The sequence below is a fragment of the Vibrio sp. 1562 genome, from assembly GCF_033340155.1.
Lineage (GTDB): Bacteria > Pseudomonadota > Gammaproteobacteria > Enterobacterales > Vibrionaceae > Vibrio > Vibrio alginolyticus.
In genome coordinates, this window is sequence record NZ_JAWOVY010000010.1 from 118,074 (window position 1) to 175,744 (window position 57,671).

General features: G+C 45.1%; 42 protein-coding genes and 2 tRNA genes (2 of these 44 cut by a window edge). 26 read left to right on the forward strand and 18 right to left on the reverse strand.

Annotated elements, in window-relative coordinates; all coding sequences use genetic code 11:
- From R7Z49_RS12825 to R7Z49_RS12840, 4 genes are all read left to right on the forward strand, one after another.
- Positions 1–1,210, forward strand: the 3' portion of a protein-coding gene (locus R7Z49_RS12825; RefSeq protein ID WP_005386568.1) for an ammonium transporter. Its footprint begins 20 nt before the window's first position; the window shows 1,210 of its 1,230 coding nt (coding positions 21–1,230); its start codon lies beyond the left edge, outside the window; its stop codon occupies positions 1,208–1,210.
- 152 nt (positions 1,211–1,362) lie between these two features.
- On the forward strand, positions 1,363–2,376 hold the full coding sequence (locus R7Z49_RS12830; protein WP_005386566.1) for a Fe(3+) ABC transporter substrate-binding protein: 1,014 nt from the start codon (positions 1,363–1,365) through the stop codon (positions 2,374–2,376).
- Between the two features lie 99 nt (positions 2,377–2,475).
- Complete coding sequence (locus R7Z49_RS12835; protein WP_025768193.1) at positions 2,476–4,101, forward strand: ABC transporter permease; 1,626 nt, start codon at positions 2,476–2,478, stop codon at positions 4,099–4,101.
- Positions 4,101–5,132: an ABC transporter ATP-binding protein gene (locus R7Z49_RS12840; protein ID WP_005380055.1), complete on the forward strand. Its 1,032-nt coding sequence runs from the start codon at positions 4,101–4,103 to the stop codon at positions 5,130–5,132. Before R7Z49_RS12835 ends, R7Z49_RS12840 begins: the two co-directional genes overlap by 1 nt.
- A gap of 157 nt (positions 5,133–5,289) precedes the next feature.
- Here R7Z49_RS12840 and R7Z49_RS12845 read toward each other — a convergent pair whose 3' ends face one another.
- The 14 genes from R7Z49_RS12845 to hemL all read right to left on the reverse strand — a co-directional run bounded on the left by R7Z49_RS12845 (position 5,290) and on the right by hemL (position 28,064).
- Positions 5,290–6,702, reverse strand: coding sequence for a phosphoglucomutase/phosphomannomutase family protein (locus tag R7Z49_RS12845; RefSeq protein ID WP_318111709.1), 1,413 nt, complete (start codon positions 6,700–6,702; stop codon positions 5,290–5,292).
- A 125-nt stretch (positions 6,703–6,827) separates the two neighbouring features.
- Positions 6,828–9,236, reverse strand: coding sequence for a GH36-type glycosyl hydrolase domain-containing protein (locus tag R7Z49_RS12850; protein ID WP_039984526.1), 2,409 nt, complete (start codon positions 9,234–9,236; stop codon positions 6,828–6,830).
- An 84-nt stretch (positions 9,237–9,320) separates the two neighbouring features.
- Positions 9,321–11,240 (reverse strand): beta-N-acetylhexosaminidase, encoded by a 1,920-nt coding sequence (locus R7Z49_RS12855; protein ID WP_005380048.1) that lies wholly within the window; start codon positions 11,238–11,240, stop codon positions 9,321–9,323.
- 8 nt (positions 11,241–11,248) lie between these two features.
- Positions 11,249–12,139, reverse strand: coding sequence for an N-acetylglucosamine kinase (locus R7Z49_RS12860; RefSeq protein WP_318111710.1), 891 nt, complete (start codon positions 12,137–12,139; stop codon positions 11,249–11,251).
- A gap of 2 nt (positions 12,140–12,141) precedes the next feature.
- The gene (locus tag R7Z49_RS12865; RefSeq protein WP_017635902.1) at positions 12,142–13,881 is read right to left on the reverse strand and encodes a glycoside hydrolase family 9 protein; all 1,740 of its coding nucleotides are present in this window, start codon (positions 13,879–13,881) and stop codon (positions 12,142–12,144) included.
- A gap of 63 nt (positions 13,882–13,944) precedes the next feature.
- Positions 13,945–14,940 (reverse strand): ABC transporter ATP-binding protein, encoded by a 996-nt coding sequence (locus R7Z49_RS12870; protein WP_005380041.1) that lies wholly within the window; start codon positions 14,938–14,940, stop codon positions 13,945–13,947.
- Positions 14,941–14,987: 47 nt separating this feature from the next.
- Complete coding sequence (locus R7Z49_RS12875; protein ID WP_005380040.1) at positions 14,988–15,971, reverse strand: ABC transporter ATP-binding protein; 984 nt, start codon at positions 15,969–15,971, stop codon at positions 14,988–14,990.
- A 2-nt stretch (positions 15,972–15,973) separates the two neighbouring features.
- Positions 15,974–16,999, reverse strand: a complete 1,026-nt coding sequence (locus tag R7Z49_RS12880; RefSeq protein WP_047102642.1) for an ABC transporter permease — start codon at positions 16,997–16,999, stop codon at positions 15,974–15,976.
- A 2-nt stretch (positions 17,000–17,001) separates the two neighbouring features.
- Positions 17,002–17,988 carry an ABC transporter permease gene (locus tag R7Z49_RS12885; protein WP_005380038.1) on the reverse strand — a complete coding sequence of 329 codons (987 nt, stop codon included), beginning with the start codon at positions 17,986–17,988 and terminating at the stop codon, positions 17,002–17,004.
- 170 nt (positions 17,989–18,158) lie between these two features.
- Entirely contained in the window at positions 18,159–19,841 is a 1,683-nt protein-coding gene (locus tag R7Z49_RS12890) for an ABC transporter substrate-binding protein (RefSeq protein ID WP_005380037.1), read from the reverse strand.
- A gap of 781 nt (positions 19,842–20,622) precedes the next feature.
- Complete coding sequence (locus tag R7Z49_RS12895) at positions 20,623–24,009, reverse strand: response regulator (protein WP_005380036.1); 3,387 nt, start codon at positions 24,007–24,009, stop codon at positions 20,623–20,625.
- A 226-nt stretch (positions 24,010–24,235) separates the two neighbouring features.
- On the reverse strand, positions 24,236–25,261 hold the full coding sequence (rsmC, locus tag R7Z49_RS12900; RefSeq protein WP_033905578.1) for a 16S rRNA (guanine(1207)-N(2))-methyltransferase RsmC: 1,026 nt from the start codon (positions 25,259–25,261) through the stop codon (positions 24,236–24,238).
- A 76-nt stretch (positions 25,262–25,337) separates the two neighbouring features.
- A complete protein-coding gene (locus R7Z49_RS12905) occupies positions 25,338–26,423 on the reverse strand; it encodes an AI-2E family transporter (protein WP_318111711.1) in 1,086 nt (361 codons plus the stop codon).
- 345 nt (positions 26,424–26,768) lie between these two features.
- The gene (hemL, locus tag R7Z49_RS12910; RefSeq protein WP_054576317.1) at positions 26,769–28,064 is read right to left on the reverse strand and encodes a glutamate-1-semialdehyde 2,1-aminomutase; all 1,296 of its coding nucleotides are present in this window, start codon (positions 28,062–28,064) and stop codon (positions 26,769–26,771) included.
- A 246-nt stretch (positions 28,065–28,310) separates the two neighbouring features.
- Between hemL and erpA the strand changes: the two genes are divergently transcribed.
- The 3 genes from erpA to vmeK all read left to right on the forward strand — a co-directional run bounded on the left by erpA (position 28,311) and on the right by vmeK (position 32,987).
- The gene (gene erpA, locus R7Z49_RS12915) at positions 28,311–28,652 is read left to right on the forward strand and encodes an iron-sulfur cluster insertion protein ErpA (protein WP_005380031.1); all 342 of its coding nucleotides are present in this window, start codon (positions 28,311–28,313) and stop codon (positions 28,650–28,652) included.
- A gap of 105 nt (positions 28,653–28,757) precedes the next feature.
- A complete protein-coding gene (locus tag R7Z49_RS12920) occupies positions 28,758–29,873 on the forward strand; it encodes an efflux RND transporter periplasmic adaptor subunit (RefSeq protein WP_318111713.1) in 1,116 nt (371 codons plus the stop codon).
- Between the two features lie 9 nt (positions 29,874–29,882).
- Positions 29,883–32,987 (forward strand): multidrug efflux RND transporter permease subunit VmeK, encoded by a 3,105-nt coding sequence (vmeK, locus tag R7Z49_RS12925; RefSeq protein WP_054576316.1) that lies wholly within the window; start codon positions 29,883–29,885, stop codon positions 32,985–32,987.
- Positions 32,988–33,051: 64 nt separating this feature from the next.
- Here vmeK and R7Z49_RS12930 read toward each other — a convergent pair whose 3' ends face one another.
- Positions 33,052–34,344 (reverse strand): peptidoglycan DD-metalloendopeptidase family protein, encoded by a 1,293-nt coding sequence (locus R7Z49_RS12930; RefSeq protein WP_318111714.1) that lies wholly within the window; start codon positions 34,342–34,344, stop codon positions 33,052–33,054.
- A gap of 130 nt (positions 34,345–34,474) precedes the next feature.
- Here R7Z49_RS12930 and tyrS point away from each other — a divergent pair, with 130 nt between their 5' ends.
- On the forward strand, positions 34,475–35,662 hold the full coding sequence (gene tyrS / locus R7Z49_RS12935) for a tyrosine--tRNA ligase (RefSeq protein ID WP_318111715.1): 1,188 nt from the start codon (positions 34,475–34,477) through the stop codon (positions 35,660–35,662).
- A 418-nt stretch (positions 35,663–36,080) separates the two neighbouring features.
- Positions 36,081–36,926, forward strand: coding sequence for a magnesium transporter (locus R7Z49_RS12940; RefSeq protein WP_005380062.1), 846 nt, complete (start codon positions 36,081–36,083; stop codon positions 36,924–36,926).
- Here R7Z49_RS12940 and dacB read toward each other — a convergent pair.
- Positions 36,905–38,326: a serine-type D-Ala-D-Ala carboxypeptidase gene (gene dacB / locus R7Z49_RS12945; RefSeq protein WP_017820417.1), complete on the reverse strand. Its 1,422-nt coding sequence runs from the start codon at positions 38,324–38,326 to the stop codon at positions 36,905–36,907. The two genes, R7Z49_RS12940 and dacB, sit on opposite strands and share 22 nt — an antisense overlap.
- 186 nt (positions 38,327–38,512) lie before the next feature.
- Positions 38,513–39,535, reverse strand: a complete 1,023-nt coding sequence (locus tag R7Z49_RS12950) for a porin (RefSeq protein WP_005380064.1) — start codon at positions 39,533–39,535, stop codon at positions 38,513–38,515.
- A 546-nt stretch (positions 39,536–40,081) separates the two neighbouring features.
- On the opposite strand from R7Z49_RS12950, the gene greA reads away from it, so the two are divergent.
- Complete coding sequence (gene greA, locus R7Z49_RS12955) at positions 40,082–40,555, forward strand: transcription elongation factor GreA (RefSeq protein ID WP_005380065.1); 474 nt, start codon at positions 40,082–40,084, stop codon at positions 40,553–40,555.
- 84 nt (positions 40,556–40,639) lie between these two features.
- On the opposite strand, the gene yhbY is transcribed toward greA, so the two are convergent.
- Positions 40,640–40,936, reverse strand: coding sequence for a ribosome assembly RNA-binding protein YhbY (yhbY, locus tag R7Z49_RS12960; protein WP_005380066.1), 297 nt, complete (start codon positions 40,934–40,936; stop codon positions 40,640–40,642).
- A 138-nt stretch (positions 40,937–41,074) separates the two neighbouring features.
- Here yhbY and rlmE point away from each other — a divergent pair, with 138 nt between their 5' ends.
- The 16 genes from rlmE to R7Z49_RS13040 form a co-directional block, all read left to right on the forward strand.
- A complete protein-coding gene (gene rlmE / locus R7Z49_RS12965; protein ID WP_005388985.1) occupies positions 41,075–41,704 on the forward strand; it encodes a 23S rRNA (uridine(2552)-2'-O)-methyltransferase RlmE in 630 nt (209 codons plus the stop codon).
- 108 nt (positions 41,705–41,812) lie between these two features.
- Positions 41,813–43,786, forward strand: coding sequence for an ATP-dependent zinc metalloprotease FtsH (ftsH, locus tag R7Z49_RS12970; RefSeq protein WP_017635895.1), 1,974 nt, complete (start codon positions 41,813–41,815; stop codon positions 43,784–43,786).
- Between the two features lie 52 nt (positions 43,787–43,838).
- The gene (gene folP, locus R7Z49_RS12975; protein ID WP_258489283.1) at positions 43,839–44,669 is read left to right on the forward strand and encodes a dihydropteroate synthase; all 831 of its coding nucleotides are present in this window, start codon (positions 43,839–43,841) and stop codon (positions 44,667–44,669) included.
- Between the two features lie 19 nt (positions 44,670–44,688).
- A complete protein-coding gene (gene glmM / locus R7Z49_RS12980; RefSeq protein WP_318111717.1) occupies positions 44,689–46,029 on the forward strand; it encodes a phosphoglucosamine mutase in 1,341 nt (446 codons plus the stop codon).
- A gap of 220 nt (positions 46,030–46,249) precedes the next feature.
- Positions 46,250–46,588 (forward strand): preprotein translocase subunit SecG, encoded by a 339-nt coding sequence (gene secG / locus R7Z49_RS12985; RefSeq protein WP_005380080.1) that lies wholly within the window; start codon positions 46,250–46,252, stop codon positions 46,586–46,588.
- Between the two features lie 16 nt (positions 46,589–46,604).
- Positions 46,605–46,688, forward strand: a tRNA-Leu gene (locus R7Z49_RS12990).
- A 56-nt stretch (positions 46,689–46,744) separates the two neighbouring features.
- Positions 46,745–46,821 (forward strand) — tRNA-Met (locus tag R7Z49_RS12995).
- A gap of 225 nt (positions 46,822–47,046) precedes the next feature.
- Positions 47,047–47,502, forward strand: coding sequence for a ribosome maturation factor RimP (rimP, locus tag R7Z49_RS13000; RefSeq protein ID WP_005386424.1), 456 nt, complete (start codon positions 47,047–47,049; stop codon positions 47,500–47,502).
- Positions 47,503–47,538: 36 nt separating this feature from the next.
- The gene (nusA, locus tag R7Z49_RS13005; protein WP_005380084.1) at positions 47,539–49,026 is read left to right on the forward strand and encodes a transcription termination factor NusA; all 1,488 of its coding nucleotides are present in this window, start codon (positions 47,539–47,541) and stop codon (positions 49,024–49,026) included.
- A 22-nt stretch (positions 49,027–49,048) separates the two neighbouring features.
- A complete protein-coding gene (gene infB, locus R7Z49_RS13010; protein ID WP_005380086.1) occupies positions 49,049–51,760 on the forward strand; it encodes a translation initiation factor IF-2 in 2,712 nt (903 codons plus the stop codon).
- 114 nt (positions 51,761–51,874) lie between these two features.
- Positions 51,875–52,270 carry a 30S ribosome-binding factor RbfA gene (gene rbfA / locus R7Z49_RS13015; protein WP_005380087.1) on the forward strand — a complete coding sequence of 132 codons (396 nt, stop codon included), beginning with the start codon at positions 51,875–51,877 and terminating at the stop codon, positions 52,268–52,270.
- Positions 52,270–53,223 (forward strand): tRNA pseudouridine(55) synthase TruB, encoded by a 954-nt coding sequence (gene truB, locus R7Z49_RS13020; RefSeq protein WP_005380088.1) that lies wholly within the window; start codon positions 52,270–52,272, stop codon positions 53,221–53,223. Before rbfA ends, truB begins: the two co-directional genes overlap by 1 nt.
- 141 nt (positions 53,224–53,364) lie before the next feature.
- Positions 53,365–53,634, forward strand: coding sequence for a 30S ribosomal protein S15 (gene rpsO / locus R7Z49_RS13025; RefSeq protein WP_005380094.1), 270 nt, complete (start codon positions 53,365–53,367; stop codon positions 53,632–53,634).
- Positions 53,635–53,926: 292 nt separating this feature from the next.
- Positions 53,927–56,062, forward strand: coding sequence for a polyribonucleotide nucleotidyltransferase (gene pnp, locus R7Z49_RS13030; protein WP_318111718.1), 2,136 nt, complete (start codon positions 53,927–53,929; stop codon positions 56,060–56,062).
- A gap of 178 nt (positions 56,063–56,240) precedes the next feature.
- Positions 56,241–57,161 carry a lipoprotein NlpI gene (nlpI, locus tag R7Z49_RS13035; RefSeq protein ID WP_005380101.1) on the forward strand — a complete coding sequence of 307 codons (921 nt, stop codon included), beginning with the start codon at positions 56,241–56,243 and terminating at the stop codon, positions 57,159–57,161.
- Between the two features lie 99 nt (positions 57,162–57,260).
- Positions 57,261–57,671 carry the 5' portion of a MarR family winged helix-turn-helix transcriptional regulator gene (locus R7Z49_RS13040; RefSeq protein ID WP_005380103.1) on the forward strand. 12 nt of this gene lie beyond the right edge of the window, so only the first 411 of its 423 coding nucleotides appear in the window; it begins with the start codon at positions 57,261–57,263; its stop codon lies off the right edge, out of view.

Here is a 57,671-nt window from a genome sequence, read left to right on the forward strand (position 1 = left end):
AACCGAGTTACGTTACGCACTTGACACCTTTTTCTTCCTCATTTCCGGTGCGTTGGTAATGTGGATGGCAGCAGGCTTTGCGATGCTAGAGGCTGGCCTTGTGCGCTCTAAAAACACAACAGAAATTCTTACGAAGAACATCTGTTTGTACGCCATCGCATGCACGATGTTTCTGATTGTCGGTTATAACATCATGTATGTCGATAATGGAGAAGGAGGCTGGTTACCTTCATTTGGTACGCTAATTGGTACTCAAGGTGAAGGGGCCGACCACTCTTTAGAGTCTGACTTCTTCTTCCAAGTTGTCTTCGTTGCAACTGCTATGTCCGTCGTTTCTGGTGCGGTAGCTGAGCGCATGAAGCTTTGGTCTTTCTTGATTTTCTCTGCGATTTTAACTGCGTTTATCTATCCAATGGAAGGTTACTGGACATGGGGTGGAGGCTTCCTAGCAGAAGCTGGATTTAGTGACTTTGCGGGGTCTGGTATCGTACATATGGCAGGTGCTTCTGCTGCTCTTGCTGGTGTGTTACTGCTTGGCGCGCGTAAGGGTAAGTACGGTAAAAATGGTGAAATCTATCCGATTCCAGGTTCTAACATGCCTTTGGCAACGTTGGGTACTTTTATCCTTTGGTTTGGCTGGTTTGGATTTAACGGTGGTTCTCAGTTGATGGTTTCAGATTTTGAGAATGCTACAGCGGTAGGTCAGATCTTTCTAAACACTAACGCAGCAGCGGCTGCTGGTGCAATTGCGGCGCTATTCGTTTGTAAAACTACTTGGGGTAAAGCCGATTTAACGATGATCCTCAATGGCGCGCTAGCTGGCTTGGTTGCCATCACTGCAGACCCTCTATCGCCATCACCACTGTACGCGGTTGCGATTGGTGCGGTGTCGGGTGCACTAGTAGTATTCAGTATCATTGCTCTAGATAAACTTAAAATTGACGATCCAGTAGGTGCTATCTCAGTTCACGGTGTGTGTGGTTTCTTCGGCCTAATGGTAGTGCCACTGAGCAACGGTGATGCAACGTTTGGTGCACAGCTTTTAGGTGCCGTAGTTATCTTTGCTTGGGTATTTGGTGCTAGCCTAGTTGTGTGGGCAATCTTGAAAGCGACCGTTGGGATTCGCGTTACAGAAGATGAAGAAATGGAAGGTATGGACATGCATGATTGTGGTGTTGGTGCTTACCCAGAGTTTGTTACGGTGAAATAATCATTAGCTTGTAATAAATGGTTACACACTTAACACAATAAAACCTGCTCCGATGAGCAGGTTTTTTAATATTCGTCATTGTCTTCTTATTGAGCATACATATAATAACGCAACTGATAAACGTTATCATTAGCATGGTAAAGGATTAAACAATGAAAAAACTGCTAACTCTTTCAGCACTAACTTGCGCTACTCTAGCTCCAACAGCAATGGCTGCTGAAGAAGTGAACGTCTACTCTTACCGTCAACCTTTCCTAGTTGAACCTATGTTCAATGAGTTCACTAAAGAAACTGGTATCAAAGTAAACGTAAAATTTGCTAAAAAAGGCTTAGCAGAAAAGCTAGCTCAAGAAGGTGAGTACAGCCCTGCTGACGTTATTCTTACGACAGACATCAGCCGTCTAGCTGAACTGACAAACAAAGGTTTAGTTCAGAAAGTCGATAGCAAAATCATTGAAGAAAACGTACCTGCTCAATACCAAGATAAAGAGAATGAGTGGTTTGCTCTAACTCTACGTTCTCGTAGCGTTTATTCATCACGTGATCGCGTAGGTAAACTAGGCGCAGATTTCAACTACGCAGACTTAGCTAAGCCAGAGTTCAAAGGTAAAATTTGTACTCGTAGCGGTAAGCACCCGTACAACGTTTCTCTAGTTTCAGCAATGATTGCTCACAATGGCGAAGCAGAAACCAAAGAGTGGTTAGAAGGCGTGAAAGCAAACCTTGCTCGCAAACCACAAGGCAACGATCGTGCACAAGTTAAAGCGATCAAAGAAGGCCTATGTGATGTTTCTCTAGGTAACAGCTACTACCTAGGTAAAATGGTTAACGACAAAGAGCAAAAAGCTTGGGCTGATGCAGTTTACATCAACTTCCCTAACCAAGAGACTACAGGCACTCACGTGAATATCTCTGGTATGGCGATGGCTAAGTACTCTCCAAACAAAGACAATGCTGTGAAGCTAATGGAATTCCTAACGGGTGACAAAGCGCAGCAAATGTACGCAGAAGTTAACTACGAGTACCCAGTTAAAGAAGGCGTGAAGCGTTCTGAGCTTGTGGAATCTTGGGGTGACTTTAAAGCAGACAAGCTTTCTCTAGACGATATTGCAGCCAACCACGAAGCGGCAATTAAGCTATTAGATGAAGTGAAATTTGACCTTTAATTCCTTGTGGGGGTATAACAGTACCCCCATTTGATTAAAGGATATGAGATGTATTTGCAACAGCATTTGTATTTCATACAGCCTTGCAGTAATTAGGCGATGAAAGATAAACACTCTTTATGGAAAACCAGTAGTGGGGTAATAACTCTGCTACTGGTTTTGCCGATCTTAGCGATCTTCTACACCGCAATTGGTGAAACGGATGATTTGTTTGCTCATTTAATGGCAACGGTCATGCCGACTTATATTTTTAACACGGTTGCGCTAACTGTTGGCGTAATGGTGCTGTCCTTAATTCTTGGTATTCCAAGCGCTTGGATAATGGCCATGTGTAAACTGCCGACCGAAAAATGGTTGCAGTGGGCATTGGTGCTACCTCTTGCAATGCCAGGTTATATCATTGGTTATATTTTTACTGATTGGTTTGATTTTGCAGGCCCGATTCAGATCTTTTTGCGTGATGTAACCGGATGGGGACCTGGCGAGTATTGGTTCCCTGACATTCGTACGTTGCCTGGTGCGACCTTTGTGTTGGCTTTGGTGTTGTATCCTTACGTGTATTTATTGTGCCGGGCTGCGTTTATGGAGCAAAATGTATCTTTATTGCAAAGCGCGCGTTTGCTCAAGTGCTCTCCATGGGAAAGCTTTTGGCGCATCTCGATGCCGTTAGTAAGACCCTCTATCGCAGTAGGTTTATCATTGGTCGCAATGGAAACCATCGGTGACTTTGGTACGGTAAGTTACTTCGCGGTGAATACGTTAACCACAGCGGTCTACGATACTTGGTTGGGGTACTCTAATCTTAATGCGGCAGCCAAGATTTCTGCCATGATGCTCGTCATTGTAGTACTGCTTCTTAGTGCCGAACGATACAGCCGCCGTAAACAAAAGCTTTTTCAAAGCCAATTTAACAGTCACGAAGATTTTCGTTACGAGTTGACGGGCTGGAAAAAGTGGACCGCACTGGTTTGGTGTTGGGGCTTGGTTTCAGTCGCTTTTATTTTGCCGCTACTACAGCTGATTGATTATGCGATCACTTATTTTGCGCAGAGTTGGACCTCAGAGTTTCGTGAATACGCATGGAATAGCTTAGTTGTGTCTGTTATTGCTGCGATTATTGGTGTTGCTGTCGCACTGATCGTTAACTTTACCCATCGAGTCAGTGGTAAACGAGAAAGCTTGGCATTTATGCGTCTTTCTTCTATGGGCTATGCAGTACCAGGAACGGTACTAGCCATCGGTGTGATGGTCGCTGTGCTGTTTATGGATCATCGTGTCAACGATGTTGCTAAAGCCATGGAGTGGGGAAGGCCGGGACTTATCTTTTCTGGTTCCATGTTCGCACTAGTATTTGCCATGGTTGTGCGCTTTTCCGCGGTAGCGATTGGTAGTATCGAAAGTAATTTAAATAAAATTTCTCCGTCGTTAGATATGGCATCGCGCACTATGGGTTGTAAGCCCAATGCCATGCTGTGGCGCGTGCACTTTCCGCTGGTTAAGCGCGGTGCACTGATTGCGGCTTTATTAGTGTTTATCGAGTCGATGAAAGAGCTTAATGCGGCTTTGTTACTTCGTCCGTTTAACTTTGAAACACTAGCCACATACGTTTATAACTTCGCCTCGGATGAGCATTTAGAATTGGCCGCTTTGCCAGCGGTTCTGTTGGTTCTTGTTGGGTTGATCCCGCTTGTTGTTGTTAACCGTTCACTGGAGCAAAATCACTGATGAGCTGTGCATTATCAATTAAAAACCTAACGTGCCAATATGACGATCAAACTGTACTCGAATCATTGTCTCTTGAGGTAGAACAAGGGCAGATTGTCTGTTTGCTAGGAGCCAGTGGCTGTGGGAAAACAACACTATTAAAGGCCGTTGCGGGATTATTGCCGTTAACGTCAGGCGAAATGAGTCTAAATTGCGTCACAATTGATGATGGGGAAAACTGGTTGCCGCCAGAACAGCGTAATATCGGGATGATTTTCCAAGATTACGCACTTTTTCCTCACTTGACGGTGGAGCAAAACATTGCCTTTGGCTTAAAGCAGTGCTCGACAAAAGAGAAAAATGCCAAAGTTCAAGAGATGTTAGAACTCGTGCATCTTCAAGGTTATGGCGATCGTTATCCTCATCAATTGTCTGGTGGACAGCAGCAGCGTGTTGCGATTGCTCGCTCATTAGCTTACAGCCCAGACTTATTGTTACTTGATGAACCGTTTTCTAATATTGATACGCAAGTTCGCCATGAGTTGATAAGTGAGATCCGTAAGATTTTTAAGGCCCAAGGTGTGACTGCCATTTTTGTTACGCATAGCCGTGAAGAGGCTTTTGCTTTCGCCGATAAAATGGCAGTGATGAACAATGGAGTCATCGAGCAATATGGCACAGCATCTGAGCTTTACTACCAGCCTTCAAGTAAATTTGTCGCTGATTTCTTAGGTGGTGGCAGTTACCTTGCTGCTAAACGGGTTTCGAATTCAGAATATGAAACCCACTTGGGCGTGGTTGAAGCCACGGCTCAACAAGATATTCCAGTACAGGCGGAGTGCTCTTTACTGCTAAGACCGCAGCATGTGCAAATTCAATCCGATGAAGATAGTTCGGTAACCGTATTGGAACAGCATTTTATGGGTGATCACTGCCGTTATGTGATTAACGCGAATGGTGACCGTTTGTTAGCTACAGCTTCGCAAGCATTAAATATAGGTGAGTCCGTCGCGGTGAAAATTGAAACGCAAGGCGTCCTGGCATTTGCTTAACGCTCCTGAGTATCTTTTCTATCTCGTTTACGACTTCCCAACATACAATAAAAAAGCCCGGCTGTGGAGCCGGGCAAGTGCTCTTCTCCTGTTGATGAGCGCCTTTTCAGACAGCGTTGACTCTCATCATAGTGCTCGAAGCGGGCACAAGGTTCAGTTATAAAGACAAGAAGTCTTTAAACTGTTGAAGAACACGTTCCGCAGTGTCCTTATCTTGCATCTCTGCAAAAATTCGTAGCAGTGGCTCAGTGCCAGAGAAGCGAGCGATGATCCAACCGCCGTTCTTGAAGTAGACTTTCGCACCATCTTCATAGCTGACTTTTTCGATTTCAAACTCAAACTCAGGCAACTGCTTTTCAACATAAATCTTGTTGAACAGTACGTCTTTTTGCGCTGGTTTGAACTTGCAATCGCCTTCTGCCATGTAGGCATAGCCGTACTTGCCGTAGATTTCATCTAGCAACTCAGACAGCTTCTTGCCGGTTACTGAAATCATTTCTATCAATAGGCTTGATGCGAATACGCCGTCTTTACCTTTGATGTGGCCGCGAATGGTTAGGCCACCAGAGCTTTCCCCGCCAATCAGTGAGTCATCCGCTTCCATTTGGGAGCTGATGTGCTTAAAGCCTACAGGAACCTCAAAGCATTTCTCGCCATGATCTTCGGCGACTTTATCGAGAAGGTGGGTGGTTGCGATGTTACGTACCACGGAGCCTTTCCAGCCTTTGTATTCAAGTAGGTAGTAGTAAAGCAGCAGTAGCACTTCATTTGGATGAATGAAGTTACCTTTTTCGTCGATAATACCAAGACGGTCCGCATCGCCATCAGTACCGATGCCAATATCGTAACCTTGCTCTTTCACTAGGTGCATCAAACGGTAGAGTGTTGCAGCGCTTGGCGAAGGCATTAACCCACCGAAGTCTGGGTTTTTGCCATCGTTAATCACATCAACGTCACAGCGGCCGTTGATTAATACGGTTTGCAGTGCGTTTTTCGCGACACCAAACATTGGGTCGATCAAAACACGTAAATTCGCCTTCTTGATCGCTCCGATGTCGATAAAGTCGATGATTGAGTCAACGAATTCGTTCATCGGATTGATGATTTCAATCAGCTTATCTTCAACCGCTTGTTCAAAGTCGACGCTTTTTACATCTTGCGCAGTGAGCGCGTCTATTTGTGATTCGATTTTTTGGGTGATGATTTCATCTGCGTCACGACCACCTTCAATGAAGACTTTAATGCCGTTGTAATCGGCAGGGTTGTGTGATGCGGTAATACATGCCGAGTATGCGCAGCCCATTTCTTTCGCTTTAAACATTACGATAGGTGTTGGGACAAATTTGTCGATAAAGCTAACCATAATGCCGTTTGCTGCTAGAACTTCAGCGAACCAACGACCTGCTTTATCGGAAAGAAAACGACGGTCATAGCCAATCACAAAACCGCGATCAGCAACCGATTCGTTATTCGTGATGTTTGCAACTGCTTGGGCAACCAAGCGTACGTTATCTTTGGTGAACTCCTCACCAATAAATGCACGCCAACCGCCTGTACCAAATTTGATCATGATTCGATCCTCGATAAGAGCGGCATCCCACCGCGTCTTAAATCTTTGCTAGCGAACCGATGCACTTCTCAAACTCAAGTGCATCGGATAAATCAAAAGGGGAAAAGCTCTCCCCCAAAAGATGATTAACCTAGAGTAACGATAACTTCGTTTACTGAACCTTCCGCTTGAACTGGTACAGAGGCACCATTCACCGCTTCACCGTTCACAGTAATCGACTTAACGCCTTTGCTTACTGAGTCTGGGTTAACGACTTTGATGTTGTACGTTGCACCTAGCCATTGACGAGTCACTTCGAAACCAGGCCAGTTCGTTGGGATACATGGATCGATAGTTAGGCCATCGAAGCCTGTACGCACACCAAGGATAAAGTTGGTAACAGCGAAGTAAGCCCAGCCAGATGTACCTGTTAACCATGGGTGGTTTGCACGACCGTGGTCTTGGTGGTCACGACCCATGATGAACTGCACATAGGAGTACGGTTCTGCGATACGTTTTTCGATGATGTCGTTCTGGTTGTATGGGTTTAGTGCATCGTAGAACTTCATTGCACGATCACCACGACCCAGTTTCGCTTCAGCTACCCAAGCCCATGGGTTTGGATGCGAGAAGATCGCCCCGTTCTCTTTTACGCCTTGGTAAACACGAGTTACGAAGCCGATATCATCATTCGGTGTTGCAAAAGATGGTGAGTTTAGGTGAAGGCCGTATTCAGAGAATAGGTTCTCATCGACAGCGTCCATCGCTTTTTCGCCGCGCTCTTGAGATACCGCACCAGAAAGTACCGCAAGTGTGTTTGACTCTAGGTGTACTCGGCCTTCCGCTTGTTGCGCAGTACCGATCTTGTCGCCATTCTTCGTCAGACCACGGATGTACCAACCGCCTTCGTCATCCCAAAGGTGGGTTTCACACGCTTCACGAACGTTTGCTGCCATCACCGTGTATTTTTCAACGTCGGCTTCCTTACCTAGGTATTTCGCTAGGTCGATGAACTCCTGCAGTGCCCAGAAATGTAGGAACGACACCATTGAAGATTCGCCACCACCTAGGTTCAGACAGTCGTTCCAGTCTGCACGCAGACCTTTACAGATACCGGTTTGACCTACGTATTCAGCCGAGAAGTCTAGTGCGGCTTTCATGTGGTCATAAACCGTTGCATCGCCACCGTCGGCGTAAGGGATCACTTCGTCAAAGAAGCTGTGCTCACCGGTTTCCATCACGTACTTACAGATGGTTGGAACTAGCCATAGGTGGTCATCAGAACAGGTGTCTTCGATGCCGTGAATTTTGTCTTCATCAGAAGGTGTTGGAACTACGGTTGGAGATTTAGATGGTTTAACATCCGCTTTTTCTGGATCAAACCAATCTGGATCGAATAGGTGTAGACCGTAGCCCGCTTTTACTTGGCCGCGCAGTAGGTCAACGATACGTTTGCGCGTCATTGCTGGGTTAGCGTGAGGAACTGAGATTGCATCTTGCGCTGTATCGCGGTAACCAAGACCAGTACGGCCTCCCACCTCGATGAATGAAGCAAAGCGAGACCACACCACACACGTTTCCGCTTGGTATAACGTCCAAGCGTTGATCATGGTATCTAGACCTTCGTTTGGTGATTTCACTTGGAACTTGCCACAACGCTCATCCCAGTGTGCTTTGATACCCGCAAATGCGTTGTCGACTTCTGCAAGGTCTTGGTACTTAGCACGCAGACGCTCTCCGTTGCCTTTACCGATACCGAGAATGTAAGCAAAGCGAACTTCTTCACCCGGCTGAATAGTAAATTGCTTATGCAAAGAGCCACAGTGGTTGTAACAAGTTTGCGCTGTATTGAAACACTTACCTTGTTCTACCGCTAACGGGTTTGCTTCGTCACGGTATAGGCCAAGGAAGCTGTCACGTTGGCCGTCGTATGAATCTGGGTCAAATGTTGAAGCTAGGTAGTAGAAGCCTTCGAAATCGTTGGTGTTGTAGTACAGGTCGTACTCTATCACGCCTTCGTTGTAAGCCGTACCTGCCGAGTACAGAGACATCTGATGGTTTTGGTTATCAGATTGAATGTGGCTGAATGAGAACTCAACAAATGAGAATGCACTGATCGTACGTGGTTTGTCAGAGGTGTTTTTAATCACTACATCCCAGATTTCAGCGTCTTCGCCTTTTGGCACGAACAGAGTTTTTGTTGCGGTAATACCGCTGTATTCACATTTGAACTTAGAGTAAGACAAGCCGTGACGAACTTCGTAGTTTGCTTCGTCTAGGCTCTTCGCAACTGGTTGCCAAGAGATTGACCAGTAATCACCTGTCTCATCATCACGCAAGTAAACGTAGTGTCCTGGGCGATCGAATGTCGCATTTGGACGGAATTTAGTAACACGGTTGTATTCTGGAGAGTTGTAGAACGAGTAGCCACCCGCGTTGTGCGAGATAACAGTACAGAACTTCTCAGTACCTAGGTAGTTGGTCCATGGTGCTGGTACGTCAGGGCGAGTGATGACGTATTCGCGATTCTCGTTATCGAAATAGCCGTATTTCATTTGTGTCTTTCCTTTTTACGAAGCTGCATCAGCAGCCAAAATTTAAAAACTCTTCAAGCGTGATGTTTCGACATCAGTTTTGTATTACTTCCACGGTTTACGGTAATTCACTCCCTGCAAATCAAGCAGAGGTAGATGGCCTTTCAAGCGTGATAAATAGTCGGTCCAATCTCGGTGTTGTTTGTCTGTCCAACATGCTTCTGCCATTGCAGTTAAGCGAGGGAAGATCATGTAGTCCATGCGAGGTTGGTTATTGATAATTTCGCACCATAATGCTGTTTGAATGCCCCAAATGCGCTTACGTATTGGGTCGTCAGCAGGCACTTCAGCGAGCGGCTCGTAGTTGTAAGCTTTTTCTAGTGGCAGTGGGTTTGCCCAGTCCACGCCCGGTTCTTCAGGTGCGTAGTCTTGGGTCATATCTAGGTAAGTGGTTTGTGCTGGTTGCAGCACCACATCAAAGCCTTGGCGAGCACAGTTCAATGCCGCTTCTTCGCTTAGCCATGAGTAGATCACCGTATCTTTACTGACTTTGTCGCCGTGTTGAGCCTCTTCCCAGCCCAGCATGCGTTTGCCCAATTTACGAAGTTTGTCTTCGGCATAACGCAAGAAGTGTCCTTGCAAATCTTTGTAGTCGCTGTAACCCAGTTGTTCCATTAGTGCTTGGCATGCTGGGCTTTTTGACCATACGCCGTTAGGTACTTCGTCGGCACCAATATGAACGTAAGGCGCAGGAAAAAGCGCAGAGACTTCTTCTAGCACTTTGTCGATAAATTCATAACTCCCCGGCAGAGCAGGGTTAATGACGTTGTCGTTGTAATGCTGAATACTGCGGTATTCGGTGGTATCTTCCGCTTCTACCAATAGGTGTGGTAACGACTTGATGGCGGCTCGGCAATGACCAGGTACATCAATTTCAGGAATGATGGTGATGCCGCGTTGCGATGCAAATTCGATAACGTCTTTGATGTCTTCTTGTGTGTAGAAGCCGCCGTAACGTTCATCAAAGTGCGTGTACTGTGGTTCATTGATCTCATCCAATCCGCGCCAAGCACCAATATCGGTCAGTTGAGGCAGTGATTTGATTTCAATTCGCCAACCCTCATCGTCGGTAAGATGCCAATGGAACGTATTGAACTTGTAATGAGCCAGTTGGTTGATCAAGCGTTTGACTTGCTTAACGGAGTGAAAATGACGAGCACAATCGAGCATCATACCGCGGTAACGAAAACGTGGCCTGTCCTTGATTGAACAGCAAACTACTTCCATTGAGTTAGGTTGATCGCCAACTTTGATTAGTTGTAATAACGTTGCACAAGCATGGGTAAAACCAGACGAAGATCCTGCTTCAATTTTGATTGACTCTTCGGCTACTTTCAGTTTGTAAGCGCCTTCATCCAAGGTTGGGTTGCCTTTGAAGATGATCTGACTGCCATTGTCTGATGCGAACTCAAATTGGTGAATGCGCTTAAGCTCATCAAGTAGCCATTCTTTAGCTGAATTGGCCAGGCTTGAATAAACCGCGACGCCAGCATGATGATCAAAGCTAAAATAGTGATCGCTGACCTCAATATGGTTTGGTTTTGGCAGCAAGGGCTGTGCATGGGTTAAACTTGCCGGAATCTCACTGCGTTCACGGTATGGTGAAGCTAATACGATAGGCGTGACATCCACTTGTGCGCGCTGTGGGTTTCCATCAACGACAAAGTTGATCATCGCTTCGTTAAAGCCATCCGAGTAATAACGGAATGGGTTCGAACCAATACTGAATTCACAGTAATAGTGATGGTTGGCAGCCAGTACCACCCCTTCTGGCTTAAGTGTGCAAAAACTACCAATTTGAGTCAGTTGACCATTTGAAACGCTGTCTGGAAGAATGTAACGATCGAAAGCGAAAGTTAAGCTCCAGCTGTTTAGGTCTTGGTCGCTCAAGTTATGAAAGGTGAGGCCAAAGCGGCAGTTTTGTTTCTGCTCAGAAAGGACTACGAGATCAACACGATATTCCATATCTACTCCTACGCCGCACTGAGCGAGTAAAGGTTATGTTCTGGTTTGCCAGCAAACATAATTGCGCCTTCAATCGCGTCAAACTGTGGCTCAACAATCCATTGCTGAACTGGTGGTGAAAGCCAACGTACAATGCGTTCAGCTATGCTGCCCATTAGACAAATACGTGTTGCGCCGCGCTTGTTTAATGCCACGAGAAACATTTCTATATCCGCTGCGGTTTGCTTCAGCATTTCAATGGCCAGTGCATCGCCTTGTTCCGCATGTTGGAAAATAGCCGGAGAAAACTGCCCATAATCACGAGGAAGCGCCTGTTTTGACCACGCCACCACGTTGTCGACCTCATTTTTGAAATGCGTCATAACATGTTGTGCTAGGGGCGTTTTTTCTCTGATGCCATCTTCAGCTAACAAAACTTGCTGAACTAGGCGTAGCCCCATCGCTGCGCCGCCACCTTGATCCGAAATAGGGAACTCACGACCACCGACAACATGTTGCTCCAATCCGTTAAGGTAGATGCCACAAGAACCGGTTCCCGCAATCATGATTGCGCCATCTTCGCCATTGTGCGCACCAACGCACGCACCGTAAGCATCGGTATTCAGAGTTATACTGGCAAATGGATGAGGAAGAGACATGAAGGCTTGCCAAGATGCTTTGTGCTCTGCGCCAGCAAGGGCTAAGCCGACGTGCATCGACGCGAAATCTTGTTGTGTTAGACCGCCTTGCTCGGTAGCCGAAGTGATGGATTCAAGAATCGAAGCCATTGCTATTTCAGCACCTAGCATGATGTTGGCACTGCCGCTTTTGGCCTCGCCAAGAAAATTACCTTGTGAATCTTTAATCCTGGCTCGACATGACGTGCCGCCACCATCGATACCGACAAAATACATTCCCATGATTATTCTTCCTTCATATTTTTAGAGGTCGCCAACTGAGAAACATGCTGAGCTTGACTCATTATCGCGAGTAAGTACCAAGCGCCATGCGGGATCCATTGTTCGCCCCAGCGCCAGTTTTGTAACACGTCTTCTTTTTGTGCTGGTGGGTTAAATGCAATGTCTTCCTCGTCTTCAAAGCCGCCAGTGATTCCGTTACACACGCCACCTTTTGCGTTGAAGAAACCATATTGAGGGAGGTAATCAGGGTTGTTACGACCATGGCCATCTAGCATGCACATGTCGTATGGGTTTAAGCCTACAACCCAGTTCAATGCATCTTGAGCAAACACAGAAAGTTGTTGCTGTACTTCTTGCGACGCTATATGCGGTTGAGCAAGGTACGCCATGGTCGCGAGTGAGCCCAGTCGAGCATTCTCGCCTTGCCACCAATAGCCGGATTCATTGTTGTGTGCGACAAAAAATGCCTCGCGTTTTGACTCATTTACGCCTTTAACATATTGGCGAGGGTAACCGAATGGGTTGATCACTTTATTCGATATTGTGATCTCAAACTCACACGCTAGGTTGACGATACGTTTTACCGATTCCGCTCGTGCTGAGTCGTCTTCAATTGATAGATATTCGCATAGGGCAATAACTGGTAGACCAGCTTCGGCTGCGTGAAAATATGGACGGCTGCCGTCTTGGTTTGCTGACCAAAAGTGTTGAATCTGCTCGTCGCTCATTTGGCGTGCAACTAAACGTTGCGCCCACAAACGGCTCTCTTCCAAGTAGCGAGTTTCTTTGGTTGCTTTAAACAGTTCTACACAAGCCAGTAGCGCACAGTATTCGTCGATAATGTTTTCTTCCCCATCATTGAGGTACTGCGTATTGTGCTCTTTTAAGTGCCAGTAACCATTTTCGGCAGCGTTGCGGTATTTTTGTTGATCGTATTCACCGTGAACACTTAAACGCGACGCTGCCGCTAGCGCTGCAATGGCGACACCGCCACCTTGTCGAAAGCCTGCTTGATAGTCGTCAAATTTGTGACCAAGTTGAGTTTCGTACGCGCAAATCTCGCGTTGCGCAGTATCTTTGCTCCACTTGTCAAAGACCGTCATGTAGAAAAAGCCTTTTTCGTTTTGCATACGCACAAGAAAGTCTGCACCGAACAGGGCTTCTTCAATCAGACGTGTACGTGTGAAAGCTGCAATGTCTTCGCTTCCTTCAAGCAATGAAACCCCTTTTAGGATGTTCCAAACCACCATTGGGGTTTGTTGAGGATTCAAATAATTCGCGTATGAAAGGTGACTTAAATACTTGCTAACGTCTCCTGATGCGTCGTACCAGCCGCCGTGTACATCAACCTTTTTATTGGAGTTTAGTACTGGAAGTTGTCGATCTTGTTTATCGAAGATCCCGCCGCAACGTTGCGATTTGAAGTAGTGGATCACATCTGACAAAGTTTGATCCAACAGAATGTGTTCGCCAACGATGAAAGAGGAAGAGCGCGTATCTTCTACTTGCAAGAAATAGTCACCTGACGTTGTGAAAGAGGAAAAGTCGATGAGGTAGAAATAGCCCTGATGCCAGTTCGCCACTTTACCTTGTTCTTCAACCGCAAAAGTTGCCACGGTTTGCTCGCTAGTGGCACAAATCAATTGAGCAGTGTAAGAAGACAAGTGTGGTTGTTCGGTCTGGATAATGGCTTTCTTTGGGCCCAGACGTTCATAACCAATGTGGTTAGTCAGTAGCAGCATTCAATGTCTCCGGGAAACGATAAAAACAGGAATGGGTCAGGCTGAACCTGACCCTCGTTATGATTAATCTTCAAATAAGTAACAGCGGACAAAGTGGTTGTCGGACAGTTGAGTGACGCCCGGTAGTCGTTCGCGACATTTGTCGGTAGCGTGTACACAACGTCCAGCAAATGGACAGCCGACAGATTCTGGTGTCCAAAGTGGGATTTCCCCTTTGTTGCCTTTCAGTTTCTCGTGAATAGACTTCGATGGATCTGGAACCGCAGATACCAACAGTTGCGTATATGGGTGTTGAGGATCGTGAATGATTTCTTCAGTATCGCCCCATTCAACCATGTGACCTACGTACATGACCGCGAGATCTTCAGCAATGTAACGCGCTGTTGCGATGTCGTGAGTGATGTAAAGCAGAGACATTTGTTTCTCGAACTTCATCTCTTCCATCAAGTTCAGAACACCGGCACGGATTGATACATCGAGCATGGATGTTGGCTCATCCGCCAATACCACTTCAGCACCAACTGCGATGTTACGAGCTAGGTTTACACGTTGACGCTGACCGCCAGATAGCTGGTGCGGGAACTTTTGCGCCGTTTCTTTTGGTGGAATAAGACCAACTTGTTCAAGTAGGTCGTACACACGCTCTTCCAGTTCTTTCTTGTTGCCCGGTGCTACTTTCTTATGAATCAGCAGCGGGCGCGCAATATGGTGGAAGATATTGTGCGTTGGGTTTAGCGAGCCAAACGGGTCTTGCCACACCATTTGTACACCTTCACGGTAGGTCATTAAATCGTGACGAGAGGTGATGTCTTGGATATCACGACCTTTGTATTCAATGATGCCATCGGTTGGTGCGTACATTTTTGCAATCATTTTTGCAGTAGTAGACTTACCTGAACCAGATTCACCTACCACTGACAAGCCGCGGCTCTTGTACATTTTGAAAGAGACGTCGTTGATTGCGCGCATCTTAGATTGTTTGATTGAGTTACTGTTTAAAGGGAAGTCCTTAACGACATTTTTACCCTCAATCAGCAGTTCGCCGAATTGTTTGCTCATAATTCTCTCCAGTGTAATTTTTGTTCTTAGCTAACGTTTTTTTGTTGTTAAACCTTAGCTTGAGCAATGGTGTCGCCGTACAAATGGCAATTTGAGAGGCGACCTGGTTCAATTTGACGTAATTGGGTTGGTACACGTGTACATGCTTCATGTACGCGATCGCAACGAGCTTGGAAGCGGCAGCCCCGTGGTACTTCTAGCAAGTTCAACGGGTTACCTGGAATACCAGTCAATTTGGTCTTTGGTCCAGTTAGTGGAGGGAAAGAGCTACCCAAACCTTTGGTGTAAGGGTGGTAAGGACTTTCCAGAATTTGCTTAGAAGGCGCGACTTCAATCAACTCACCTGAGTACATGATGCCGATACGATCCGAGAACTCGACCATCAATGACAAGTCATGTGTGATGAACAGAATTGAGAAACCAAACTCTTCTTTAAGCGCGTAAATTTTTTGTAGAATTTCACGTTGAACCACTACATCCAATGCGGTAGTCGGTTCGTCCATGATGATCATTTTTGGGTTCAGAGCCAAAGCGATTGCGATTACTAGACGTTGACGCATACCACCAGAGAACTGGTGCGGGTAATCACTCAATCGGCTAGGGTGGATATCAACGATTTCCAGCAGACCTTCAGCGCGTGTTTTTGCTTGAGCGCGAGTCATATTGGTATGACGCATGATGACGTCACAGAACTGCTCTTCCATGGTTAGAACAGGGTTCAAAGCGTTCATCGCACTCTGGAATACCATCGACATTTCACTCCAGCGGAACGCTTGCATGCGATCATCGCTGTACTGAAGGATATCTTCACCGTTGAAGATAACCTCACCACCTGTGATAAACGCTGGTGGCTTATGAAGGCGCATTAGTGAGAAGGCAACAGTGGATTTGCCACAGCCAGATTCACCAGCCAGACCGAATACTTCACCTGGTGCAATGTCGAAGCTCACGTTGTTACAGGCGCGGACATCGCCCGCGTCTGTGATGTAGTCTACGCATAGGTTACGGATGGAAATTAGTGGTGCAGTCATGATTATTTATCTCCGCTCCATAGTGCATTTTGTGGTGCCAGTTCAGGCTCACGCTCTTTCTTGTCTTTTGCTGCTAGTTTTTTCCAGCGTTTCATGCCTTTGTGAGAACGAAGTTGAGGGTTCGCAATTTCGTCAACGGCAAAGTTCAACAGAGCAAGACCAGTAACCAGTAGTGTTAGGGCAATACAAGGTGCTAGTACTTCCCACCATGCGCCAATCAGCATGGCTGATGAGGTTTGCACGTTGTAAAGCATGATGCCCCAACTGATCGTGTTGGCATCACCCAAACCTAGGAACGAAATGACCGCTTCAGTGTTGATCGCCAACATTACTGAGCCAATGAAGCTCGCACCGACAATTGGGATAAGGTTTGGTAAAATCTCAACGAAGATGATGCGGAATGAAGACTCTCCCAATACTTCGGCAGCTTTAACGAACTCTTTCTCGCGTAGTGCCATAGTTTGAGAGCGGACAACACGTGCACCCCATGCCCAAGAAGTACCAGCGATAATCAAGGCAATGGTGAGTGGGCCTGCTTCACCGATAAAGGCCGCCAACACGAATAGCAATGGATACTGCGGGATTACTAACATGATGTTCATCGCGGCACTCAATACGTCATCCACTTTACCGCCGAAGTAACCTGCCGATATACCAATGACTGTTGCTAAGAAACACACGATGATGCCAGCACCAAAGCCTACACCCAGTGATACTCGTGCACCGTAAGCCACCTGCGACCAGATATCGCGACCCATTCGGCTAGTACCTAATACGTGGTCGGCCTTTTTAGACATAAGCAGTGTACGACGATCGTCTGCTAGGTTTTTAGCGACCCAACCATCAGGGTTGTTTTGTGCCTGTTTTACAACAAAGCTTGGGTATTCGTGTGGGTTACCGGTTCGCTTGTCTGGCGCATGCTTTGTAAGTAAAGGAGCGGCAATCGCAACGAACACGAACAGCGTAACAATGCCAAGACCAATGCGAGCAAATGCGTTACCTAAAATAAGTTTGAATAGTTCTTTCATGATTATTTGCCTCCCGTACGTAGGCGAGGGTCTAGAATCATGTACAGCATGTCAGCCATTAAGTTGAAGCACAGCATGAACATCGTCATGATAATTAACTGACCTTGAAGTACTTGGTAGTCACGAGCGTGAATTGCGTTCAATAGAACAGTACCTAGGCCTGGGTAGTTGAAAATCATCTCGATGATTAATTGACCTCCAATGGCCATACCTAAAGACATAGACAGTGCGGTAACACTTGGAAGTAGTGCGTTACGTGCGGCGTAATTAAAGACGACGCGGTTTTCACTCAGCCCTTTACCTTTAGCCATCGTGATATAGTCTTCGGCGAGAAGGTTGATCATGTTGTTACGCATGTTAACTAGGAAGCCACCAATTTGAACGATGGTTGCACAGAATAGAGGTAATACAGCGTGGTAACCCACGTTCTTGATGAACTCCCAGCTTGTCCAATCAGGAATAGTACCTGGCGTGTAAGCATAGCCAGATGGGAACCATTTCAGGCCAATCGCAAAGGTAAACAGCGCTAACATTGCGATAACCATTTGTGGAATAGCTTGAATGATCAATGTACCAGGCGTTACGAATGCATCGTACTTACTACCGCGCTTCCAGGCGGCAAAAATACCAAGGACAGAAGCGATGGAGAAAGAAAGTACAACCGCAGTACCAGCTAGAAATAGTGACCAGCCAAATGCACTACCTAGTAAAGAATTAACTGAAAGTGGGTAGAACTGGATTGAGGTGCCCAATTCCCAACTTAGAATGTTTTTAATGTACGAGAAGTACTGAATGTAAATTGGCCCATCAACGAAACCGAGCAGTTCTTTCATTGCTGCGATTCGTTCTGGAGTCACCTGTACTGAAGCATTAGCAAACATCATGGTAACTGGGTCACCAGGCATTGCTCGCGGAATAATAAAGTTTAACGTCGCTGCAACTAAGAGCGCGACAAGATAGAACGACAAACGTCTTAAAAAATAACCCATAACTCACACCTTACTCACCCAGATTTTTTCCCTGTTTCTGGTTTCAGGTCGCTCCTAGCGAAATTTAGAGCGAAAAATCCCCTGACGACGAGCGCCACATATTGGTTTCGTTAACAAGGGATTTTTATAGGCGGCACACGGGATGTATGCCGCTTGAAATGAACTTCTACTTATTTAACTGGTTTTAGGTCCAGTACGTGAAGTAGACGCTCTGGGATACCTGCCCAAATGTTTGGACGGCCCTTAGGGTTTTCTTCGTTCCACCAACCAGTGAAGCGAGTTGTGTTGTATTGGTACATGTACGCGCCAGATAGCACAGGAATAGTTACTTGGTCCTGAGCAATGATCTTCTGAATGCCATGAGCGATCTCTAGCTGTTCTTGCTTATCTGCTGTCTTGTAGAAGCTGTTAAGAAGACCGTCTAGCTTATCGTTCTTGTAGAAGTGCATTGCAAAGCGAGGCATGCCGTCACCAGCTTGTAGCTTCGAGTTGTAGCCACTATCCCAGTACAAGTGTGGATCTGCACCGTGGAAGTAGTTGGTGTAAGCAACGTCGTAAGTACCTTCTAGCATAGCTTGGTTGTATACCGAGAAGTCCGGTGTACGAGCACGAGCTTTAATGCCCACTTCTGCTAGTTGCTCAACGGCTAGTTGTACCGTGTTGTTGAAGTCAGTCCAACCGTTTGGTGATTGAATTAGAAGCTCGAAAGACTTGCCAGATGGTGTATCCACAAAGCCATCTTTGTTTACATCTTTGAAGCCAGCTTTAGCTAGAAGCTTTTTCGCACCTTCCGCGTTGTATGTGTTGTAGCCTTTGTACTTGTTGTGCGTCTCTTCATCAGACCAAGCTTCAAATGCGTAGCCAAGGCCAGATGCGAAGTCGTTCACTGTACCGCCGCCGTAGAAAGCGATATCAATGATAGTTTGACGGTCTAGCGCCATAGAGAACGCACGACGGAAGTCAACGTTAGTTAGTGCTTCGTTTTTCGCAGCGTCTGGGTTTTTGAAGTTCACTACAAATGCTTGAGTACCCGCTGGTGGGTACCAGTAGTGGTGATTCGGACTTGCTGCAGCGTACGTACGGTCGATGTCTGGTACGAATGAAGACGTCCAGTCCATTTCGCCGTTAACGATTTTGCCCAAGAATTGGTCGTTGTTCGCGATTTGTGGCACACGCAGACAATCTACATCTAGGTTGTCAGCATCCCAATAATTCGGGTTCTCACACTGGATATATAGCTGCGGTGTGAAAGTGTCGATTTCAGTAAATGGACCACTGCCTACTGGATTTTCGTTTGTGAATGTTGCTGGATCTTTTACTTTGCTCCATACGTGCTTAGGTACGACTGGTACTTTCGCAATTTCGTAAGGAACGTTTGAGTTTGCTTCGCTTAGACGGAATTTAACTTGGTAGTCGTTAACTTTTTCTACGCCAGTCACCCAAGAGTTGATACCAGATTGGTCTAGCTCTGGCTTCTCTTTAACTAGGTTGAAAGAGTAAACAACATCATCAGCGGTAAACGCTTTGCCATCAGACCATTTTACGCCCTTACGGATATCGAAGGTTACGCTCATCAGGTCATCAGCCATGGTAAAGTTTTCTGCTAGACGAAATACAGGCGTGTTACCGTGCATTTCGTTAAAAACAACGAGCGGCTCGTAAATAAAGTCGGTTGTTGTGTGCAGGTTAGTTGCACCCAAGAAAGGGTTAAAGTTACGAACGAAAGTTGTAAACTCTTTAGGGTGGATAGTCAGTTCACTGCGTTCAGCCGCAGTAGCTACCGATGCAAAACCTGTAGTAGCCGTTGCAATAATTGCTGTTGCTAGTGCTGTTTTTTTAATATTGGCAAGCATAGCTGTTCCTTACTATTTGCTTTCATTTCACTAAATGGAATTGAATGTCATCAATTGATAAACACTCTCTAAGACCTACCTCTTGTACATGCCTTACTCATTACAACATTGAGTTTCGCCAAGAGTGGCCTGTAGGCCTTAGGCAGGAGTAAGAAAACACCTTATCCATAAAATAATCAAACTTGATTCCCGTTAAAAACGTTAAAATCTCTGAGCTCTCCGTTATAAACGTTATTTTGGCTAATTTTAACCAGTAGAGGGACAAAAAATAAACGTTGATATGCGTCGCAGTTTATATCCTTGTTAATAATGAGTGTTGGTGATTACTAACCTGGTGATCCATTTAAAATATACGTTTCTTGCTTGGTTTCTAGGTTCGGAGATCTCGCTCACATGCAGAAATGGTGTTAATTAATCAGCTAAAAATTAATCTGCCGTTCTGTTGTGATTAAGTTCGCAATCTCTATCAATAGTTCGTCAAAATCCGCTTGTTATCTGAAAAATGGCCTTTTTTATCGACAGTTTTCTTCCGTTTGTCGTCCTTTTTTTATTGTATGAATGAAGTTTTTTGGTTGCTCGAACTTACCTAATTAAGGCCAGTTAAATGGATAAGATCGTACGTTTTGAAGACCAACAATAGATAGCGATGTCTAACCGAATGTTCGTTATTGGAAATATGTTAATGGGGTAGGAAGAGGCGGTCTCTTTTATCTCTAGGAAGGGAATACTCGAATAACAAAAAAGCCCAGCATGCACGCTAGGCTAGTTTTTTTGATAAATATTAGCTGGTCAATAGTCGCTGTAGTTTATCTCGTTGTGCTTCTATGTATGCTCTCTCGGGGCTCTGTTCTTTGCAGTGTTCGAGAATGAACTCTATCGAGCTTAGCACCGTTCTCCAACGTGGTGTTTTGGGTAATGTTTCTATACGCATGTATTTATCTAAAGTGCGTGTTTGCAAAGTACTACGGTCTAGATAAACGCGCCACAAGCCACTTTGCTCTGCAAATGCGAACTTACTTTCACCCGTTACAGATTCCCAATACTCTAAAGCATGTGTCATTGCGTCTACTAGAACTTCTCGCATAAGTTCTTGCTTGTCTTTTTTATTACCGAGCGCTTTGTCTGCAAGGCGCGTAAATTCTCCGCCAAGCTCTTTTAGCTTTTGCAATTGGTCTTTGTCACCATCAAATGCATAACTTGAAAGCACTTCTACGGCGGTTTCTAGATTATGTATGCGAGCGGCACTGGCTCCACCGCCGACATTAAAGATGTACATGATATCTAACCCTGAACCTTCAGGGAGCTTAAGAATGTCTGCTTCGATGTTCTGACGAATATCTTCAATATAGATATCAATCTTGCCACAGTAATGAGGTTGTTTGACGGTCAGATATTTAGGGGCAATCAGCTCATCAGCAGATGAACGCTTTAGCTGTTCTAAGCTGCGCTTGAATAGCTTACAAGCAGCTTCGTTAGCAAAGCGAATACGCTTGTCTTCACGTAGACAGATGATAGCTTCAGGAGCCGATTCTAGCTGTTCCAACAAACGACCTTGAGTCTCAAGTAAGCTTGCTTCAACGACTGCACGCTGTCTAAGTTCAGACTCTAGCACTTTGTTTTCCATATGGCGCATTTCTGCTTTACTTGCCGTTAAATGCGCTTGGATACGTGCCGCCAACTCTTGTTTATTAAATGGTTTCGATAAATAGTCGTTGGCTCCTGCCTCAAAACCTCTTACACGATCTTCTGTTTGACTGAGTGCGGTGAGCATAATGATTGGCAACTCGGCATGATCATAGGTTTCACGTAGTTCACTACAAACTTGGTAGCCGCTCATGCCTGGCATCATGATATCCAATAACAGAAGTTCCGGCTTCTCTTGCTCGACGAGCGCTAACGTTTCTGGCCCATCGGAGACAGTACGCACACGATAGCCCTCTAAACGTAAAAAGCTTTCAAGCACGCGTAAGTTTACTGGTTCATCGTCAGCAACATACAGTAACGGGCCGTCTGGGTTCTCTGGAAGTGATAAGTCTTCACTGTTCTCTACATTAACTTCAGGAATTTGGAAGTGCCCGTGCGCAGCTAGAGTCTGGGTTGCTTGGATTTCTTCTTCACTGGCGAGCGGTAAAGTGAAACTGAAGGTAGTTCCGACCATTGGTTGGCTACTGACGTATAACGAGCCTCCCATTAATTCGATCAATTGACGGCTAATGGAGAGCCCAAGTCCTGCACCTTGACGATAACGGCTCGCGTCTTGCCCTGCTTGGATAAGTGGTTCAAAAATATGTTCAAGTTGTTCTGCGGGAATTCCTTGTCCAGTATCCACGACTTGTACGCGTACATGATCATCTACCACATTAGCGGAGATAACAATTTTACCTTCTGAGGTGTATTTAATCGCATTGCCAATCAGGTTATATAGCACTTGTTCAAGGCGTTGCGGGTCAGCTGACACTGCTTTTAAATCCGCTGGGACTTGGTTGATGATGCGGATGGTTTTACTTCCAAGTAAATGGCTAGAAAGCTCTAAAACCAATCGTGTTGCACTGCCCAAACTCACTGCTGATTTCTGGATATCCATGCTTCCATAACGCATTTTATGATAATCCAACAAGTCATCGACTAGATTAGCGAGACGCTGACCACTTTTAATGATGATATCAAGCTGATATTTCTGGCTAGCGGGGATCGCGCCATTGGCGCCGGACGCTAAGGTTTCAGCAATCCCGACCATGCCGTGTAACGGTGTACGAAGTTCATGAGAAGTCGTGGCTAAGAATTCATCTTTTAATTTATCGGCCAATTGCAGTTCTTCATTCTGTTTTTGAATGATCTGTATGTTGCTTTCTAGTTCTTCATTTTGCTTCTTAATGGTTTGAATCTTCTCTCGAATAGAGCGTTGCATTCGTTCAAAGCTTAACGCAAGCCGACCAATTTCATCTTTACGAACAGTATTAAAAGACGTGTCATCAAGATCACCTGCAGAGACCTTTTCGGCAACCCAAGTCAATTTCAGCAACGGAGAAGTGATAAAGTTTGATAAATAGTGAGAAGCGATCACCACAAGGATAATGGCGATCAACATAGCGATAACGAATAGTTTTTCGAGTTGATGGATACGAGCGAAAGCTTCGTTTTCTGGTAACTGTACGACGAGCGCCCAAATCACACCACGAGTTTCAATCGGTGCATAAGCCGCGATGATCTCTTCACCTAAACCGTTTGTGTAAGTGCCGACACCAAATGCACCAGAGAGTGCTTTATCGATCACTTCTAAACTGTTCTTAATATCGTCTTGTTTCGTGTTAATTGTGCGAGGTTGGTGATCATTTCCAACCAGCAAGGTGTTAATTGATGACTCTCGGTTGGCGTCTGCGGCTAACTTAGTGATGCCATTATTTGGCAAGCGGAACATGGCATAGCTGTGTAGATAACCTTGCTGAACAATTGGTGCACCTAGCCAAGCGACTGATTTCCCCCCTTCCAGCTCGAAGTCAGACACAATCACAGGAGTGTAGTCTTCGTTTACTTTTCGACGTTCAGTCACATCATCGGCGAGACGCTTGAAAGTTTTGCCAAGTGCCGAGTCTTTGTAGGGGCCTGATAACAAGTTCGTTCCGTAGTTATCGTCTTTGTTGATCGAGTAGGTGACGTTACCATTGATGTCGACCAGCAAAATGTCATTAAAATCAGAGCGCTTGAGGAGCTCTAAGTAGGCCCAATGATAGCGTTTATGTAAAAGCCGGTAACGTTCACTTCCTACATAGTTGGATGACTCGGGTAACGTTGAGGTTTTGATTTGGTCTCCGCTGCCCTCGATGTAGCGCTGTTGGGCGTTTTTACGAGACTCTTCAATATCATTGCCTAAACGACTAAAAGCATTGACGAGACCGTAGAATCGGCCACCACTGGCGTAAGCCAACTCTGAGCGCACAAAGCCCATGACTTCGGTTTCTCGTGCCTCAAAGTAGTCGATGATTTGCTGCTGTTTTGTATCTCGAACAGACAGTAAGTGCGAGGTGCTTTGTTCTTGCAGATCTTTACTGTGGGACTGCAAGAAAAAGATCGCAGTAATGGTAAGAGGTGTGATACTGAGCACCAGAAATGCGGTCATCAGTGTACTCTGAAGGCGCTTAAATTTCTGTTTTTTGTAGAATTTAAACATGGATAAGATTACAACTCATAATGGGCAGTTCTAAAACATACTTCGCTGCCGAGGTTCTCGTTAAAAACGGATAAGATGTTCAACTAGATAGAATTAACAAAATTAACGAGTTTTTTTTCTTTGACAAGAAAGTTAGTTGTAAAGCGTGCAGGGTGACGCAGTTTTTCTTATGAGTGTTGAATTTATGAGAAAAAATCGCGCAGGTTTGTGCCCGCGCGGGGGGAAGTTATGATTTTTTCGCGTAGTAGATAGAAAATTTATTGGTCTTATTTAGCGTCTCGCAATTATTAAACGCCCGCTCGATAATTGGTGGGTATTTTAAGAAACTATTCGCGACAATCACCATTTCGCCGTCTTTGGTTAAATATTGTGGTGCCTGACCCAACAAGGTTTCCGCTGCGTTGTAATTTGTGTCTAGACCACTGTGGAATGGCGGGTTGCTGACGATAAAGCGGTAGTCTTTTGCGGTATCCGAGTATATATCTGATGCAAATACGCGTCCGGATAAACCATTCGCTTCTAATGTGGCTTGGCTAGAAGTGATCGCATAAGCATTAATGTCACACATCTCAATCGCGATCTCTGGATTCGCTTTCGCCATAAACGCACCGAGTACACCTGCACCACAACCAAAGTCGAGCACTTTGCCCGACAGCTTAGGTAAGGCTTCAAGCAGCAATCGGCTACCTAAGTCGAACTCGCCATGGCTGAATACGCCAGGTAGGCTCTTAACCGCTAGCGACTGCTCACCGAGTGTAACAGTGTAAGACTTAAACCAATCTGCTTGGTTGAAAGGTTTTGGTTCATTGAGGCAATTACCCCAGTAAAATGAGCAGCGACGAGCAGAGTCGTACTTGTTCACAGGGCCGTATTCTTGGAACATCTTCTCGATGCTCTTGATGCCGGAGCGGTTTTCACCAACGATGACGATTTCGGTGTTAATGCCCAGTTTCGCCATCAACATCGCCAGCAAGTATTCTGCTTCGGCTTTTGCTTTTGGCCAGTATAAAAGGACCATGTCTGCTTTTGTTTCAACATCAAACACAGAGCCAAAATGACTTTTCACTTTGTCAGAGGTTTGAATTTGGCGGTAGTAGCTATAGTTGGAAGTAAACACTTCAACAGACTCACAATGAGCCACTAACTCAAGAGGAAATAGGTCTTCAACTTCACCAGCGACTAAAACGTGTTTTCCGTTGAAGTATTCAAGTTGGCGCTGAGCTATTTGGCTAGGAGCGATATAAGCAGACATAAATTTGGTTCATCAGAAATAATTTGGGGCAGATTTTCGCACAATCCGCCCCAAGCTTGAAGTGATTAAGCGGTGACTAGCTGTTGTCTTGTTGGTTAAGGAAGTCTTTGAATTCTTCCTCGTAGATATTAAACAGTACCATGGTCACGGCAAAAATAAGTGGGCCGTAGATAAGACCAATCAAACCAAACAGATGCAGACCACCCAGTAATGAGAAGAAAATCATAATGGTATTCATGCCGGCGCTGCCTTGCATTAGCAACGGACGTAATAGGTTATCTATAGAGCCAACGATAACTACACTCCACACCGTCAAGAAGATAGCCCAAGTCATATCGCCTGTTAAGAACAAGTACGCTGCTGCAGGAATCCAGATTAGCGCGGTTCCTACCACTGGAATGAATGATGCAAAGCCCATCATTGTTCCCCAAAATAACCCAGGGAAACCGGCGAGCCACATACCGATACCGCCAGCCAAACCTTGAGCAATCGCTGTCATGAATGAGCCCATTACGGCTGATTTAGAAACTTGCTCTATCTCTGTCAATATGCGGTCTTCTTGGCTACGTGAGAGTGGCAGGATATGACGAATCGCAGAGATAATTTTGTCGTGGTCACGAAGCAGAAAAAACAGCACAAACAGCATTAGGAAGAAGTTCATTAGGAAGTTGGTTGCGTCTCCTAAAATCTTTGCGCTGATAGCGACTAAGTTAGAGCCAAACGATGTGGCAAATTGCCCAATTTTCTCAGCGATGGCTTTGGGCTCGATTTTATCAAAAGGTAAGTACTCATTAACAATCGCTAAGCCTTTGATAACGAAAGGATGTTGGAATATATCTTGGATACCACCATTGGTAACCCAATTATATGTATTTTGTGAGAAAACAGAGCCTTGCTGAACAATGGCGGCAAACACAAATAAAAGCGGGATAACAATAATAAACGTCAAGACGACACATGACAGCAGTGCCGCCATATTGGGGTGCTTGGGAATTTTCTGCTCAAACCATTCGTGTATCGGAAACATGAGCAAAGAAATGATAAAAGCCATCACAATGGAATTGATATATGGCTCAACCAATAAGTAGCAAGCAAAAGCAGCGGCGAGTAAAGCAACCATTAGTACTCGGTGACTCGACGTTATTTTTACATTATTTGGCATGGTATTAGTCCAACTTACAGGTGACGTTTACGGTTTATGCCTTCAATGATGGCGTGTAACCTTTATTACTTTGCACTCTTAACTCTTTCAAGCTTATGACAATGCCGAATTAGAGCAGGGCGATGTACCTTGCTATAATGACTACAAATCAGTCGGTTATCAATCAAGAGATGAGCTATGGGTTGTTGCAACGGTGATAAAAAGTGTCAAACCGAGAAAAAAGCTAAGCGAATACCGTGGTTTGGCATTGTCGTTGGGGTATTAGCGATATTGGTTATTTTGAATTGGCAATAAAAAAGGACCGTTACGGTCCTTTTCTAAATGCGTTATCGCCGTTTTTAGCGATTATTTCGCTTCTTCTGCAAGAACAGCAAAACAGCGGTCAGCAGCTTCTAGTGTGGCATCAATCTCTTTTGAACCATGAGCGAGTGAAGTAAAGCTCGCTTCAAACGCAGATGGCGCAAGGTAGACACCGTGTTTTAGCATTAAGTGGAAGAAACGCTTGAAGCGTTCTATATCGCACTTCGTTACGTCTTCGTAGCAAGTTACTTTTTCTTGGTCAGTGAAGAAGAAGCCGAACATACCGCCCACTTGGTTAACAACTAGCGGAATACCGTGTTTTTCTGCTAGAGACTTAAAACCTTCAGCAAGTTGTTTCGTTTTAGAAGCTAGGCGCTTTTCGTTGCCTTCTTCTTTTAGAAGGTTCAAACATGCGTAGCCTGCTGCCATTGCGACAGGGTTACCGGAAAGGGTACCAGCTTGGTAAACTGGGCCTGTAGGTGCAACGTATTGCATCACTTCTTTACGGCCACCGAAAGCACCTACTGGCATACCGCCACCAATCACTTTACCCAGTGTCGTTAGGTCGGGTTTGATGTTGTAGTGTGCTTGCGCGCCGCCTAGAGCAACACGGAAGCCTGTCATTACTTCATCAAAAATTAGTAGCGCGCCTTCTTGATCACAGATTTCACGTAGCCCTTCGTGGAAGCCTTCCACTGGTGGAATACAGTTCATGTTGCCTGCTACTGGCTCAACGATGATACAAGCAATTTCGCCTTTGTTAGCAGCAAATAGCTCGCGTACAGAATCTAGGTCGTTGAATGTTGCTGTTAGCGTGTGCTTAGCAAAATCTGCAGGAACGCCAGGAGAGCTTGGCTGACCTAGAGTTAGTGCACCAGAACCTGCTTTTACTAGCAAGCTGTCAGCGTGGCCGTGGTAACAACCTTCAAATTTCATGATCTTGTCGCGACCGGTGAAGCCACGTGCAAGGCGAATCGCGCTCATCGTAGCTTCAGTACCAGAACTTACCATGCGGATTTGCTCCATTGATGGAACAAGCTCAGAAACTAATTCTGCCATCGCGATTTCAAGTTCTGTTGGCGCACCGAAGCTAAGACCGCGTTGCGCTGCATCAATTACTGCTTCGCGGATAACCGCGTGGTTGTGACCAAGAATCATTGGACCCCAAGAGCCAACGTAATCAATATACGCTTTACCATCGGCATCAAAAATCAGTGGACCGTCTGCTCGTTCGATAAATAGCGGAGAGCCGCCAACGCCGTTGAATGCACGAACTGGTGAATTGACACCGCCAGGGATGGTTTGCTGAGCTTTTTGATACAGCTCTGATGATTTGGTCATGGGGTTATCCTCTTTTGATTGCTCGGACCAAGTGGAGCGCATTGTACCTAGCTATAATCAAGTTAGAAACGTTTTGCTTAATTTATGTGTTGTTTCGCTGTGTAATCTTATATATCCGCATCTGTTATAAAGAATCGGCGGCGAATACTTGAACGAGTTTGTCAGGTATTGGATAATCGTCTCAATTAGCACAAATTTGACGTCTTGCTTCAGGCTTGACGCATTACACGAGTGAGAGAGGTCTTCGTGAGCGAAGTAAACGTACCATTATCTTTTTCTGACGCAGCAGCATCTCGCGTTAAAGCATTGATTGCTGAAGAAGAAAACCCAGCATTGAAACTGCGCGTATACATTACTGGCGGCGGCTGCAGCGGCTTCCAATACGGCTTTACTTTTGATGAAAATGTAAACGAAGGCGATACGACAATCGTAAACAGTGGTGTAACACTGGTTGTAGACCCTATGAGTCTGCAATATCTCGTTGGCGGTATTGTTGACTACACAGAAGGGTTGGAAGGAGCGCGCTTCTTCGTAAATAATCCAAATGCAACGACAACATGTGGTTGTGGTGCATCGTTCAGTGTGTAATTAACACCTAACAGGCAGCTAATGGCTGCCTGTGCTTTATGTAGAAGGATGTCACGTAAAGCGCACGCTCGCAGATATGCAGAGAAATAATAAAAAGGACTTTATATGTCTGGACTTTCTTTTGGGCGCCGAATTGTCGAGCGCCCTTGGCTAGTATCTCTTATCCTCGTCTTACTTCTTGTTGCATGGCTAACCATCGGCCAACTCAAAGCACAAGATGATCATCTTAACTCTTCAACATCCACGAACACAACACCACTTGCAAAGGTGATGTTTGATACTTTTCTTGCCGAACCTACCAGTAAAACCATTGAATTGTATGGACGAACAGCGCCCAATCGTCAAGCGCGTCTTGGCGCCGAAGTTGCCGGTAAAATAGTCAGTCTTAACATAAAGAAAGGCCAAGCGGTCAAACAGGGACAAGTGATCGCAAACATCGATAAGCGCGACCTTGGCATTCAACTTAAACGGGCCCAGGCTATGCTGTTGGTTAAAGAGAAAGAGTTTAATGCAGCTAAATCGCTAAAAAGTCGCGGACTGCAAGGTGAGGTTGCATTTGCGACAGCGCAAGCAGCGTTGGTAGATGCACGTGCGAATTTGAGTAACGTGCAAACGGCTTTAAGAAATACTGAGGTTAAAGCGCCATTTGATGGCATCGTAGATCATCACTTTGTTGAGTTAGGTGATTTTGTCGGGATTGGCGATCCTATTGCGACGGTCATTGATTTGGATACTTTAGTGATTGAAGCCGATGTCAGTGAACGGCATATACAATATCTTAAGGAAGGCCTAGAAGCCGACGTAAGAACCATTAACCAACAGCATCATCAAGGTCGTGTGCGCTACATTGGACGTGTTTCTTCTGCTTCTACTAATACGTTTCCAATTGAAATCGAAATTGATAATCAAGACGCAAGAATTCCTGCTGGTATGAGCGCAGAAGTACAGCTGCCTTTGAGTGAAGTGTTGGCAGTAAAGATTACGGCTGCCATGTTAGCACTAGATGAAGAAGGTAACTTAGGTGTCAAGACACTGCGTAATGAGCGTGTTGAGTTTGTTCCAATTCAACTCGTTAAGGCCGAGGATGATGGTGTGTGGCTCTCTGGGTTAGGAGAGCGTGTAGACATTATCGTGCTGGGACAAGGTTTTGTGCGAGATGGTGATCAAGTACTGGCCAATAAAGTTGATGACGTAGTTATTGAAGCGGCTAATGAGCAGTAAGGAGCACCTATGTACACTCTGATTGATGCTGCGTTATCTCGCGCTCGCACTATGCTGACATTGTTGGTGATGATATTAATTGCAGGTGTCATTACTTACGTCACAATCCCCAAGGAATCGAGCCCTGATATTACCATTCCTATTATCTACGTTTCTGTTGGGCATCAAGGCATTTCTCCTGTCGATGCCGAGCGTTTATTAGTTCGGCCAATAGAGCAAGAGTTGCGCTCTATTGAAGGCGTAAAAGAGATGACCTCTGTGGCATCAGAAGGTCATGCTTCGGTGACGCTGGAATTTAGTGTCGGAGTGGATCTTGATAAAGCGATGGCAGATGTGCGTGATGCGGTTGATCTTGCGAAGCCAAAGTTACCAGAGGACAGTGATGAGCCAACGGTAAACGAAGTCACGTTTGCATCTGAAGAGCCTGTTTTGACCGTTGTGCTCTATGGCACCGTACCAGAGCGAACCATTGTTCAGATTGCCAGAACGTTACGTGATCGTTTGGAAAGTTTCCGTCAGATTCTTGAGGTTGAAATCGCAGGAGATCGCGAAGACATCGTGGAGATAGTTGTCGATCCGCTATTGATGGAAAGCTACGGTCTCGATCAAGCGGATATCTATAATTTAATTGCCTTGAATAACCGAGTTGTGGCTGCGGGGTTTGTCGATACTGGGTATGGACGCTTTTCGGTAAAAGTCCCATCGGTTTTTGATTCACTGAAAGATGTGCTTGAACTACCTATCAAGGTGAATGGAAAAGAGGTGATCACTTTTGGCGATGTGGCGACAGTACGGCGTGCATTTCGCGATCCTGAAAGTTTTGCTCGTTTAGATGGCGAATCTGCCATCGTTTTGGACGTAAAAAAACGGGCAGGGGAAAACATCATTGAAACGGTTGAGCTGGTAAAAGAAGTACTGGCTCAGGGACAGAAGCGCGCCGAGTGGCCCGACAATTTGCAAGTTAAATACACTTGGGATCAATCCGACGATGTCAAATTGATGCTCAGTGATCTACAAAACAATATCTTATCCGCAATTATCCTCGTAGTTATCGTCATTATTGCCATATTGGGGGTTAGGACCGCGCTTCTCGTGGGGATTTCTATTCCAGGATCGTTCTTGACTGGGTTGTTGGTGTTATCGGTATTTGGGCTGACGGTCAATATCGTCGTACTGTTTGCTTTAATTATGGCAGTAGGCATGTTGGTGGATGGTGCCATTGTGGTGACAGAGTTTGCAGATCGGCGCATGCAAGAAGGAACGCCACGTAAAGAAGCCTATCGAGATGCCGCAAAGCGAATGGCCTGGCCTATTACCGCATCCACAGCAACCACATTGGCTGCGTTTGCTCCGTTACTTTTCTGGCCAGACATCACTGGTGAGTTCATGAAGTACTTACCACTTACTTTAATTGCTACTTTGGCCGCTTCTCTGATGATGGCTTTATTGTTCGTTCCTGTCATCGGTGGGATCATTGGCAAGCCTCAAGTAGTCAATCAGAAAGCTCAGCGAGAAATGGTTGAGCTGCATAACGGCAACTTTGAAAAAGCGACAGGCATTACCAAGCTTTATTACCAGACTCTGTCGGTAGCGATTCGTCATCCATGGAAGGTCTTACTCAGCGCGATACTGCTAGCGGCAGGTGTCGGCTTCACTTACAACAAAGCTGGCTTGGGTGCAGAGTTTTTCCCTGAGGTGGACCCTGCCTTTTTTACCGTTAAAGTTCGTTCTTATGGTGACCTGTCTATTCACGAAAAAGATGTTGTTATGCGCGAAATCGAGAAGGTGATGCTCGGTCATGACGAGTTTGAAAGTGTCTACACGCGCACAGGATCGAGCGATAATGGGGACGAGATTGGCCAGATTCAAATAACGCCTGTGGATTGGCAGTATCGACGCAAAGTGAAAACCATTATTGAGGAACTAAAAGAGACGACAGACCGCTTTTATGGTGTTGAACTTGAGTATAAATTCCCGGACGCAGGACCGCCTGTCGAGCATGATCTCGTGATTGAAGTGTCATCACGAAATTTGAGTGTTAGTGCGTTAGATGAAGCAGCCAAAAAAGTACGACATTGGGCTGATGGTAATCCTGCACTGACCAACTTGAGTGATACCACTAATAAGGAAGGGATTGATTGGCAAATTGATATCCAGCGAGATGACGCCTCTCGCTTTGCAGCGGATGCTACTTTAGTCGGGAATACCGTCCAGTTTGTTACGAACGGCTTGAAAATAGGCGATTATTTGCCCGATGATGCGGATGAAGAAGTCGATATTTTGGTGCGCTATCCGCAAGATAAGCGCGACATAGGTCGATTTGATCAACTGAGAGTGAAAACGGCAGCTGGTCTGGTACCGATTACGAATTTTGCTCAAATCAAACCAGATCATAAGCAAGACACTATTCGTCGGGTCGACAGTCATCGAGTTATCAATATTAAAGCGGATATGGTGGAAGGTTACAATTTGGCGCTTGAGTTACCTAAGATTGCCGCTGGAATGGAACAGCTCGACTTACCGGAAGGCATTGAATATAAGATTCGGGGTCAAAATGAAGAGCAGGAAAACTCATCAGCATTCTTGCAAAATGCTTTTATTGTCGCGCTTGGTGTGATGGCTTTGATTTTAATTACGCAGTTTAATAGCTTTTATCAAGCTTTCTTAATCCTTAGTGCAGTGCTGTTTTCTACCGTTGGTGTCTTCGCCGGGTTACTTATTTTCCAAAAGCCATTTGGCATCATTATGTCGGGAATTGGAGTGATTGCGTTGGCTGGTATCGTGGTAAACAACAATATTGTTTTAATCGATACTTATAATCAGATGCGTAAACGTGGCTTAGAAAAATCTGAGGCTATTTTGCGTACGGGTGTGCAGCGTTTAAGACCCGTTTTACTTACGACGGTGACCACCATATTAGGCTTATTGCCAATGGTGTTAGAAATGAACATCGACTTAGTTAATCAGAAAGTGGAGTTTGGCGCACCAAGCACTCAATGGTGGTCTCAGCTTGCGACCGCTGTCGCGGGTGGTTTGGCGTTTGCGACTTTGCTAACGTTAGTTCTGACACCGTGTTTGCTTATGCTCGGGAGAGAGCATCACTCCGAACAGTAAGCTTTATCGTGATGATATCGACAAAACAAAAAGGGCAGCTTCGCTGCCCTTTTCAATACCTGGCTTACTTCATTGCTAGCAGTTTGCTGTAGCGTTCAAGCTTGTCCATGCTAATTTTCGCGTTTGCCATGAAAGTTTGTCTCGCTTTGCCTGTCAGGGATTTAGATTGTGGCAAATTCACCGTGCGCGGGTTTTTATGGACACCATTCACAAGGAACTCATAGTGCAGGTGAGGGCCAGTTACACGGCCAGTTCCGCCAAGCGTACCAATGGTTTGGCCTTGCTTAACGCGTTGACCAGCTCGTACAGTACGTTTGGTTAAGTGCAGGTACTTGGTAATGTAAGTATTGCTATGTTTAATGAAAACGTAGTTACCATTAAATTTGTTGTAAGACGATTTTTGAACAACGCCATCACCAGCCGCCCAAATCGGGGTGCCCACTGGTGCCGCATAGTCCGTGCCTCTATGAGGACGAACGCGTCCCGTCACTGGATGTAAGCGGCGTGGGTTGAAATTAGACGAAACTCGACGGAAGTCCAACGGCGCGCGTAAGAATGCTTTTTTCATTGCACGCCCATTTTCGTCGTAATACTTGCCACTTTTCTGATCCAATATTGCGGTAAAGGTATCGCCTTGGTTTTTAAAGATCGCAGCAATGATTTTTCCACGGCCGATTACTTCACCTTCTACCACTTCCTCTTGGTAAAGTACTCGGAAGCTGTCGTTTTTACGAATATCTAAAGCAAAGTCGATGTCCCAACCAAATATGCCAGCCAGTTCCATGATTTGGTTACCATTTAATCCAGAAGATATTCCTGCATTCCAAAAGTTTGATTTGATGGTGGCTTCAGCGTAGTTGTACTGGAAGTCGACTTCTTTTTTATCAACTTCAGAAACGTACTTGCCGTCTTTTAATGTGATACGAAAAGTCTCGAACGCGCTTAGTGTTCTTCTTAGCTGCACCAAGTCGTTATTTTCGTCAAAAGCAAATTGCAATCGGTCACCAGGTCGAAGCCGAGTTAACTGTTTTTCCACTTCTTTGTCTGATGACACCAGTTCATGTAATAGACGAGCAGAAAGCCCTACGCGACTAAATAAGATGGCAGCACTCTCGCCATTTTTTACTTTGTATGTTTCCCAGCGCAGCACGGCAGGAACCGCAGGCGATGAACTATTTAGTGCACTGAGTTCGAGGGAAACTGGCACAGGATAATGTTGACCAACTTTTAATCGGCTCTGCTGCGGGTCTAGGTCTTGCGGATCAGGTAAAAAGAAGAGCGCGAAGATAATCAGCGCACTAAAAAAACCGATCAATACTTTGTGCAAGAGTGGAAGTCGGACAAAAATCGAATGCATGAGGTACTTGATTGCTAAATTAAACGGAAAAAGTGACAACTACCTAGTCTAACGTGTTTCAAAATGCATCGCTATTCAAGTAATATGTTCAGCTATTATATTTTTGCCAAATCTGTGGGAGTGAACAAGAATGGCGAGCATTGAAGCTGCACTAGCCGAGATTAAGCGCGGTGTTGAAGAGCTGATTCCAGAAGAAGAGCTAATCGCAAAACTAAAAGAAGACCGTCCTCTACGTATTAAATTGGGCGCTGATCCAACAGCACCTGACATTCACCTAGGCCATACGGTTATTTTCAATAAGCTTCGCTTGTTCCAAGAACTAGGTCATGAAGTGACGTTCCTAATCGGTGACTTCACTGCAATGGTTGGTGACCCAACAGGTAAAAACACAACTCGTCCACCGCTAAGTCGCGAAGACGTATTGCGTAACGCTGAAACGTACAAAGAGCAAGTGTTCAAAATTCTCGATCCTGCAAAGACTAAAATTCAGTTTAACTCTGAGTGGCTGTCTGAACTGGGCGCAGAAGGTATGATTCGCCTTGCGGCAAACCAAACCGTTGCTCGTATGCTAGAGCGTGACGACTTTAAAAAGCGTTACGCGGGTGGTCAGCCAATTGCTATTCATGAGTTCATGTACCCACTTCTACAAGGCTGGGACTCAGTAGCAATGGAAACGGATGTTGAATTAGGTGGTACAGACCAGAAGTTCAACCTTCTAATGGGTCGTGAACTGCAAAAGTCTCACGGTCAAAAACCTCAGGTTGTACTGATGATGCCGCTTCTAGTGGGCCTTGATGGCGAGAAGAAGATGTCTAAGTCAGCAAACAACTACATCGGTATCAGCGAAGCGCCAAGCGAAATGTTTGGTAAAATCATGTCTATTTCTGATGACCTAATGTGGAGCTACTACGAGCTGCTCTCTTTCCGTCCTCTGGAAGAGATTGCTCAATTCAAAGCTGATGTAGAAGCGGGCAAAAACCCTCGTGACATCAAAGTATTGCTAGCAAAAGAAATTATTGCTCGTTTCCACAGTGAAGCCGATGCCGATGCAGCAGAGCAAGAATTCGTAAACCGTTTTGCGAAGAACCAAATTCCTGATGAAATGCCAGAGTTTGACTTTGACGCAGGTCGCCCAGTGAATAATCTGTTGAAAGAAGCAGGCTTATGTCCATCATCGTCAGATGCGATGCGCATGGTCAAGCAGGGCGCTGTGAAGATTGATGGTGAAAAAATTGCGGACAGCAAATTTGCTCCAGAAGCGGGTACTTACGTGTTCCAAGTAGGCAAACGTAAATTTGCTCGTATTACTATTCAGTAATTCATAATGACTGCAAATGAAAGCGTCCGAAGGGCGCTTTTTTTGTATGAAAATTTAGCAAAAACGGCAAAGTAAAACTTCCATACCTGATGAACTTTGCTACTATACTTGCGCTGCCAATAATGGCAGCGCTATCGGAGATTTACATGAACAATACCGACCATCCTCCCAGTCGTTGGGTGAGTAAGATTAAGGGAGCGAAATAACCCGCTTCGGTATTGGCGATCTCCGCCTTACCTAAGTGGTGAGGCATCTTTTCTAATTTTCTTCTCGTTATTTCCTTCATACATTCTGAATAGACAGTGCATTCGCATTGGTTTTCTCTGTGCATCTTAATTGTTGTCTGACTTTTAGCGTGCAAGAGTGGCTTTTCATGCTTTGTCGATGGTCGTTACCAATGCCAATCGGGAGATTCGCCATGACGGTAATGAACAACACTTTTATTGAAACAACACCAAACTTTTCTGAAGTAGAAATTGGTGCAGCTCGCAATGCATTCTTGCAGTACGAGCAAGAGCAACAAGTCCATTTGCTTACGGTTATGCCGATTGATGAGGCTGTAGGTATTTTACAGCATTGCTCTGTCGGCTATGTGAATAGTCTTATTGCTCAACTTGAGCAAGCAGGTCATGACAAACGCGCACGTCATTATGCTCACCAACTGGGTCTGCATATGTCTGAAGTTGATACACCCGATGGTTATTTATCAACTAGTGTTTTAGGGCATGTAAAACAGCGTATTGGATGGATCATTGCGCTGGCTCTTTTAGGGATAGTGTCAGGCTTGATCATCGCTCAGTATGAGGACACCCTTAGTCAGCTTGTTTTACTTGCAGTGTACATGCCAGTGATTGCAGCTGCTGGTGGTAACACAGGAACACAAGCAGCAACTTTGGTGATTCGTGCTCTTGCTACTGGAGAGTTAAAAAAACGCCAATGGTTAGAAGTTTTGTGGAAAGAGAGCCGAGTCGCTCTATTTATTGCGCTAGCGATCGCTATCGTGATGATTGGACGCATTATGTTATTTAGTGCAGGACAATCAACAGGAGGCTTTGAACTAACCGATATCGCACTGGCAATAGCAGTTGCGCTGTTCATTCAAGTCACCATTTCTACAACATTGGGCGGGCTGTTGCCAATTATTGCACGAGCTTGCAAGTTGGACCCAGCCGTATTGGTGAGTCCAGTTCTTGCGTCTATCGTCGATATTTCAGGAATGTGGATTTACTTTAACGTGGTGAACTATTTCTTAGGTATTGCCTGACTAAAGTTCACAATGTCATTGTAAAAAAGCTGCTCAAAATGTGTAATCGGGGCGATGACAGGTGTGTTGTCGTCCCGTTTTTCTGGGAAGTAGTCTGAAACAAACTGAACAAAAATGGTGTTAGGTTGACCATTTTTATCCAAGCCATATCCAGCCATATTGTAAGTCCCGTAGATAGAGCCACTTTTCGCGATCAGCTGTCCTTTAATTGGAAGTTTTCGCATACTTTGTCGGTACTTTAATGTGCCGGATTCACCTGATTTCGGCATGATGGCAATCAATTTGAGTTCGTTTTCATGCTTCCAAATATAGCGCAGCATTTCAGCCATCTTGGTCGCGGAGATCCGGTTATTTCGCGAAAGTCCTGAGCCGTCTTCTAGGCGCGCATTACGAATATCAATACCAGTGTTGGCGAAAATGATCTGCTTGATCGCTTCTGTACCGTTAGTAAAACTGCCTGGCTGAACGAAAAATTTAGCACCAAGTGTTTTGGTTAATGTGTCGGCAATCAAGTTGTCAGAGTTTTTGAGCATATCTTCAAGAATGTCTGGTAAGGCCTTTGATTGATGCATTGCGATGAGCTTTCGCTGCTTTTCTGGCGCCGTACCGACCCTAATCTTTCCTGATACCCCAATGTTGAGCTCCTTGAGCAAAGTCGCCAACCTTTGACTGGTGTAACGCTCAGGGTCTTGAACCGCAAATTTCAGTGGCAATGGTTTGTCTCTTTCAACCAAGCACCCTGTTAGCTTGTAGTTGTTATCGGGATTTGCAACTAAACCTAAGTCACAATGACGACTTTTCTTAATGGTTTTAGAAACTGTTTCTACGGTACTTGTGACACGAATAGGTTGATGCTCTGGTACGTAGACCCGCGTTCCACCATCTTTTTGTGTATAGATAGAGGCTTGTACACAGTTGTTATTGAGTGTGATGGTCGATGCCGGAGCGCTGTAGCAAACTCCCAAGATATCCCACGGCCAGCCCACCGCACGGTTATAACCAGTGAATGCGCTGTTATCGAGCCATAGGTCACCGTTAATCCGTTTTAAGCCATTTTTCTTAGCTAGAGTGAGAAGTGATTTTAAGTCGTTGGTTTGGAGTGTTGGGTCGCCGACAAAGTAAATCACTGCATCTGAGTTCGACGTTTCCAGCTTGGTTCGAAACCGGAAATTATCACCCAGTTCTAGCTTTGCGGCTAATGCGGTGACGATTTTTAATGTACTCGCTGGTGGGAACAGTTGTTCGGTAGGATGAACACCGTCAAGCTCAGCATTTTCACTGAGTTTTTCCGCAACTAAACTGATGCGGGCGCCTTCAGGCAACACCTCTTGATGAGGGTACGCTTGTGAAAAAGCAGAAAGTAATGAAGAGAATATGAGTAAGGGCCAACGTAAACGCATAATGATACTTTCTAAGGTGAGTTATGTGATTGAGTATACGCAAGTCCTTTCAATATGCTAGGTAACTAAATAAATGCTTCAAATGTCTTCATGAATGAGACACGAGAGAAAGGCGCGCTGCTTAAAATGAAGTATAAAAAATGCCCGCTTAAAGCGGGCATTCGATATTCTAGTCAAAGACCGGAATTAGAAGTCGTAACGTAGACCTAGAGCTAGCTCGTCTTCAGCATCGATCTTAGTTGCAACTGTTTTGCTAGTGTCAGTTGAACCAAACTTGTCACCTGCATCAATCAGGTTGAAGTTGTAAGAAATGTAACCACGGAAGTTAGGCTTGAAGTAGTAAGAAGCATCAACAGCGAAGTTGTTTGCAGAAGTTTCGTTGTTAGTTTCTGCATTGTTGTATGATGTTGTAAATACTGTTTGGCCTAGAGTGTAAGCACCCGCTAGCTCGTAACCAGTGTAATCAACTGTGTTACTGTTGTTTGAATCTTCCATTTTCTCGCCGTCAGTGAATACACCAGCGAAGTAAAGATCAGACATTGTGTAAGATGCAGCTAGCATGTACTCGTTAGCTTTGTCTTGATCTGCGTAACCAGCACCTAGCTCAAGACCAGTGTCAGCTAGAGCGTAGATTGCAGATAGAGAGTAACCGTCTTGTTTGTTGTCGTAGTACTCACCAGTGTTTTTGTTTTCCATACGATCAGCGAAGCGGTAGCTTGCTTTTACGCTTAGGTTTTCAAACTGGCCTTTGTAAGCCATCATGTTGTCTGTACGGTCTGATACAGCTAGTTTGTCTGCTGCAGAGTTACCGTGGTAAGCCATGATATCTGTGAAGTCAGTGATAACGCCTAGTGCACCTTCAGTTTTACCGTATGCGAACTCACCGTAAGCACCGCCAAGACCAGCGTAAGCAAGACGAGTTTCTAGATCGCTCTTGTCGTCGCCGTCTACAGTACCGTTTTGAGCAGTCTCAAATTCACCTTCCCAGAAACCAACACCGTATAGGTTGTCATTGATTTCTTGTTTACCAAGGAAGTTTAGACGGATGCGAGATTTGTCTTGAGCGTCGCCATCTTTCATAGATAGACGTGCTTCAGCACGGCCGCCCATTTCTAGAGAAGTACCGTCTTGGTTGTAAAGTTCAGCTGCGTTTACGCCAGTTGCCATAGCTGCTGCAGATACAGAAAGAGCAATTAGAGTCTTTTTCATCTTATTTGTCCTAGTTAGCTGTCCATAATCATTGTTGTATGGGGGGAGAGGTGATCTCTCACAAGTTGTTGGTCCAAAATTGGCTAATTGAGCGATATAGTTCGCACTTGTAAGCCATTGATCTAACAACTCGCTGGACATGTTTTACTGCTAAAGTTTCCGTATGAGTTAGTAAAATGATATAAATCCCACTGATGAACACTGTTCAATTGTGCGTTGTTTTTATTTAAGTTACTGTTTTTGATTGAAATTATTGGCAATGACATTGGCCTGACATTGATTAGTTTTTATCTTTTTTGAGGTTTTTGGTGTAATGAACAGTGTTGTTTTTCAATAAATTGAGAAGGTGATTCGCCCTAGAACCGCTCTAAAAGTGAGTTATATCATTATGCCGAAAAGGCATAGTCTTGCTGTCTTTCGAATTAAGATGATTTCGTCCGGGAGTTTGTTTACACTAAACGAAATACATCTTTAAGCGCACTACCCAGTCCTATGACAGGGTGGGCTTTTTTTGTCCAAAGACCCATTTGGGCTTGAGGTTATAAAATGGAAAAAGTTCCAATGACACTACGTGGCGAGCAAAAGCTACGTGCAGAACTCGATCGTCTACTTAAACTACGTCCTCAGATCTCAGAGGCAATTGCTGAAGCTCGTGAGCTAGGTGATTTAAAAGAGAATGCTGAATATCACGCCGCTCGTGAAGAGCAGGGCATTTGTGAAGCACAAATCCGTGACATTGAATACAAACTGTCAGTTGCTCAAGTTATTGATGTAACGAAGATGGAGAACACGGGTAAAGTTATTTTTGGTTCAACCGTAACCTTGATTGATATCGACACCGAAGAAGAAAAAACGTACCAAATCGTTGGTGATGACGAAGCCGATATCAAAGCAGGTCGCATTTCAGTGAGCTCACCTATTGCTCGTGGCCTGATTGGCAAGATGGAAGGCGATGAAGTTGCTATTCAAACTCCGGGTGGCGCGAAAGACTTCGAAATTGACCGAGTAGAATATATCTAGGTCGTTTGGAGTAGCATTACTGCCCTGATAAAACGCAAAAAGGTCGCCTCAGGCGACCTTTTTTCTTCAGCAACGTAAGTAGAGTTACTTACGAGGGATTTCGATTTTACGCTCTTCAGACTGGCGGTATAGCACTAGCACTTTACCAATAGTCTGAACTTTTTCAGCGCCCGTCTCACGTACGATAGCGTCGATGATTAGCTGTTTTGTTTCACGATCTTCCGAAGCAACTTTTACTTTGATAAGTTCGTGATGGTTAAGAGCGATTTCAATTTCTGCTAGCACGGCTTCTGTAAGTCCATTTGCGCCCATTAGCACAACAGGTTTTAAACTGTGAGCTAGGCCTTTAAGGTGCTGCTTTTGTTTGGTGCTTAGGTTCATTACGCGGCCAATTTTCTTTAAAATAAGGGTTGAAAAAAGCTATTTTAACGCCATCTATTGCTGAAGACTATAATTTATTGAGTAATAGGTAGCGCCTATTAAAACAATAGCTCCAATTTGTGCCTTGTTGGGATTAAAATGAGTAAACAAAAACATTCGGCTAGTTCTGGTCGTTGGTTGAAAGAACACTTTGATGATAAATACGCGAATGAAGCCCGAAAAAAAGGCTACCGCTCACGTGCTTATTTCAAGATCGATGAGATTCAAACGAAAGATAAATTGTTAAAGCCTGGAATGACAGTCGTCGACTTGGGGGCTGCGCCGGGCGGATGGTCTCAATATGCTGCTAAGATAGTAGGGGACAGTGGTCAGATCATCGCGTGTGACTTGCTTCCTATGGACCCGATTGCTGGCGTTAGCTTTTTACAAGGCGACTTTCGTGATGATGCAGTATTGGAAGCTTTGCTAGAAAGGATCCAACCTTCCATGGTAGACGTAGTAATGTCTGATATGGCGCCTAACATCGCGGGAAACAATTCTGTTGATCAACCTCGCGCTATGTATTTAGTTGAATTAGCTTTAGATATGTGTCGACAAGTTCTAGCGCCTAATGGTAGCTTTGTCGTAAAGGTTTTCCAAGGGGAAGGCTTCGATCAGTATGTGAAAGAAGTCCGAGACATGTTTAAAGCCGTAAAAATTAGAAAACCAGACTCATCGCGAGCTCGCTCTCGAGAGGTCTTCGTCGTAGCCACTGGTTACAAAGGTTAACCATTTTGCTCTCTTGAGAGCGTGTTAACACTATAGCTACAGTTAATGAACTGTAGTACCCTACCTTTAATTACAATTAGTTATCGAGAGGCTTACACCTTGAGTGACATGGCAAAAAATTTAATTCTGTGGCTTGTTATCGCCGTCGTATTGATGTCGGTATTCCAGAGCTTTGGCCCTGGAGAAAGCAATGGCAGAACCGTGGATTACACCACGTTTGTACAGGAAGTTGGCCAAGGCCAGATTCAAGAAGCAACTTTTAAAGACGGTGAAATTAGCTTTGTTCGTCGTGGCGGCGGTGCCAAAATGGTCACTTACATGCCAGTGTATGACCAAAAGCTTCTAGATGACCTAATTAACCAAAACGTGAAAGTACAAGGCACGCCTCCAGAAGAGCAAAGCTTGCTTGGTACTATCTTCATCTCTTGGTTCCCAATGATCTTACTAATTGGTGTATGGATTTTCTTCATGCGTCAAATGCAAGGCGGCGGTGGTAAAGGCGCCATGTCTTTTGGTAAGAGCAAAGCTCGAATGATGAGCGAAGAACAAATCAAGACAACTTTTGCTGACGTTGCTGGTTGTGACGAAGCAAAAGAAGACGTGAAAGAGCTGGTGGACTACCTACGCGATCCAAGCCGCTTCCAAAAACTGGGCGGTAAGATTCCAACGGGTGTTCTAATGGTTGGTCCTCCTGGTACGGGTAAAACGCTTCTAGCGAAAGCCATTGCCGGTGAGGCGAAAGTACCATTCTTTACTATCTCTGGTTCTGATTTCGTAGAAATGTTCGTTGGTGTTGGTGCATCTCGTGTGCGTGACATGTTTGAACAAGCAAAGAAAGCTGCACCTTGTATCATCTTTATCGATGAGATCGATGCGGTAGGTCGTCAACGTGGCGCAGGTGTTGGTGGTGGTCATGATGAACGTGAACAAACACTAAACCAAATGCTCGTTGAGATGGATGGTTTCGAAGGTAACGAAGGTATTATCGTTATCGCTGCGACTAACCGTCCGGACGTGCTAGACCCTGCGCTACTGCGTCCTGGTCGTTTTGACCGTCAAGTGGTAGTTGGTCTTCCAGATGTACGTGGCCGTGAACAGATCCTAAAAGTTCACATGCGTAAGGTCCCTCTAGCGGGTGATGTAGAGCCTTCTCTCATCGCACGTGGTACTCCAGGCTTCTCTGGTGCTGACCTAGCAAACTTAGTTAACGAAGCAGCCCTGTTTGCTGCGCGCGGTAACAAGCGCAACGTTTCTATGGTTGAGTTTGAACTGGCGAAAGACAAAATCATGATGGGTGCTGAGCGCCGTTCAATGGTGATGTCTGAGGAAGTGAAAGAGTCAACCGCATACCACGAAGCGGGTCACGCGATTGTTGGTCGCTTGGTTCCTGAACACGATCCAGTGTACAAAGTGTCTATCATTCCACGTGGTCGTGCGTTGGGTGTAACAATGTACCTTCCAGAGCAGGACCGCGTGAGTATGTCTCGCCAACACCTAGAATCAATGATTTCTAGCTTGTACGGTGGTCGTTTAGCAGAAGAACTTATCTACGGTGCTGACAAAGTATCAACCGGTGCTTCTAATGATATCGAGCGCGCAACAGATATTGCTCGTAAGATGGTTACTCAATGGGGTTTCTCTGAAAAGCTTGGCCCTCTGCTGTATGCAGAAGATGAAGGCGAAGTGTTCTTAGGGCGTAGTGTAACTCAGACTAAACATGTGTCTGACGATACAGCGAAGTTGATTGATGACGAAGTTCGTCAGATCATTGACCGCAACTACGATCGTGCGAAGAAGATTCTTCAAGAGAACATGGATATCATGCATGCGATGAAAGATGCGCTGATGAAGTATGAAACCATTGATGCTCGCCAGATTGATGACTTAATGGAGCGCAAAGCTGAAATTCGTGAGCCTGCGGGCTGGAGTGATAACTCAGCAAGCAAACCAGAAGACAGCGACAAGCCTCAAGCAAAGCAAGAAGTTAAAGAAGAAGCAACGGAGACTGCGAAAGATGCAGAACAGCCTAGCTCTTCTGAAACAACTTCTAACGAAGCGCCTGAAAAGAAAGACTCTGAATAAAGAGTATCGATAATATTAAACCCCGAGTTATCTCGGGGTTTTTGTGTTTATGATGATGATTACAGCAAATAACAAATCTTTGGACCTTTCGCGTCCACATGTCATGGCCATTCTAAATGTGACACCGGATTCCTTTTCGGATGGCGGTAAATACAACTCAATTGAACTTGCTCTTGCTCAAGTTGATAAAATGATAAAGGCTGGTGTAAGTATTGTTGATGTTGGTGGTGAATCAACAAGACCTGGTGCACCGAATGTGTCTTTGGAAGAAGAGCTTAGGCGTGTTGTCCCAGTAATCAAAGCCATTCGTGAAAAATATGATGTATGGATTTCCGTTGACACCAGTAAAGCAGAAGTGATGCGTCAAGCAATTGATGCTGGGGCTGATTTGATCAATGACATCCGCTCGCTGCAAGAGCCAGGTGCTCTGGAAGTCGCAGCAGAAGCAAACCTTCCAATTTGTCTGATGCATATGAAAGGTCAGCCTAGGACCATGCAAGTTGACCCTCATTATGATGATTTAATGGGGGACGTGTCGGCTTTTCTAGAAGAACGTATCGCGGCGTGTGAAGCAGCAGGGATTGATAAATCTCAACTGATTCTCGATCCTGGGTTTGGCTTTGGCAAAACAATCGAACACAATTATCATATGCTTGCTCATCTTGAAAAGTTTCATGAATTCGGCCTGCCTATTTTGGCTGGCATGTCTCGTAAATCCATGATCTTCAAACTGTTAGACAAGCCAGCGGCAGAGTGTACGAACGCAAGTGTCGTTTGTGCTACGATTGCCGCGATGAAAGGCGCGCAGATCATTCGCGTGCATGACTTTGAAGAGACAATCGAAGCGATGAAAGTTGTTGAGATGACGAAAAACAATATTTAAAAATAATAAAGGAAAGTTTATGTCGAATGAAAGACGTTACTTTGGTACTGACGGTGTGCGCGGTAAAGTAGGACAATACCCAATCACTCCAGACTTCGTACTTAAGCTTGGCTGGGCTGCTGGTCGTGTACTAGCGAAACAAGGCACAAAGAAAGTTATCATAGGTAAAGATACACGTATTTCAGGTTATATGCTTGAATCTGCACTAGAGGCTGGCCTTGCAGCTGCGGGACTTAAAGCAACATTTACTGGTCCCATGCCAACTCCAGCTGTGGCATATTTAACTCAGACTTTCCGTGCCGAGGCTGGTATTGTGATTTCTGCATCACATAACCCATATTACGACAACGGCATTAAATTCTTTTCTTCTGAGGGTACTAAGCTACCTGACGATATCGAATTGGCGATCGAAGCTGAGTTAGATAAAGAAATTGAATGTGTGGAGTCTGCTGAGCTTGGTAAAGCAACCCGCCTAAATGATGCAGCTGGTCGTTACATCGAATTCTGTAAGAGTACTTTCCCATCTGAGTTGAGCCTTGCGAACTTTAAGATCGTAGTAGACTGTGCGCACGGTGCAACGTACCACATCGCTCCAAATGTTTTCAAAGAACTTGGGGCAGAAGTTATCGCTATGGGCGTAGAGCCTAACGGCATCAACATTAATGAAAAAGTGGGCGCAACAGACGTACGAGCTCTTCAACAGCGTGTTGTTGAAGAGCAAGCGCATCTTGGTCTCGCATTTGATGGTGATGGTGACCGCATCATTATGGTCGACCACCTAGGTAACAAAGTTGATGGTGACCAAATTGCTTATATCATCGCTCGTGATGCACTTCGTCGTGGTGAGCTAAAGGGTGGTGTTGTTGGTACACTAATGACTAACTTGGGTATGGAAAATGGTTTAAAGCAGCTAGGCATTCCGTTTGTACGTGCTGCTGTTGGTGACCGTTATGTCATGGAGCAACTGCTAGAAAAAGGTTGGAAAATTGGTGCTGAAAACTCAGGCCATGTGATCTTATTAGATAAAGTCACAACCGGCGATGCGATTGTTGCTGCACTTCAAGTACTTGCTTCTGTAATTGGCAGCGATATGTCTTTATATGAACTATCGCAAGGAATGACATTATATCCTCAGGTTTTAGAAAATGTCCGTTTCTCAGGAGAAAGTAACCCTCTTGAAGCTACAGCTGTATTAAACGCTGTCGCTGAAGTAGAGGCGACACTTGGTGATAAAGGGCGTGTACTGCTGCGTAAGTCTGGCACTGAGCCTTTGATCCGCGTTATGGTGGAAGGCGAAGATGGTGAACTAGTTCAACACTCAGTATTGAAAATCGCTGAGGCTGTTAAAGCAAGTTGTTAATCATTGCGTTAAAGCATGTCTTGAATGAAAAGGGCATCTTTTGCCCTTTTTTTGAGCGCTTAACGCATTGGCATTGATTTTTTACTAATTTTCCCTTGTCAGCGTTACTGGCTTTCGCTAGTATTGCTCCGCCTCCCGTTAGGAGGTCGCTAGCCTTGTTCATTATGATTTGTTCTTTTGAACGGCGCTGGCTCAACAATTTGGAACATAGGTGGAAAAAATGTTTTCAGTTCTACTTGTGATTTACCTGTTGGCAGCGCTTGGTGTGATTGGCCTTGTGTTGATTCAACAAGGTAAAGGCGCAGATATGGGAGCCTCGTTCGGTGCTGGTGCTTCAAACACAGTGTTTGGTGCTGGCGGCTCAGGTAATTTCTTAACCCGAACAACTGCTATTTTAGCAACCGTATTCTTTATCGTTAGCTTGTTACTTGGTCGTATGTCTACGCACCAGACTGAATCACAATGGGTAGACCCAACGTTAGGTCAACCAGTTGTCGAACAAGTTAAGGATGCAGCGAGTGAAGTTCCTGCCCCTGCGGGTGATGAAATTCCTCAATAAGCTGTAAGGTTTTGATGCCGAGATGGTGAAATTGGTAGACACGCTAGCATGAGGTGCTAGTGCCTTAGGTGTGAGGGTTCGAGTCCCTCTCTCGGCACCATGTATTTACAAACTTGTAAATCACTTGTTTGCGAGTATAATGCTCAGCAAGTCGGACGCGGGGTGGAGCAGCTTGGTAGCTCGTCGGGCTCATAACCCGAAGGTCGTCGGTTCAAATCCGGCCCCCGCAACCAATCTCTTTCTTTAAAAGGAAATCGTAGATTGGCAAGTTTGCGTAGTGCTAACCACACTACGAGTTAAGAAAAGCAATTGTTGGCTATTCTTAACGTATCAGGGTCCAGCAGCATAAAACCCCGACTATCGGGGTTTTTTGTTATCTGAGCTTTTTGAAATAGCTCAGATACTGCTTGGTTTTTTGATTGGGCTCTGAGCCCTTTTTTTGTTTCTGGAGTGGTTAAATGACTGGTTTAGAAAGACAACTTACTGAAATGCTTGACGCGCCAGTAGCGGCATCAGGTTATGAGTTAGTTGGATTAGAATTCATTCGTGCAGGCGCGCACTCAACGTTACGTATCTACATTGACCATGAAAATGGTATTAACGTAGACGACTGTGCAGAAGTTAGCCACCAAGTTAGTGCAGTTTTAGACGTTGAAGATCCAATTTCTGTTGCTTACAGCCTAGAAGTGTCTTCTCCAGGTTTAGAAAGACCACTTTTTAAAGCAGCACATTACGAGCAATTTATTGGTCACGAGGTCAGCATCGTATTGAAAATGGCTGTAGCAAACCGTCGTAAGTGGAAAGGTATTATCCACGGTGTTGATGGCGAAACAGTGACAATTACTGTAGACGGTCAGCAAGAAGAGTTTGCTCTAAGTAACATTTCCAAAGCTAACCTGATCCCTAAATTTTAGTTCCCTAAAAAAGTTTAAGCTTAGAGGCTAAATACAATGAGTAAAGAAATTTTAGCGGTAGCAGAAGCGGTATCGAACGAAAAAGCGGTACCTCGTGAGCGTATCTTTGAGGCTCTTGAGATTGCTCTAGCAACTTCTACAAAGAAAAAATACGAAATCGAAATCGACGTACGTGTTGCCATTGACCGTAAAACCGGTGAATTTGTAACTTACCGCCGTTGGTTAGTTGTTGATGACGTTGAGAACCCTACAAAAGAGATCTCACTAGAAGCAGCGCAATACGAAGATGATTCAATCGAGCTTGGCGACTACGTAGAAGACGAAATCGAATCAGTAACGTTTGACCGTATTACGACTCAAACTGCTAAGCAAGTTATCGTACAAAAAGTTCGTGAAGCTGAGCGCGCACAAATCGTTGAACAGTTCATCGACAATGAAGGTGATCTAATCACTGGTGTCGTGAAAAAAGTAAACCGTGACACAATCGTGCTTGATCTTGGTAATAACGCTGAAGCGGTAATCCTGCGTGATGACCAACTTCCTCGTGAAAACTTCCGTCCAGGCGACCGCGTACGTGGCCTTCTTTACAAAGTCGCGCCTGAAGCACGTGGTTTCCAATTGTTCATCACTCGTTCTAAGCCAGAAATGTTGGCAGAACTGTTCCGTGTTGAAGTGCCTGAAATCGCAGAAGATATTATCGAGTTGAAAGGCGCAGCACGTGATCCTGGTTCTCGCGCTAAGATCGCTGTCAAAACAAATGACAAACGTATCGACCCTGTAGGTGCGTGTGTTGGTATGCGTGGTGCACGTGTACAAGCTGTTTCTGGCGAACTTGGTGGTGAGCGTATCGATATCGTTCTTTGGGATGATAACCCAGCTCAATTCGTTATCAACGCAATGGCGCCAGCTGATGTTGCTTCTATCATCGTTGATGAGGATGCACACTCAATGGACATCGCAGTTGAAGCTGACAACCTAGCGCAAGCTATTGGTCGTAACGGTCAAAACGTGCGTCTAGCATCTCAACTAACAGGTTGGGAACTGAATGTTATGACAGTTGCTGATCTTCAGAAGAAACACGCTGAAGAATCACAAGCATCTATTGAAAACTTCATGAAGTACCTAGATATTGAAGAAGACTTCGCTCAACTTCTTGTTGAAGAAGGTTTCTCAACGCTAGAAGAAATCGCATACGTGCCAGTTAACGAGCTACTAGAAATCGATGGTTTGAATGAAGAACTAATCGAAGAGCTTCGTGGACGTGCAAAAGATGCACTAACGACGATCGCACTAGCACAAGAAGAGTCTTTTGAAGGTCTAGAACCAGCTGAGGACCTACTTGCACTTGAAGGTCTTGAGCGTGAGATGGCATTTAAATTGGCAGCGAAAGGTGTAGCGACACTGGAAGATCTTGCTGACCAAGGTATTGACGATTTAGAAGGTATCGAAGGCCTGACCGAAGAACGTGCAGGTGAGCTAATTATGGCCGCACGTAACATCTGTTGGTTCGGCGAAGAAGCATAATTTTCGGCAAGGAGGAAGCGGCATGACACAATTAACAGTTAAAGCACTGAGTGATGAGATTGGTACGCCAGTCGACCGCTTGATTGAACAACTTGCTGACGCTGGCATTAAAAAGGCGAGCTCTGACAATGTTACTGATGAAGAGAAGCAGAAGCTTCTCTCTCATTTAAAGAAAGAACACGGTGATAAATCAGGTGATTCAGAGCCGACTCGCCTTACGCTTCAGCGTAAAACTCGTAGTACACTTAGTGTGAACGCGGGTGGTGGTAAGAGTAAGAATGTTCAGGTTGAGGTGCGCAAAAAACGTACATACGTGAAGCGCAGCACAATTGAAGATGAAGCGAAACGTGAAGCTGAAGAAGCAGCACAACGTGAAGCAGAAGAAGCAGCAAAACGTGCAGCAGAAGAAGCTGCAAAACGTGAAGCTGAAGAAGCTGCAAAACGTGAAGCTGAAGAAGCTGCAAAACGTGAAGCGGAAGAAAAAGCGAAACGTGAAGCTGAAGAAAAAGCGAAGCGAGACGTAGATACGAATGCACAACGTAATGCTGAAGAAAAAGCAAAGCGTGATGCTGAAGAGAAAATTAAGCAAGAAGCAGCGCGAAAAGAGGCCGACGAGCTTAAACGTCGTCAGGAAGAAGAAGCTAAGCGTAAGGCTGAAGAGGAAAGTCAGCGCAAGCTTGAAGAAGCTCGCGAATTGGCTGAAAAGAATAAAGAGCGTTGGTCTGCTGCAGAAGAGAAAAAGGGTGATATGGAAGATACAGATTACCATGTAACGACTTCACAATACGCACGTGAAGCCGAAGATGAAGCAGATCGCAAAGTAGAAGGCGGTCGTCGTAAGAAGAAAAAAGCAGCTTCGGGTAAAGACGACCAAGCTCGCGGTGGCCGTAACAACCAACGTGGCGGTAGAGGTCGTAAGGGCAAACTTGCTAAGCCGACTTCAATGCAGCACGGGTTTGATAAGTCAGCAACGGTTGCTAAGCAAGACGTTGTAATTGGCGAAACGATCGTTCTATCAGAACTCGCTAACAAGATGTCGGTTAAAGCGACAGAAGTTATCAAAGTAATGATGAAGATGGGCGCTATGGCGACTATCAACCAAGTGATCGACCAAGAAACAGCACAACTTGTTGCTGAAGAAATGGGCCATAAAGTAGTTCTTCGTAAAGAGAACGAACTGGAAGAAGCGGTACTATCTGACCGTGACACTAACGCGGAAGCAGTTCCACGTGCTCCAGTTGTTACTATCATGGGTCACGTTGACCACGGTAAAACGTCAACACTTGACTACATCCGTCGCACACACGTTGCTTCTGGCGAAGCGGGTGGTATTACTCAGCACATTGGTGCGTACCACGTTGAAACAGACAACGGCATGATCACGTTCCTTGATACTCCTGGACACGCAGCGTTTACTGCAATGCGTGCTCGTGGTGCTCAAGCAACAGATATCGTTGTTCTTGTAGTTGCAGCAGACGATGGCGTAATGCCACAAACAGTAGAAGCGATTCAGCACGCGAAAGCGGCAGGCGTTCCTCTAATTGTTGCTGTGAACAAGATCGATAAAGAAGACGCGAACCCAGATAACGTTAAGAACGAGCTTGCTCAATACGACGTTATTCCTGAAGAGTGGGGCGGTGAGAACATGTTCGTTCACATCTCTGCTAAACAGGGTACAAACATCGATGGTCTTCTAGAAGCAATCCTTCTTCAGTCTGAAGTTCTTGAACTTACAGCTGTAGCTGAAGGCATGGCATCTGGTGTTGTTGTTGAATCTCGCCTAGATAAAGGTCGTGGTCCAGTTGCAACAGTACTTGTTCAATCAGGTACACTAAACAAAGGCGACATCGTTCTTTGTGGTCAAGAATACGGCCGTGTTCGTGCAATGCGTGATGAGCTAGGTAAAGAAATTACTTCGGCTGGCCCATCTATCCCTGTAGAGATCCTAGGTCTTTCAGGTGTACCATCTTCAGGTGATGAAGCAACAGTAGTTCGTGACGAGCGTAAAGCGCGTGAAGTAGCTAACTACCGTGCTGGTAAGTTCCGTGAAGTGAAACTTGCTCGTCAGCAGAAATCTAAACTAGAGAACATGTTCTCTAACATGACTGCTGGTGAAGTTGCTGAACTTAACGTTGTACTTAAAGCAGACGTTCAAGGTTCTGTAGAAGCAATCGCAGACTCACTAGTTAAGCTATCTACTGACGAAGTTAAAGTGAACATCGTTGGTTCTGGTGTTGGTGGTATTACTGAAACTGACGTAGTACTAGCGGAAGCTTCAAACGCAATCATCCTTGGCTTTAACGTTCGAGCAGATGCTTCTGCTCGTCGTGCTGTTGAAGCCGCAGCTGTTGACTTACGTTACTACTCAATCATTTACCAATTGATTGACGAAGTGAAACAAGCAATGGGCGGTATGCTTGCTCCAGAATTCAAGCAAGAGATCATTGGTCTTGCTGAAGTTCGTGACGTGTTTAAGTCACCGAAACTGGGCGCTATCGCTGGTTGTATGGTTACAGAAGGTGTGATCAAGCGTAACAACCCAATCCGTGTACTACGTGATAACGTTGTTATTTACGAAGGTGAACTAGAGTCACTACGTCGTTTCAAAGATGACGTTCAAGAAGTTAAGAATGGCTACGAATGTGGTATCGGCGTTAAGAACTACAATGATGTTCGCGTTGGTGACCAAATCGAAGTCTTCGAAATCGTTGAAATTAAACGTACTCTAGACTAATTGACTAAAATTACTAATATTGTCTTTGAAAGATAAGTAGTAATTGGTTGTTGAATACACCATGGGGGGCTGGCTTTGACCAACCCCCCATTCTTTCTATATAAGAGTAAAGATATGTCAAAAGAATTTAGCCGCACGCAGCGCGTTGCACAGCAGCTGCAAAAAGAACTAGCGATGATCCTTCAACGTGAAGTTCGTGACTCTCGCCTTGGCATGGTGACGATCTCAGACGTAGAAGTCTCTCGTGACCTAGCTTACGCAAAAGTATTTGTGACCTTCCTGTGTGTGGGTGAGCAAACACCAGAATCATGTCTAGCAGCGCTACGTGAGCACGAAGTGCACATTCGCATGATGTTAGGTAAGCGTATTCGTCTACGTTTAACGCCAGAAATCCGCTTCCACTATGACAATACGCTTGTTGAAGGTATGCGTATGTCTAACCTAGTGTCTGAAGTCGTTAGTTCAGACAAACAAAAGCAAAAAGATTCTGGTCGTGAGGACGAAGAATAATGGCTCGTCGTCGTAAAGGTCGTCCAATTAATGGCGTTATACTGTTGGACAAACCAACAGGTATCTCTTCCAATGATGCACTGCAAAAAGTAAAGCGAATCTACTTTGCTGAGAAAGCAGGCCACACTGGAGCCTTGGACCCATTAGCGACAGGCATGCTGCCAATTTGCTTGGGTGAAGCGACAAAATTTTCTCAGTTTCTTCTTGATTCTGATAAACGCTACCGTGTGATCGCAAAGCTGGGTGAACGTACCAATACGTCTGACTCGGATGGTGAAGTTGTAGAGACTCGTCCAGTCGATGTTACGTTAGACAAGCTAGAGGCGTGCATCGATCAGTTCCGTGGTGAATCTGATCAAGTGCCTTCCATGTTCTCTGCGTTGAAGTATCAAGGTAAACCCTTGTATGAATACGCTCGTAAAGGCATCGAAGTTCCGCGTGAATCTCGTAAGATCACGGTATATGAGATTGTTCTTCACCGTTTTGAAGGCGATGAAGTAGAGATGGAAGTGCACTGCTCTAAAGGTACCTATATTCGTACTATCGTTGATGATCTGGGCGAAATGTTAGGTTGTGGTGCGCACGTAACTATGCTTCGTCGTACTGGTGTTGCTAAATACCCATACGAGAATATGGTAACACTCGAGCAACTAAATGAGTTGCTAGAGCAAGCTCACCGCGAGGAACGAGCACCTCGAGAGCTACTGGACCCACTGCTTTTGCCAATGGATACAGCGGTAGAAGACTTACCAGAAGTCAACTTGGTGCCTGAACTGGCGAATATGGTCCAACATGGGCAGCCCGTTCAAGTATTTGGTGCTCCGACTGAGGGCTCACTTCGCCTTACTATGGGTGAAGAACGCTTGTTTATTGGCGTTGGCGAAATGAACGAAGATGGCAAAATCGCTCCTAAGCGATTGGTCGTGTTCCGAGATGACGTTGCATCCAAGTAAATGATTGAAAATACCGACCTGAGTGTCGGTATTTTTATATTGCACGAGATAGGAAATTTCCCTATAATCCGCGCTTCGCGTAGCGGCTGAATCAGAGATTGGCTGCTACAACTTTAAACCTACTCTTATTAGGAGAGAATTATGTCTCTGAATGCAGAAACTAAAGCAGCAATCGTTGCAGAATACGCACAAGGCGAAGGCGACACTGGTTCACCAGAAGTTCAAGTAGCTCTACTTACAGCTTCTATCAACCACCTACAAGGTCACTTCAAAGCGCACAAAGGCGATCACCACAGCCGTCGTGGTCTTCTACGCATGGTTTCTCGTCGTCGTAAGCTTCTAGATTACCTAAAAGGTAAAAACCTAGCTCGCTACCAAGACCTAATCAAACGTCTAGGCCTACGTCGCTAATCAGCGACTGCATAGCAGTTTGTCTAAAAAGGGGCTTTATGCCCCTTTTTTGTTGCCTAAATTTAGCCAAATTAGACTTATGCCGTTATAATACTGGCGGCTAAACCTTGTAAGAGGTTTTCTCAAAAGCTCATAGCATTACAGTCAACCACGTCGACCAAAAGGTCGCGACTATTCAAAAGGAATTTCCGAGTTTCTTTTTACTAGTCGCGATTCGTAATGCCTTGAGTGTCAATTAACACATCTAAGATTTCTTTAAGCACTAAAGGAAGATTAGAAACAAGGAATAACAATGTTCGAAAAACCAGTTGTTAAAACGTTCCAGTACGGTAACCACACAGTTACTTTAGAAACTGGCGTTATTGCACGTCAAGCTACAGCAGCAGTTATGGTCACAATGGATGATACGTCTGTATTCGTATCTGTTGTAGGTAAAAAAGAAGCCGTTGCAGGTCAAGACTTCTTCCCACTAACGGTTAACTACCAAGAGCGTACTTACGCTGCGGGTAAAATCCCAGGCGGCTTCTTCAAACGTGAAGGTCGTCCTTCTGAAGGCGAAACGCTAACAGCTCGTCTAATCGACCGTCCAATCCGTCCGCTATTCCCAGACGCGTTTAAAAACGAAGTTCAGGTTATCGCGACAGTAATGTCTGTAAACCCAGATGTTCAGCCAGATATCGTTACAATGATCGGTACTTCTGCTGCTCTTGCTATCTCTGGCATTCCATTCAACGGCCCTATCGGTGCGGCGCGTGTTGGTCATATCGATGGTCAGCTTGTACTTAACCCTAGCCAAACTGAACTAGAAACTTCTAAGCTTGACCTTGTTGTTGCAGGTACAGAGTCAGCAGTACTGATGGTTGAGTCAGAAGCGGACAACCTAACTGAAGAAGAAATGCTAGCGGCGGTTGTTTATGGTCATGACCAACAACAAGTTGCTATTAAAGCTATCAACGAATTCAAAGTAGAAGTTGCAACTCCTGCTTGGGATTGGGTTGCTCCTGAAGAGAACACAGCGCTTAAAAATAAGATTGCTGATCTAGCAGAAGCTAAACTTGTTGAGGCCTACCAAATTACTGAGAAAATGGCTCGCTACGACCGCATCCATGAGATCGCTGCGGAAGTAAATGAAGTTCTTCTTGCTGAAGATCCTGAAGCAGATACAAAAGAAATCCACACTATCTTCCATGATCTAGAGAAGACAGTAGTACGTAGCCGTATTATTGCAGGTAACCCTCGTATCGATGGCCGTGAAAAAGACATGGTTCGTGCACTAGATGTACGTACTGGTGTTCTTCCTCGTACTCACGGTAGCGCGCTATTCACTCGTGGTGAAACTCAGGCGATCGTTACGGCAACGCTAGGTACTCAGCGTGATGCTCAAATCATCGATGAGCTAACTGGTGAGCGTAAAGATCACTTCCTACTGCACTACAACTTCCCTCCATACTGTGTAGGTGAAACTGGTTTTGTAGGTTCTCCTAAGCGTCGTGAAATCGGCCACGGTAAACTGGCGAAGCGTGGTATTGCTGCAGTAATGCCTTCTGTTGATGAGTTCCCATACACAGTACGTGTTGTATCGGAAATCACTGAATCTAACGGTTCATCTTCAATGGCTTCAGTATGTGGTACTTCTCTTGCACTTATGGACGCAGGTGTGCCAATCAAAGCATCTGTTGCTGGTATCGCAATGGGTCTTGTTAAAGAAGGTGACGATTTCGTTGTACTTTCTGACATCCTTGGCGATGAAGACCACCTAGGTGACATGGACTTTAAAGTAGCAGGTACTAACACTGGTATCACTGCACTTCAAATGGACATCAAGATCGAAGGCATCACTAAAGAAATCATGCAAATTGCGCTTAACCAAGCTCAAGGCGCACGTAAGCACATCCTATCTGTAATGGATGAAGCAATCTCTGGTGCTCGTGAAGACATCTCTGAATTTGCTCCGCGTATTCACACGATGAAGATCAGCGCTGAGAAGATCAAAGACGTTATCGGTAAAGGTGGTGCAGTTATCCGTGCTCTAACTGAAGAGACTGGTACAACTATCGAAATCGAAGACGACGGTACTATCAAGATTGCGGCAACTGAAGGCACTGCTGCGAAAGAAGCTATCCGCCGTATCGAAGAGATCACTGCTGAAGTGGAAGTGGGCCGTATCTACACAGGTAAAGTTGCACGTCTAGCTGACTTCGGTGCATTCGTAACGGTTCTTCCAGGCAAAGATGGTCTTGTACACATTTCTCAAATCGCAGAAAAACGCGTAGAGAAAGTGTCTGACTACCTAGCTGAAGGTCAAGAAGTTCAAGTTAAAGTTCTTGAAATCGACCGCCAAGGCCGTGTACGTCTAAGCATGAAAGAAGCGGTAGAAAAGCCAGCTGAAGAAGCTGCTGCTGAAGCACAGGCTGCTAAAGACGAGTAAGACAAAATGAGACTTTCAGCCTTTTATTAGATTAAGGGCCTGAAAGCATGTTATAAAAGGGGAGCATTTTCGCTCCCCTTTTTTGGTTTGTTTCGATGTATTAACCTCAAACGAGGTTATCGCCTATATTGCATTAAGAGAAACAAATCTTGAGCGGTCCAAACAGGAGTATCAATTAGTGAAATGGTTTCAAACCGCAATTTTATGTGTTGCTATCGCGCTGACCGGTTGTGCAAATACTTCTCAACAATCAGCACAAAAGTGGTTATATCCACCGATGGCGGTGCCACTTCAGCCTAGTGTTCAACAAGAAGTACAAATCGCGCGTCTCTCGCAGTTGCTACAACGTCCCGACCTTAGTGATGAAGTGCGCGCTAAAATGCATTATGAGCGCGGTAGCTACTACGATAGCGTTGGTTTGCGTGATCTTGCCCGTTTGGACTTTAACCAGTCTTTGCAGTTGAATCCTGCTCAGCCGGACATCTTCAATCTTTTGGGAGTATACTTTACCCAAGTAGGAGAGTTTGATGCGGCATATGAAGCGTTTGACTCGACCATAGAGTTGGCTCCTGATAATACCTATGCTGAGCGCAACCGTGCGATTGCACTGTATTATGGTGGCCGAATCGATCTCGCTTTAGAAGATATGACCAAGCACTATCAAGAAATGCCAACGGATCCTTTTCGTTCATTATGGCTGTACATCATCGAAGCTGAGCAAAATCCAGAGCAAGCAAAAGCCAATCTTCAACAGCGTTATTTACGAGATCGTAGTGAAGAGTGGGGATGGGTTCTTGTTGCTATCATGCTACGAGACGTCTCGGACGAAGACGCGCTTAAAGCAATTATGGATGGAACGAGAGAGAACTATCGCCTAGCTGAACGATTGACGGAAACGTATTTCTACCTTGGAAAGCGTAATCAGCTTGAAGGTGATATCGCAAGTGCCATCTCACTTTATAAGCTCGCGATTTCGTTCAACGTTTACGATTATGTTGAGCATCGCTATTCTTTCTTGGAATTGGCGCAAATTTACGATCAATTACAGCAAGATAGATTGGCCAAGTTAAAGGCTGCCAAGAAGCTGGAAATTGAATGATTTAGAGCCGCTCGATGAGAGCGGCTTTTTTTATGATTGAACTTGATGAGTGACTCATTTAAAATAGTTAGTCTTGCTAACTAAGTGGTGGTGGCTTTTATGGCATTAGAAGAAAGCTTGATTGATTTAGAGCGTTTTTGCGCCAAAGCTTGGCGTGTCTATGCCAAAGAAGATCCATTATCACATCTAAGCTTTAATGAGTTCGATTATTTACGTGTGATTCAGGTTTACCCTGAGGGTGTGCGAATAACCGATCTTGCAGAAGAGCTGCAAGTGACTAAGCCTTCCGCATCGACAATGGTTGTGCGTTTGGAAAAAAAGGGTTTGGTGAAACGCATCGCATGTAATGAGGATGCTCGTGCTAAGCGTGTGTTGCTTACGGAAGAAGTCGCAGAAAAAATGTCTTTGGAGCAGGTAGTGTACAAAGATATCTCTGACCAAATGATGCAACAATTAAATCAGCAAGAAGCTGAACAGTTACAAGCTTTATTGAATAAAGCATTGAGTAAT

Bases quoted from the DNA above. Each gene is read 5' to 3' on its own strand.
- dacB (WP_017820417.1), bottom strand. From the start codon at position 38,326: ATGCGTTTACGTTGGCCCTTACTCATATTCTCTTCATTACTTTCTGCT.
- tyrS (WP_318111715.1), top strand. From the start codon at position 34,475: ATGGCGAGCATTGAAGCTGCACTAGCCGAGATTAAGCGCGGTGTTGAA.
- R7Z49_RS12885 (WP_005380038.1), bottom strand. From the start codon at position 17,988: ATGGGTTATTTTTTAAGACGTTTGTCGTTCTATCTTGTCGCGCTCTTA.
- R7Z49_RS12860 (WP_318111710.1), bottom strand. From the start codon at position 12,139: ATGGGAATGTATTTTGTCGGTATCGATGGTGGCGGCACGTCATGTCGA.
- rsmC (WP_033905578.1), bottom strand. From the start codon at position 25,261: ATGTCTGCTTATATCGCTCCTAGCCAAATAGCTCAGCGCCAACTTGAA.
- R7Z49_RS12850 (WP_039984526.1), bottom strand. From the start codon at position 9,236: ATGAAATACGGCTATTTCGATAACGAGAATCGCGAATACGTCATCACT.
- truB (WP_005380088.1), top strand. From the start codon at position 52,270: ATGGCTCGTCGTCGTAAAGGTCGTCCAATTAATGGCGTTATACTGTTG.
- R7Z49_RS12875 (WP_005380040.1), bottom strand. From the start codon at position 15,971: ATGACTGCACCACTAATTTCCATCCGTAACCTATGCGTAGACTACATC.
- R7Z49_RS12930 (WP_318111714.1), bottom strand. From the start codon at position 34,344: ATGCATTCGATTTTTGTCCGACTTCCACTCTTGCACAAAGTATTGATC.
- R7Z49_RS12880 (WP_047102642.1), bottom strand. From the start codon at position 16,999: ATGAAAGAACTATTCAAACTTATTTTAGGTAACGCATTTGCTCGCATT.
- rbfA (WP_005380087.1), top strand. From the start codon at position 51,875: ATGTCAAAAGAATTTAGCCGCACGCAGCGCGTTGCACAGCAGCTGCAA.
- glmM (WP_318111717.1), top strand. From the start codon at position 44,689: ATGTCGAATGAAAGACGTTACTTTGGTACTGACGGTGTGCGCGGTAAA.
- R7Z49_RS12865 (WP_017635902.1), bottom strand. From the start codon at position 13,881: ATGCTGCTACTGACTAACCACATTGGTTATGAACGTCTGGGCCCAAAG.
- R7Z49_RS12890 (WP_005380037.1), bottom strand. From the start codon at position 19,841: ATGCTTGCCAATATTAAAAAAACAGCACTAGCAACAGCAATTATTGCA.
- ftsH (WP_017635895.1), top strand. From the start codon at position 41,813: ATGGCAAAAAATTTAATTCTGTGGCTTGTTATCGCCGTCGTATTGATG.
- nusA (WP_005380084.1), top strand. From the start codon at position 47,539: ATGAGTAAAGAAATTTTAGCGGTAGCAGAAGCGGTATCGAACGAAAAA.
- R7Z49_RS12855 (WP_005380048.1), bottom strand. From the start codon at position 11,240: ATGGAATATCGTGTTGATCTCGTAGTCCTTTCTGAGCAGAAACAAAAC.
- yhbY (WP_005380066.1), bottom strand. From the start codon at position 40,936: ATGAACCTAAGCACCAAACAAAAGCAGCACCTTAAAGGCCTAGCTCAC.
- folP (WP_258489283.1), top strand. From the start codon at position 43,839: ATGATGATTACAGCAAATAACAAATCTTTGGACCTTTCGCGTCCACAT.
- R7Z49_RS12835 (WP_025768193.1), top strand. From the start codon at position 2,476: ATGAAAGATAAACACTCTTTATGGAAAACCAGTAGTGGGGTAATAACT.
- greA (WP_005380065.1), top strand. From the start codon at position 40,082: ATGGAAAAAGTTCCAATGACACTACGTGGCGAGCAAAAGCTACGTGCA.
- R7Z49_RS12940 (WP_005380062.1), top strand. From the start codon at position 36,081: ATGACGGTAATGAACAACACTTTTATTGAAACAACACCAAACTTTTCT.
- R7Z49_RS12845 (WP_318111709.1), bottom strand. From the start codon at position 6,702: ATGATCAAATTTGGTACAGGCGGTTGGCGTGCATTTATTGGTGAGGAG.
- secG (WP_005380080.1), top strand. From the start codon at position 46,250: ATGTTTTCAGTTCTACTTGTGATTTACCTGTTGGCAGCGCTTGGTGTG.
- rpsO (WP_005380094.1), top strand. From the start codon at position 53,365: ATGTCTCTGAATGCAGAAACTAAAGCAGCAATCGTTGCAGAATACGCA.
- R7Z49_RS12905 (WP_318111711.1), bottom strand. From the start codon at position 26,423: ATGCCAAATAATGTAAAAATAACGTCGAGTCACCGAGTACTAATGGTT.
- R7Z49_RS12895 (WP_005380036.1), bottom strand. From the start codon at position 24,009: ATGTTTAAATTCTACAAAAAACAGAAATTTAAGCGCCTTCAGAGTACA.
- pnp (WP_318111718.1), top strand. From the start codon at position 53,927: ATGTTCGAAAAACCAGTTGTTAAAACGTTCCAGTACGGTAACCACACA.
- rlmE (WP_005388985.1), top strand. From the start codon at position 41,075: ATGAGTAAACAAAAACATTCGGCTAGTTCTGGTCGTTGGTTGAAAGAA.
- hemL (WP_054576317.1), bottom strand. From the start codon at position 28,064: ATGACCAAATCATCAGAGCTGTATCAAAAAGCTCAGCAAACCATCCCT.
- R7Z49_RS12950 (WP_005380064.1), bottom strand. From the start codon at position 39,535: ATGAAAAAGACTCTAATTGCTCTTTCTGTATCTGCAGCAGCTATGGCA.
- R7Z49_RS12870 (WP_005380041.1), bottom strand. From the start codon at position 14,940: ATGAGCAAACAATTCGGCGAACTGCTGATTGAGGGTAAAAATGTCGTT.
- rimP (WP_005386424.1), top strand. From the start codon at position 47,047: ATGACTGGTTTAGAAAGACAACTTACTGAAATGCTTGACGCGCCAGTA.
- vmeK (WP_054576316.1), top strand. From the start codon at position 29,883: ATGTACACTCTGATTGATGCTGCGTTATCTCGCGCTCGCACTATGCTG.
- R7Z49_RS12830 (WP_005386566.1), top strand. From the start codon at position 1,363: ATGAAAAAACTGCTAACTCTTTCAGCACTAACTTGCGCTACTCTAGCT.
- R7Z49_RS12840 (WP_005380055.1), top strand. From the start codon at position 4,101: ATGAGCTGTGCATTATCAATTAAAAACCTAACGTGCCAATATGACGAT.
- R7Z49_RS12920 (WP_318111713.1), top strand. From the start codon at position 28,758: ATGTCTGGACTTTCTTTTGGGCGCCGAATTGTCGAGCGCCCTTGGCTA.
- infB (WP_005380086.1), top strand. From the start codon at position 49,049: ATGACACAATTAACAGTTAAAGCACTGAGTGATGAGATTGGTACGCCA.